Raw genomic sequence first — 57,029 nt, forward strand, 5'->3', positions numbered from 1 at the left:
TCAGATTACCCCCCCCCCACCCAACCCGCCCGTCTGAAAACCCCCCCCCCCGCGCCTCGCTAAGCTCCTGGCCACAGCCAGTTGATCACTGTGTTGCAACGACCCCTGGAATTCGCCTGCCAGCGGGGGCTATCAGGTGCAGGGCGCCTTCGACGGGGTTCCCTTCGGCAGCAGCTTGCGCTCGGCTTTGGTGTAGTCACGTCCTACGGCGTCGCACAGGGTGTGGAATTGGATGTCGGGGCGAAGGTCGAAGGTCTGGCGCAGGCGGCCGGTGTCGATGGTCAGGCGGTGACCGTGTACGAAGCCTGTGATCCAGTCTCCGCCCTCGATTGCCACAGTGTTGGATTCGCCGCTTGTCAGGTCGTAGATCTGGACCTGCTTCTTGGCCACCAGGTAAGTGACGACGCTGTCGCCGGGGCCGAAACCGACCAGGGTGTCGTTGGTGCGGCGGGGCACGCTGCCGGCCAGCTGCTTCCTTCGGTCGACGTCCCAGACGTGGACCTGCCCGTCGGTGTTCTGCACGGCGAGATGCGAGCCGTCCGTGTCGAAGGCAAGCGCACTAGTGTAGGAGTAGACGGTGCCGAACGGAACGCTGATGGCTGGCCCTGGCAGTGTGGCGATGCGTCGGGGTGCACGAACATCCCATAGCAGGATCTCGCCGCGCTGGTTTCCCGTCATCGTGACTGCGGCAACCTGTCCGGGGTGCCCTGGTCGGGCAATCAGCTGGACGTGTGCAAAGAGGTCGCCGGTCAGGATGCCAGCCCAGTTCGGTGCGGGATGGACAAGGAAGGGCTGGGTGCGGATGCCCGAGTCGGCGGCGTCGACGCGGGCGAGCCTACCCTCCACCGTCAACAGAACGATCTCGCTGCCCTGCAATGCTGCGACGCTGTCCACTTCGCCGCCCCGCCACTCAGTGACACGATCCAGTGCCTTCGCCTTCGGCATGACGTCGTCGAGCGGCACACTGTCGTGGAGGTTCTGCACAGAGTACGACCGGTAGAGGTTACCGCTCTGGCCCCATACCACGATCCGCTTCGAGTCGGCCGTCCACGTGGGTATCCAGTGCACCGTCTCGGCAGGCATGGGCAGTGACACCGATTGGTGGCGGGTGCGGGAGGCGTCGAGGACCTCGAGGCGCCGGTCGGTGGCCAGGGCGATGTAGCGCCCGTCCGGCGACAGGCTGTAATTCCCTGTGTCGGCCTCGAACCGTTCGCCGCCCGCCGGATCGGCGCGCACCGCCATCAGCGTCGTGCCGACGGGCACGAGGACGGTGAGGCCGCCACCCGTGCGCGGCACCGCCGCGACACCTGTGTACGCGGCGGGGGTGTCGCCCGAGGTCGGGATGCGGGTGCGGTAGGTGTGCCCAGTGCGCAGATCGGTCAGGGTCGGCTCGGCGTAGCCTCCGTCCGTGGGCCCGGCGTAGGAGGTGACCGCTGTGTTGTCGACGCCGTACCGCGAGGTGGCGTCCGGGCCACTCCCGCTTGTGGGCAGTGCGGTCTTGTGGCCAGGTGTGGTACTGAGCGCTAGCGCGTATGGGTGGGTGGTGTCCGTCCGGACAAGGAGTTCACCGCCGTCTTGCAGCTCTGCACCGCCCGCGTCCGAGGTGGTGTAGGTATACCGCAGTCGGCCGGTGGTGAAGTCTCTGACCTCGATACGTTGGCGAAGTTGCTTATGGGTGTAGCTGATCGTCGCGACGGTGTCCGCGTCCTCGGTGAACGCGGCCTCCTTCAGCCCGGTCTCAGGGACGATTCCGCCCGGTACGTGGATCCGGGTGCCGGAGGGTATGTTCCATGCCTCGGCGAAGGCGGGGATGCACCGCTGGGTGCCGTTGAAGCACTCCATGGAGTTGTCGTCCATTGTCAGCAGCAGTCGCATTCCGTCACTGCTGAAGTCCAGGGAGGCTCCGGCCTTCTCAGGTAGTTCGTGGTTGCCAAGGTGGAGGACGGTGGGGTGCTGGGGGTCGTCCAGTCGCCACAGTTGTAGCCCTTCGCCTCCGGACGCGGCGAAGAAGCGGCCGTCCGGGCTGATGGCCGTCTTCAGCACCATTCCTTCCGGGACGCCGTTCAGCTGTCGTGCCTTGGGCTTTCCTTGGAGGACTCCGCTGACCGCGGTGATCGTCAGACGGCTGCCGCCGCTGGGCCTCGACCGCACGACGAGGGTGCGGCCGTCCGGGGTGGCGTCCATGCCGGTGACGCGGCCCTGCCACACGGAGGGGTAGCTGCCCACCAGGTATTGCTCGCGCGTGTACTGGTGCAGCAGGGCCTGGCGGGTTGCGGTGGTCTGCCGGGTGTTCCACGCGGCCAGGGCGAGTTGCAGCGCGGTGGCGGGGTCGCTGCCCGGGCGGTCCTCAGCGGCCTGGGCGAGCAGGCCCGCGGCCTGGATGCGCAGTTGTTGTTCGGTGCGCTGGAGGCTCTGCCAGGTGGAGAAGGCAAGTACGACGGCGAGCACGGTGAGGGCTGCTAGAGCTCCGACGGCTGCCTGCTTGAGGCGGGCGCCGCGACGGGAACGGCGGCGGCTCAGATGGATGTAGCCGCGCTCGTCGGCGGAAATGTCCTCGGAGTTTTCGGCCAGCCTGTGGGTGGCCTCGGCCAGGTCGGTCCCGCTCAGCAGGCGGGCGGGCTCGCCGCCTTGTGCTTGCCAGCGGCGCAGGTCGGTCCGGAGTTGTTCCTGCCACAGGCGGAAGTCCCTGGAGTCGACGAGCCATTGCCTCAGGCGTGGCCAGAGGGCGGTCAGCGCTTCATGTGCGAGTTCAACGATCTCCTCCGGCTCTGCGGCCCCAGAGGCGTGAGAGAGCACGACGAGCTTGCTGGGGGCCAGCTCCCGGGCCAGGTCGAGGAGTTCGGGGGCAAGGTCCGCGGTTCGGACCGGGCTGCGGGGGAAGGTGTCACCGTCGCCGGGCCGGGCCAGCTGCACGAACAGCCGGCGGGCGCTGTCCTGCTGGGTAGATTTCAGCCCGGCGAGCGCGTCGTCCGCATACCCAACGAGAGCGCCTGCGACTCCACCGAGCTCGTTGTAGGCGGCGTGCGTGAGCGTGGACCGCGTACGCCGCTTCCACAGCTCCGTCAGAGCGAACTGAACCAGTGGCATCCGCCCCGGCTCGTCGCCCGCGTCCGCAACGATCCTCTCGGGCAGCCCGGGCTCGAACCACAGCCCCGGCACTGCGGCCACCGGGCCGGTCACCGCGTGCAGAAGGTCGTCGGCCGCCAGTGGCGCAAGGAATTGCACAGAGTCGCTGACCAGGTCAGAAGTATCGGCGGTGACAAGCAGGTCGAGAGAGTCGGGGCGCGCTGTAGCAACGATCCGTAAGCCAGCAGCACCACTGCCACTCACGCTTGCCGCGCCATCAGGGCCCGCGAGCTCGGCCATGAGAGCTAACAGCTCACGGGCGGCGGCAGGGTCGGCGACGACATACTCCTCGAGCTGGTCGACGAAGAGGACGTGCCCGGCGGTACCGGAACACGCGAGGATCCTGCTGCGCAGTTCGGCAACCACCCCGTCGCCTCCGTCGAGTAGCCTCGCCAAATCTTCGGCCTTGGCGAGCCGATCGACCTCGCTGAGCTCCGGCTCCAGCACCCCGGTCAACGCCCGCGCGAGCACGGTGGCCGCCCGCGCCCCGGTCACCGGCCGTATCGCGTAGGCACTCATGCCTTCGGCGTGCAGCCGGGGCAGCACCCCGGCCCGTACGAGGGACGACTTCCCGCATCCCGAGGGCCCGGCCACCAGCGTCACTGGCCGCGAGCGCACAGCGCGGTGCACGCGGCCGGCGTCGTTGTCGCGGCCGTGGAAGAACTCCGCGTCGTTTTCCGTGAACGCCGCGAGCCCTTGGAACGGGCAGCGCGGCGGAAGCGTCCCCTCGTCGACCAGTTCGGTCGACGGCAGCAGGTACGCGGTGCGCTCGCCCTGCTGCTCGGCCACCGTCATCCCGACGACGCCGTCCTGCGCGTCGTCCCAGACCGGCGCCCCGCTGAACCCTTCCGCAATGCGTGGTCCAGAAGCATCGGCCTCCATCTGCAACCAGCCCGATCCCTGCCCGGCACGGAGGGTGCCTGAGGCCCATACACCGTCATCGGCATCGGCTGGGTAGCCGAATGCCCGAAACGTATGTCCCCAGACGTCGGTCCCCTCGGCGAGCGGCGCTGGCCGTGCACCCGGGACTTCCGCGTTGAACCGCAGCAGGGCGACGTCGCTCCCCCCGTGCCGCCAGGACACCACGGTCGCCCGCGCCCGGGGGCGGCCCGCCAACAGCGGAAAATCGAGGTCCAACGGTGTGCAGGGCGCCTGCTCTGTGGCATCTGGGACGCAGAGCGCCTCCGCAACAACATGGGCGCACGTGCACACCACATCGTCAGCGACGAGGAAGCCTGCGCCGATCACCTCACCGGCGGCCGAATAGATCCGCACCTGCGACGCCTCAAGGACGTCGCTCCCCCGTATCACGGCCATGGACTCCCTCTTGGCTTCTCTAACAGCACTGGACAAGTCAGCATCCCCGGCACAGCTGCCGCGCACAACTCGCCCTGCACGATGCCAGTTGAAGTCGTGCGCGCTCGCCCGGGTGGAAAGTCGCACCATCGGATCCCTGCCGGGGGAATGTAAATCGTTCGGTGTAACTCCCGATCGTGGAAACCCGGGAATCCTCACACCTCAGCACGGGAAATCCACACGACACGGGCCGCGTTTCCACAGGTCAGCGAATTCCGTCGGTAGCCCGTCCTGGACAGGGCCTCCGGTGAACCGCGCACCGCGGCCGAAGCCACCGTCGCCTTGGAACAGCAGTTCCCCGTGCGGGCCCGTGACGTCAACACCGTGCGCAACACCCTGGAGCGCCTCGTCGCCAAGAGCCGCATCGAGCGGACGAAGCAGGGAAGGACCGTGTACTACACACTGCAGCAACAGACCGGGTCCGCCGGGCAGGAGGCGGACACCACCCCGTCGCCGGCAGGCCAGGTGGCTGGTACCTCGGCGGGCGAGGAGAGCGAGAAGGTGCTGGCGCAGGCCTGACACCGCGACAATGGTCTGCGGTCTGTGCCTCGCTGGCAGGGGGCGCGCCGCAGGAAGCCCGGCGACAGCGCGCTGCTGGCAAGGAGTGTGGCGCCGCTGCATGCCGGGGGCGTCCCGCAGCAGTGGGTGGCCCGGCACCGTGGGGTGCGCGCTGCCCCGGCTGCGGCTCAGGTCGGGCGGAGGGACGACCCGGTGCGTGGCGCTTGCTGGTGCGGTGTCTGCCTCTGCTCGGCAGCGCGGTCGTCGCTGTGCGGGCGGTCGGCCATGAGCGGGGGTGCCTGGGCACGCTCGCGGGACTGGGCCGCGAGGCGCTGGGCGCGTGCGGCCACGCCGCCGGGCGGGGTCGGGGTCAGCTCGACCACGGTGTAGAGGGCCTTCAGGGCGTGCAGCGTGTCCGCGCGGCTGGACTTCAGATCGGTGAAGTTACTCAGACCCGCCAAGTCGGAGACTATGACCACACTTCCGTGCAAGCGTCAGTTGAAGACCTCGTCCGCGGCGGCCAGTGGCCCATTCCTCCGAGAAGTCAGCGAGGTGGCCGCACACCAACTCATCGCCCTCAGTCAGCGGTTGTTGGGGCTCAGCAGCGTGGCGGCCGCAGCGATGAAGGCGACGGAAGCTTCCTTGGCCGCATGCCGCCGGGCGTCCAGCTCGGGCCGGTCGATGGCCTTGCGCAGCGCGTACGTGGCATCTGCGGCCTGCTGGGCGGGGCCGGCCAGCTCGGGGACCAAGACCTGAAGGCGGATGTGGGGCGCGGTGATTGCCGCCCGGGTGTCGTGGGACCTCGTCTGGGCCTCCAGCTGGTGCTCGGTGCCTGCCTCGGTCAGGGCCAGACGCTCCCGATGGAACATCGCCGAGCGGTGCGCGTCCAGGGCTGCCGCGAAGTCGGTGACGGCACCGAGCTGGTCCTGGCGGTGGCTGTCGGCGCGCTCCTCGGCGCGTGCGGTGCGTGCCGAACGGTGCTGAAGGAGTCCGGCGGTCAGGGCACCGGCGAGGGTACCGAGTACGGCAACGATAGAAGGCCATATGGACATCAGGTGTTAGGTCCTCTCGGGCAGTCGGTTTCAGTGGTGAGGTCGGCGGACAGCGAGGTACGCGGCGGCGCCATCGGGGGCGGGGTTACGCCTGACGCGCTCCGGACCTACCCTGCCAAGTTCGCGGCTGGGGTCAGAGATCTGGAGTCCGGGGCGTGATCACTATTCCGAGCCGACCAGCAAACGAGACGGCCGGAGGCAAGTACCGGGGGCGCTCCCAGAACTCAGCGACATGTTTCTTGTCGCTGACGGAGCGTTTCCAGCGGTGACCAACAAACGTTGCTGGCTCCCGGCGGTAAAACCAACACCCGGATGGCCCAGCGCAGACATGGCAGGGCGGCCCCTTCCCGAGCGCTGGGTCCAAGGCCGCCCGTTGGCCGATCGCTCGCCGCCCGCCCAGGTCGTACGTCCTCGCTTCGCTGCGGGCGCTCCACCTGGACCTGCAACTCGTCGACGACAAGAGCCCCGCGCGGCCACTCGTACGTACTCGTCACGACATAGACCCCTGTCCGTGAACGGATCACCGGGTCGATCCTGCCACCGGGCACTGACAGCACGGTCGCGGGCGATCTCGGCTCGGCGCTCGCCAGCCCTACGAACGACAGGCCATGGCTGGCGCCGCTGGTGCCGTCCGACACGGAGGTGTTGGCGGGTCTGGAGATGGGCGGCATTCCTGTCGTGACCGCGCTCGGCCGGCATACGGGTCTCCTCTGTGCGTTCGTGCGCAAGCAGGCCAAGCCGTATGACACCTGCCGTCTCGCCGAAGTTGCCGATGCCCTCGCGGCCGCGGGCATCAGGCAGTTGTCGCTGCTGACGGCAGCGGATCTGCGAGCCGCTGCCGAGTGACCGGCGGGAACTACCGGCCACTCGGCAGCCAGGCCACGTGCCGCCGGGGGGCGCGTGCGTCTCGGTGATGGCGACGCAGGTGAAGGACTCGTCAACGATGCCCTTCTCCTCGGTGAAGGCGTGCCTCGGCGGCCAACGCCGCGGACGCCTGAGCTGCGAGAGCGGCCGAGTGCTGGTTGGCCTCAATAGGAAGCGCACCGACGACATGCGGACCGTGAGGTGACGGAACGGCCTGGCTCCGCCTCATCGTGGCACCGATTGCTCGCCGGACAGCGGGCGATCCTTTACTGATCTCGCTGGTCGCCGCGGATCTGCCACCTTGAATTGGCCGGGTTCCAGACCAGATCCGGCCACGGTCGGGCCGCTGGGCGGTCAGCTCGTCGAGATCAAGAGAAGCCAGGGCCCGCAAGGCCTCGTCCGTGACGTCTGACCACAAGCACAAGGTGATGTGTGCGTCGGGGTCGTCCGTGATGAGCAGCGTCGCCCCGTTGCCGGCCTCGTGCTGAGGGGAGGACCGGCGGAGCATGCGCTGGACCAGCGCGCGTGCTTGCCCGTACGCGTCCTCGGCTGCTTTGGAGATCAGGGCCTGTACGAAGGGGATGACAGCGGTCGCGACCACGGCGGTCACCACGACCGTCCCCGTGCCCGCTCGTCTGAAGAACGAGCGATTTACGTTTGACTCCCAGTTGAGGATGCGCTTCGCGCGGTCGCGCCACTGGGTTGCCTCATCGAGGCGGCCCTGCGCAGTCAACAGGGCCACGAGATCGAGACAGGCCTGGTGCCGCGGACCGAGGCCGGCATCGATCTTGGCCGGGTCGAGTGGCTCGACCCACTGCTCGCCGCCGTCCTCGGCCGCTGCGCGGAGCCAGCGTTCCGCCTCTTCGGGCAACTCCCGATCACGGAGCGCGGCCAAGGTCCAGCATCGCGTCGACATGCCCCTTCTGGGCAGCGCGACGCAGCCATCTACCGCGCTCCTCGAGGTCGTCGCCCGTCGTGCCCATCGCGTACATGGCTTGGTGGTGTTCCGCCTCCGCGGCCCGCCGGTACCAGTGTCGGGCTTGGTCTGGCTGTCGTGCGGTGAGGAGCTCAGCGAGACGGTACATGGCTTCGCTCTCACCGGCCTCAACGGCATCATGAAGCCACCGTTGAGCCTGCTCGGGATCGCGGCGTTCGAAGAAGCGGGCCAGACGCATCATCGCCCGTGGATCACCAAATTCAGCGGCTTGCTCCAGACCAGGGTCTGGCTTGCCCCGCGAACTCTGCTGTAACGCCACTGAGCCCTTCCGCCCCAACCCCGCGGTTCCCCGCCGCGTGACTGACCCTCTTCATACCGCACGCCAAGGCGAGGCGGGGGAAGACCCTGCCGCTCTGGGCATTCGACGAGTTCGACAGGGGAACCCTCGCATGTCCCGAGCAACATGTGCGCAGGTGGACGCTATTCGTCAGCGAGCCTAGGACGGCGGCCGGCCCCCACAGGTCGGGCGGCGGGCCGCCGTGGTGGTGCCGGTCTGCGGGTGGCGCGGAGCATCACGGTGAGGAGGGGGGAGGCCGGCGAGGGCTGGCCGTGCCCGATGTCTGGGTACCCCCATGCCCGGTAGACCGCATGGACTTTGCCGTCACCGGCCGCCATGTTGACCATGCGTGTCACATGCGGCTCTTCGCGGGTGGCCAGGAGCGCGTCATGGATGCGCCGCGCGGCCCCAGTGCCGCGCCACGCCGTGCGTACACCGATCTCCCTGAGAGCGGTGGCCGGATGCGCGGCGTACCTATCCGCCGGCGGTGGAGTGGTGCGCTGCCAGTACCGGTCTCCGTCTCGACGGTGTTGGCGTAGCCGTGGCCGACCGGCTGGTCGTACGCGTTCGCGAGGATGGCGGTGAAACCGGGCTCGCCGCCGTGCCGGTCCAGGCGCTCCCCCAACCTGGTGGCGGCGTAGTTCGGCAGGTGGAGCATGGTTGCTCGCGCATCGGCGTAGACGTCGATCAGGTCTCCGCGTACGGCGTCGAGCATGTGTACGTGCGGAGGTCGATGGCGGGTGCCGTGGTCATGCGCTGGTCCTCGAGGCGGCGGTGCGCTCGGTCCAGGTCTGCGCGAGGGGCTGCCGGACGCGGTAGCGCGTAGCGCGGCCCCGAACTCATGGAGCATGCGGGATACCCGGGCATTCTGGGTAGCGGCAGTGGCAGCCACTTTCATGGCGGTGGCGGTGGCGGTGGCGATGGCGGCGTCGGGGTCGCCCCGGGCGTGTGCGAGCCAGGCCTGGGTGATGGCGCGGGAGCGGCCACTGTGGGGGCGCAGGGCGGACCGGCAGCGATGGGCGTGGCGTTCGGCGGTCGGGTAGTCGCCGAACGCCAGGTACGCCGACAGGGCCAGTGAGTCCAGCTCGACCTGCGGCGCGGACGGCTCGCCCAAGTCCAGCCCGGCGCCTACCGCCGGCAGCTCCACGCCGCGCTCACCCAGGTAGAGCGCACCGGCACCGGCCGGATCCGCGGCCACCACCTGACGGTCCTGCTGGACGCCGCCCGCAAGGACCTCGGCTCACCCGGCAGCGCGGCCGCACAGCAGCTGCACGACCCGATCCAGGAGATCCGCACTGTGTTCGTGACCGGAGAGGACATTGACCGATGGGCCTCCATGACGGTGGCACAGAGAGTCTGCAGGACCGGATACCGTTCAACGGGGGGTGACGCCAAGTCACGTCTTCAGGTGAAAGTCCCGGATTCGGCGTGCCGCTCGTTCGCGGGTCTCGTCGATCCAGGATTGCAGGGTCGCGTCGTCCAGTTGGCCACGCGTCAATCAGCGGGTGGCGCCGACGGGCCACAGCACCCGTACCGGAACGCCGGTCCACTCGGCGTAGGCGACGACGTCAGCGGTTCCGCAATCCGGCGCCCGGCGGCCGAGCCACGCTGACTCGCGCATGTCCATGGGTTGGTATGGCGGCCATGAGATCTCAAACCACTCGCCATCCACGTGGGTGGCGGCACAGCACCAGGAACAGCACCAGATCTCCTCCTCCCACGCAGTCGGCGGCACCGGCCATCACTGCATCGCCCGCCCACACACAGCGCATTCCACGGGCGGATCCTGGCACGCCTACGCGCGCGGCCAGGTACCCGCGGATGGCACGTGAACGGCGACAGGGAGTACTGCCGACCTCGATTCCCTTCGGGGTCGAGGCCGCTACGTGACCGCCCCCCATCACCCGGTTCAAGGAATCCTCACCCAGTAGTCCGGCAGCACCCGGATAGACACTGGACGCAAGATCGTGGGATCGGCCATGATCCCGGCGTGCACATACCGAGACGATACGCCGGGGTCCTCGCCGCAACCTTCCTGACGGCAGTGCTGGCCGGCTGCTCAACGCCACGCTCCCAGCCTTCGCCGGCGGCCACGGACTCGGCGGCTTCATCTCCCTCGGCCCCCGCAACCTCCTCCTCAGGCTTGGGCGCACCTGCGTCGGGGGCGGGAGCACAGCTCATGGCCGCCATCCTGCCGGTCCCGGCAGGCACGCATGCTTGGACCGACCGCAACGGCGCGCTGGACTTGGACGGCTTCGCCCACGGGCTCTTCGCCGCGGACGCCGTCTCGCGGGAAAAGGCCGTGCTCGTACGCCGACGCTTCGTCGCGGCCGCGCGGCAAGGCTGGATCAGTACCGACGGAAGCCAGACCGACATCTTCCTCGTTCGGTTCGCTGCACCCACCGGCGCCGAGAGCATGTACAGGTCCATGGCACACACCTGGCAGACCAGCAGCACGCCGCACAAGCAGATCTTCGCGGACCCTGCGGACCATGCCACCGGCTCCGTCATCAGCACCCTCGACAACCTCGGCAACGCCGGTGTCAAACTGATCAGCGTCCGCAACAACGTGTTCGTCTACATCCACTACTTCACCGCCGCAACCCCCGACCGCAGCGGGGCGCGAAATCTCCTCCATCGCCAACTCGACGCCCTCGACAAGTAGAAGGCGACCCGTCGCCCCCCCGACGGCCAAACGGGCGGCAGGCAGCTCCGGGCCCTGGCGTCAGGCCAGCCCGAGCGTCGCCCGAGGCAGGCGGCAGGCCGTTTCCTTCGGATCATCATGATCGTAGGTGTGGGCGTGTCGTTGACTGACATCCATTCGGCGCGGATCGAGCCTCTATTACGCGACCGGGCACCGCAGCGGGGCGGGCGATCCTGCGTCTTTACGGTCTGAGCGGTCACGTCGTACGGCCTCTCGATGGACCAGACACCCGCACCTGCCGCGCCGGTGACACTCGACCAGTGGCCGGTTCGGGTGCTGCACGGACAACGGTCCGTCATCAACTTGCTGGGCGCGCTCAACGGGCGGCAGCTCGTGCACGAGGCGAGCCAGTCCCTCGGTCGGCCGGCAGCGGCTTCTTTCAAACACGTCTCGCCCACCGGCGCGGCCGTGTCCGGACCCGTCGACGAGGTCACCGCGGGGCTCTACGGTGTTGCCGGCGACGGCGCCTGACCAGCGCCTACCCTGCGCGCCCGGGATGCCGATCCGAAATCCTCCTATGGCGGCTTCGCCGCTGTCTCCCACCCGGTCGACACGGAACTCACCGAGCTGCTGACCAGCGTGGTCTGCGACGGCATCATCGCCCCCGGCTAGGCACCGGGCACAGTCGAGTGACTCAGCAAGAAGAAGGGCGGTCGCTTCCTCGGCCTTGGGACTGGTGGGCTCGCATATTGATGTGTCGAGTATTCAGTGTCTGCGGAGGAGTTCAGTCACTCAGCGTGTGACTCGCCCTCCGATGCGGCTGCGATGTGGCGATGACAGAGGTCCGCTGAGGTGAGGTGCGGCTTGTCGAGAGCGGCTGAGTAGAGGTTCATCTCACGAGCTGCCATGTCGAGGTGCTGCCAGAAGGTCAGCGCAAGCTCACGGTCATGTCCCAGGTCGACAAGGTCGTCGAAGGCGAGTCCGAGTTCGTTGTGGTCAAGCCACTCCTGCACTCCGCTTGGGTCGATCTATGCTGTCTCGGTAAGGCAGGACACGGCTGCAGCGAGATGGTCACGAGTGGTGGTCCACGAGGAGGCAAGCGGGTGATCAGTCACCTGGAGATCCTCCGCCGGAGCTGAGTCGTCTGGCTTGTGCGGGATGACGAGGGGAGCCCGCCCCCCCGTTGCGGCTGACGGCACACGGAGTCTTCCCTACTGGTCGGCATCGGCCTGTGCCGCGCGGGCGGCACAGTCTGGAGGAATCGGCTACGAGTTGAAGCAACGGCTCGATCCGTGCCCACTGGCATCAGCCAACGACACCCCCGGACCAACGATCAGATGATTCGCAAGAAGCGGCCTAGTTGATCCGGGCGGGCCCCCTATCGGACCTTAGCGCCGGGCCAGCGCCAGGACACTCAGACCGAACATCAAGACACCCAGGGGGAGATGCACCGACGGGACGTGCGCGATACCGAGCACGACCTGGACCGAGGCGAGTACGAGGAAACCTGACGCGTGCCAGACAGGCCGGGGCGAGCCGCCGCCCGGCTTCCACGCCAGCACCGCCGCGAGCACGTACAGCATCGACGCCCCGTACATCACCCGGGCTCCGGCACTGTGCAGCGTCTCTCCGTAGGACGAGGTCAGCAGCAGTCCGGCGGAGACCGCCTGAAGGAAGATGGTCAGGGTCTGCAGGGCGATCGCGATCTGCAGGAACGAGGAGCTGCGGTGTGCGTTCGCCGTCGCCGTCACCTGAGTGGCCATGTCACAGTCCCCTTTTCCGCCCTCGGGCAGTAGATCGATAAGGTCTCACCAGCCCGACGACGCGGGCCGGTGAAAGGTAAGGCGAGGGGGCAGCTGAAAGTATGGGGACTGTCGGGAGCGGCACAGATGAGATAGCCGGCGAGCGACGCCACCTGATCAATGTCGCTTACCGGTTGCTCGGTTCGGTGACCGAGGCCGAGGACGCAGTACAGGATGCCTACACACGCTGGTACGGGCTGCCACAAAGCCGGCAGGAGGAGATCCTGTCCCCCGGCGCCTGGCTGACGACGGTGACCAGCCGCATCTGCCTGGACCTGCTCGGCTCGGCGCGGGCCCGCCGTGAACGCTATGTCGGCGCGTGGCTGCCCGAACCGCTGCCCGACCGCACCGAGTGGGACCACACGGGCGGCGCCGACCCCACCGGCCCTGCAGACCCCGCCGACCAGATCGTCCTGGACGAGTCGGTGGCCATGGCCTTCCTCGTCGTCCTGGAGTCGATGACGCCCGCCGAGCGGGTTGCGTTCGTCCTGCATGACGTCTTCCGGTACCCGTTCGCCGAGATCGCCGACGTTCTCGACCGGACCCCTGCAGCCTGCAAGCAGCTAGCGGCCTCCGCCCGGCGGCGGGTGAGCGTGGCGCGCGCTCCGGTGACGGCGACCGGCCAGGCCGACGTGGTGAGGCACGTCAAAGAGGCATGGGAGACCAAGGACATCGCATCCCTCGTCGGTCTCCTCAACCCGGCCGCAGTGATGACCGCCGACGGCGGCGGCGTGGTCGGCACCGTCCTGCGCCCGGTCGAGGGCGGCGCGCGCATCGCCCAGTACATGGTCGCCATTGCCGACAAGGCTCCGGGGCTCGAACTCCTGGAGCGGTCGGTCAACGGTGTGCCGGGCCTGGTGGCCCAGCGTGCCGGTGTCGTCATGACCGTAGCCTCGTTCGACGTCTCCGACGGGCGCGTCACCCGGATCTGGGCGGTCCGCAACCCGGAGAAGCTGCGGCCGTGGGTGCGGGAGGGCTAGCTGGCCTTCGCTCGGCAGAGCGTGCGGTCGCCGCCAGCAGATGAGCGCGCATCCGAGGGTGAGGAATGCTTCGTGGACGTCGTCGCGTACCTCCCAACGGATCCGCAGGCGGCGGAACCAGTGCAGATGGGCGAACGCGCGCTCCACGGCCCACCGTTGGGCGCCCAGGCCGGAGCCGTGCTCGATGCCATGGCGGGCGATCAGCAGCTTCACGCCGATATCCCAGAGGAGGCGGCGGTACTTGTCGTGGTCGTAGCCCCGGTCGCCGAGTGCCACGTCCGGGCGGCGACGAGGTCGGTCACGCTTGCCCCGCACCGGCGGTACCGCCTGAAGCAGTGGGATCAGCTGGGTGACGTCGTTGCGGTTGCCGCCGGTCAGGGTGGCAGCGAGAGGGATGCCGGTCGCGTCGGTGATCAGGTGATGCTTGCTGCCCGGCCTGCCCCGGTCGACAGGACTTCGTCCCGTCTTGGCTCTCCCCCCTTTAACGCCCGGATATGGGAGCCATCGACCACGGCCCGGGAGAAGTCCAGGGCGTTCGCGCTGCGGAGTTTGGCGAGGAGGACCTCGTGCAGCCGGGGCCACACGCCGACCTCGGTCCACTCGGCCAGACGGCGCCAGCAGGTCATACCCGAGCCAAAGTCGAGTTCCTTCGGCAGGTGTTCCCTGCTCGACGACGACCGGGTGCCGGCGAGCCGGGTGGGACCGAGCGGCCGAGGTCACCGGTCGGAGCGGGACGCGACCGCAGGCCGTCTAGGAGGCCGAGTCGCCGGTCCTCCCCGTCTACGAGGCCGAGTCGGCGGTCCTTCGCCGGGTCTCGCGCAGGTGGAGGTCGATGTACCCGGCGAGGGTCAGCGCGTCCTGCGGCTCGTCGGCCTGGAAGGAGACACGGCGCAGCAGTCGCACGCCGTCGAGCGCGACACCCTCGCGGGCCAGGACGAAGAGGAGGGCGAGGAGGGCGGAGCGGCCATTGCCGTCGTCGAAGGGGTGGAAGAAGCAGACATCGAGGAAGGCACGTGCGGCCCGGGCGGTCAGCGGGAGGGGCCGGGCGGCGTCCTTCGTGCTCTCGGCCAGGCAGGCGTCGAGGCGGGCGCGAGTGTCCGGGGCGATGCCGTACCGTTCCCGGCCGCCCTTGGCGAAGGCGGGCAGGCTGCGGAACGGCGGCGGCCCGGGCGTGGACAGGACGTGCCGTTGCCAGCCCTGGATCAGGTCGAAGTCCAGCCGGGCGCCGCGCGCGGCGTCGGCCCGCATCAGCTCCAAGGCGGTGAGCAGGCCCTGTCCGCGGGCGGGGTCCACGATTGCGTCGAAGGTGCGGATCTCCTCCGCCGCCCCGTCGCGGGACGGTGTCACCGGTCCGTCCCCGGTACTGTCCTGGGCCTCCTGCCACGGCACGGCTTCCCGCACCGCGAGCCAGCGCTCGAGGTGGTCGGGCAGCGGCGACTCGGCGGCCTGGGCGTCCGCGTCCGGCCGCACAGCGGCCGCGAGCCGCTCGGCGATGTCCTCGACCAGCACCGGATCGGGGCCGGTCCAGCTCTTGAACCGCCCGCCGATCGCCCGGTCCACCAGGTGCTCGGCGTCGTCGGCTGCGACGCCCCAGCGGCTGAGGAGCCAGCTGAGTACCTGATGGCAGTGCCCGTACCAGGCGCTGCCGCAGCCAGTGCGGTCGGTGACGTGCAGGATCAGGTTGCGGGCGGTGCGGTCCCACAGGATCCGCTGGTCGTCGATGCCGGCCAGCTCCAGCGGGTAGGCCTCGAACCGTGCGGCCAGGCTCTCCAGCCACTCGCGCCACTCGCGCAGCGCCGAGGTCACACGATCGAGGGTCTCGTCCGGGGTGGTGACCGAGTGCTGGGGGCAGCACCAGCTGCCGACCGGCCCCCCGTCGAAATCCCCCTCGTCGTGCGCCCACCGCCAGCCGACGACCCAGCGGCCGTAGTGCTCGGCCAGGGCGTAGGTCATGGCGTCGGACCAGGGTTTGGCCTCGTCCCAGCTCCACTCGTGCAAGGCTCGGTCACCCGGCGGTATGCCGGGGCGTCGGGGCACCCGCCTGGCCGGCCCGAGCGATCTCACCACCCGCGCTGCCGACCCGCCGTCGAAAGAATGACGGGCGGGATCCACCTCGTCCCAGGTCAAATTGCGGGGGGACAGCTCCATGAACACCGCGCAAGTCTCTTCGCTCACGGGCACCGGTTCAACTCGATTACCGATCGGTTCCCCGAACCCGCCTGAGGGGCGCCGGAAACGGCGCGAACGCCCCCCCTCGCACCCGCACCGCACCGCACCGCACCGCACCGCACCGCACCGCACCAGAAGGTGTCTGCCGCGTGCGCACCGCACGCCGCGTCACACCAGCCCGCCGCCGCTGCGCCACGGCCACCTCCGGCAGGCCACGCACGTCGAGGTGCTCAAGAGACTGGTCGGCGTCCGTGTCCAGCTCCCACCGCCCGTGGCGGACACAGACCCGGCCCCATCGGGGTGCGTACTGCACCACCTGCACCGCCATCCCGCACCGCCGTGCCACGCACAGACGACATCCGAACGCCACCGGCCCGACCACCGCCGCCGGTACCCCAAACTCCTGCTCCTGCAGTTTGGGATCCTCTCGCTCCCAGGACGGCAGCGCCCACGCCAATGTGTTCTGCCAGATGCCGCAGAGCTCGGCCAGGACCCGCCGATCCGATGAGTTCAGCAGAACACCAGTGCCGGCCCGCGTGCATCCGCGCTCGTGCCGGGGCGGGTAATTGCGCCACTGCCAGCAGGAGCGCGGTACTTTTACCTCCAGTCCGTGGCACTCAGAAGTGCGGCTGATCAACGGCGATGCTGTCTCGTCGGCCAAGGGGGCGACGCGGAACAGGGTCGTTCGGTACGGTCCGGCACCGTCAACCGTCTGCAGGACGCCGCTCCCTGTTGTTCCATGCGTTGTATCACCACACGTCCGAGGCTGGTCCAGACGCCGGGCGAAGTCTCTCGGACGTTGGACAACGCCGGACGCCGGACCCCGGCTGCACGGACCGGGCTCTGAAGTGGTCTGTGGTGTCCTCGGCTTTCTGCTGAGCCTCTCGCCGAACCGTCGGCTGTCATCACCCACGGGTGGCGTCCGCTCACACCGTGGCGGCCTCCTTCTCCTGCTTCTTGGCCTTCACCAGGGCAGTGAGTGGGGAGCGGCGACCACGGCCGGCGCTGCGCACCTTAGGAACAGTTCGGGTGTCTCAGGGCATGGGCTGTCTCAACGGACTCGCTGTCGCTGCATCGCGCTTACGGCGGGGGACTTGTGCGCAGCTGTCTCAAGACGTGAGGACAAGCGTTACCCACTCGAGACCTTTGAGATGGGGCGGGCCAGCAGCGGACGGTGGGGCAAGCCGGTCAGCTCGCGGCTCGTTGAACTGGGGCTAACCGGCCTGGCCTTAGCGCAGTCGTGGGTCCATCTCCAGTAGCTGTTGGTCGGTGCGGTAGATTCCGCCGGCGAAGTGCTCGATCGTCGAGCGCAGGTGCATGGGGTCGACGCCGTAGGTACCCAGCATTCCCGCGATGACGTAGCGCCGGTCCGGGAGACGTTGGTTGAGCCTCTTGTGGAACCCTGGCGGGCGCGGCGCGTCGGCCTTCAGCCGCACGATGAGCACATTCGGGACCAGTACAGTCCCCGGCGCCCTGCGCAGTACGCCCACGCACTCGATGTCCTTCCACGGCACGTGAGCCGTACGCGTGCCGTGCTCGGTCCGCACCCCGTCCCCGTCGACGACAAGGTCGTAGTGGACATCTCTTCGGCGGAAGTTCACAAGGAGGATCGGACCGACGAGGAAGGCTGCAACAGCGCTCCAGATCAAGATCACGCGCCATCCACCGAACAGCGCCATCACCGTGATGATGACGGCAAGCAGTAGGACGCTCTTGATGGTGTCGCGCCTGGTCGGCGGGTCGGACGGCTGCTGACGGAAACGGATCTCTCCCTGGCTGCCGGTCGGCGGTTCTGCATGCGGCGGGACGGGGCCGCGGACGAGGGCGAGGTCCCCGGCAGCGTTGACGGAGCGCCGCTGAGGTCGCGGCAGCCCCATTCCCTGCAGCACGGTGTCGATGTGCTGGTGGATGTCGTCCAGGGTGAGCGGCTGCGGCTGGTTCAGCGCATCCAGCAGGGCGGTGGTGAAGGCGGTGTGACGCTGCCCGGGCGGCGCGTGGGAGGGTGCGGTGGCCGTGGTGGAGGTGAGGATGTAGGTGCCGCTCACGTCGAGTTGGGCCGACAGCAGGCTGCCCGATTCGGTCATGGCGGCCACCGCGCGGCCGGAGAAGCAGCAGTCGAGTACCAGGACCCGCAGACGTGCCCGGGCCCGGCCGAGGTAGCGCTTGACGAGGTCGGCCGGGACGCCGGTGAAGCCGATGTGACCGGGATCCGTGGACGACAGCGCGAGGTGGAGCAGCCCGTCCTCGTCCAGCAGTCCGTGTCCGGTGTAGTAGACGAGCAGCAGGTCCTCCGCCTCGCGTGCCGCTTGGGCAAGTGCCATACCGACGCTGCGGTGATCGGCCGGATCGGCCAGCACCCGGCAGTGTTCCGGCCGCAGAATGCCGTGCGTCTCATGCGTGAGTGCGGAGTGAAGGTCCGCGAGGTTGGACTTCACGGCGGGAATCGCGGGCAAATCGATGTCGTCGAAATCGCTGCACCCCATGAGAACCGCTCGGGAAGCGGCACCGTCGGGGAAGCGCGGCGCGCTCTGCTTCACTCCTCCCCGCCCTCCAGCAGCTGCCCGACCGCACCGATCACCGCCTGCGGATCGCTGGTCCGGCGGACCTCCACGGTGACCTCCCGCCCGTCGCTGCGGCTCACGTGCACGGTGACGTCCGCACGCCGTTGCACCAGCCACGTCGACACGGACCGGGCCAGCACCGCTCCTGCTCCGCCGGAGCCCAGCGCCACCGCCAGCACGTCCAGCGCGGCCCCCATCTGCCCTGGCTGCGGCGTCCGGGCCAGCACCTCCACCCGGCCGCGCAGCGCCTCTTCCGCAGTTAGCCAATCCCGCAGCGACACCAGATGCGTCTCCGTCTCCACACCCGGCCCGGCCGATACCTGCACCTTCAACGTGCAGCCTGCAGACGGCGTTTCCCTGCCCTCGCATTTCTCCATGAGGCCATCGTGCCAACAACAGCGGCTGAACGCCCCAGACCTCACACGTCCGTTGGGGCCGGGGATGCGGTGGATCCGGCGCATCATCGTGCCCGGCGGCACGCCGCCGGGCATCCACGGCCGGCAGCCGACTCCGAAGCGGAGTCGGGGTCGCGGCGCTGCAACTCCTCGCGGAGCCGGGCGAGCGCACGGTACAGAGTGCTCTTGACCGTTCCAGACGCCATGCCGAGGGCGGCGGCCGCCTCGTCGGTGGACATCTGCTCCCAGTACCGCAGCACCACAACTCGGCGCTGGTTGGGCGCTAGCGTCTTCATGATGTCCATCAGCAGGGCGCGGTCGGCGTGCTGCTCGGTGGAGTCGTCGACGGACGCGTCCGGCAGGTGCTCAGTGGGGAACTCCTGCAGTTTCCTGGCCCGCCACCACTCCGTGCGAGCGTTGATCATGACGCGGCGCAGATAGGCGTCCGCGAGCTGCTTGTCCGCTATGCGGTCCCAATGGCGGTACGTTCGTATGAGCGCAACCTGCAGCAGATCCTGAGCGTCGAGCGGGTCGTGGACCAGGCGTCGGGCCGTGCGCAGCAAAGCGTCATGCCGCGCACTTACGTATTCCTCGAATTCCGGCACCCCGCCGAGGTGCCTGGGCGCGTTCACGTATTGGGTTCCTTCCTTCCGTGCGTGGACGTGGGCGGCCGGAAATGCCGCGTGGGCCGGTGGGAGATGACACCGGGCCGAGTGGCATACCGCCCGCCCCGGCGTCATCTGTCGCTTGCCGCTTGTCGGAGACTCAGACGTGCAACCCTGGCTCTTGATCACGAACGCATGTGGTCAGGCGCGGGAATGCGGCTGGCGGACGGCGCCGCCTGCCGCGCGGCCGCTCGGGAAAGGGCCCGGGGTTCGGTCCGGTGTAGGTTCCGGCCGTGCCGTCAGGTTGGGGCCCGCGTGCGAGGGGATTGTTCAAATGCCCTTGCTGCAGTGCCAGGTTGAGTCGTTCCAGTCGATGTTCTGCAGGCAGACCCGCGCCTTGTAGCCGCGGTCGTCCCAGTAGTAGCCGGTGTGGTCCTGCGTGTTGTACCGCACGAAGTGGTACCAGGTGATCCTTTCCCAGGCTCCGCCGTGCTTGCGCTGGAGCATCATGGCGCATTGAGCGTTCCAGGAGCGGACCAGGCCCTGCGCGTTCCAGTGGCCGTTGATCTTCTTGGTGTTCATCCAGGCCTTGCAGTTGCCGCGGGTGACGACGGAGCCTGGCTCGAAGCCGTCGGGGTGGACGGCGGTGTGCTGTTGGAGGGTCGTGCCGGCCGTGGGGTGGGCGGTGGTTGCCGCCTGGGCGGGAGCCACCAGTGCGAGACCTCCGGCCAGCCCGGCTGCCGCCGCGTACAGAGTGGCCCGCTTGCGTGTGTTCATGTTTCGTCCCTCTCGTTGTTGATGAGGTGTCTGGACACCGAGCGCGGAGGACCATCTGGCTCGGCGTTCTTTCCCGTGCGGGGCTCCGTCCCCACCCCCGTTGGGCGACGGCGGCTTTACCGCACCGGTGCCGCTGCGGGGCGGCACATCACCGAGTTCAGCGGTTCCGGAATTGAATGGGCAGCCGGTTTTGCCATTCTGATCAATGGCTGCACCGCAGGTCACGGGTATGGCAATGCGGCGCTGACCAAAGAAGGCGCCTCTGGTTTGCCCCGAGTCACGGGCGTGCGTAGCGTGGCGGGCCATCGCGCCGCGTCCACGGGGGAGGCGGGCGAATGGTGGGGGTGCTGTCGATGCCGGGGCGTCCGGAAAGCCGACTCGACCCGCGTCAGGGGCCGGTGCAACGTTTCGCTGCCGAGTTACGGAAGCTGCGCGCGGAGGCCGGCAGTCCGCCCTACCGGGTGATGGCGCAGCGCACAGGGCAGGGCGCGAGCACGCTGTCACAGGCGGCCGGGGGTGATCGGCTGCCGACCCTGCCTGTAGTCCTCGCATACGTGCGTGCCTGCGGCGGCGATGAGGAGGAGTGGGAGGCGCGGTGGCGTGAAGCGGCCTCGGAGGCGGCGGCCAATCCCCGCGCCGAGGACGAGACCGCCGAGCCCCCGTACCGGGGCCTGGCCCGCTTCGAGCCCGGCGACGCCGGCCTGTTCTTCGGCCGGGACCAGCTCACCGACCGCCTGCTCGAGCTGACCCGCGCACGCCGGTTCAGCGCGGTGTTCGGCCCCTCAGGCAGCGGAAAATCTTCCCTGCTGCGCGCCGGCCTCATCCCTCGCCTCCGCAACCCGGACCAGGCCACCCCACAGCCGGCCGCGCTGCGCGTCCTCACCCCCGGCGAACACCCCCTGCACACCCACGAACAGCGGCTGACCCCGAAGGACGGCGACGGGGACACATGGCTGGTCGTGGACCAGTTCGAAGAGCTCTACACTCTCTGCCACGACCCGGCCGAACGCGATCAGTTCATCGACCGGCTCCTGGCCGCCACGAAACCCGCGAACCGGCTGCGCGTCATCATCGCCGTACGCGTCGACTTCCTCGGCCGCTGCGCCGAACACCCCGCGCTGACCGCCGCGTTGCAGGACGGGACCGTGCTGGCCCGGCCGATGAGCCGCGATGAGCTGCGCAAGGCCATCGTCAAACCCGCACAGGCCGCCGGGCTGATCGTCGAACGCTCCTTGACGGCGAGGCTGATCGAGGAGGTCTCCGACGAGCCCGGCGCACTGCCGCTGTTGTCCCACGTCCTCTTGGAGACCTGGTACCGCCGCAACGGCCGTGCCCTCACCGAAGCGGCCTACGAAGCGGCCGGCGGCCTGCAGGGCGCTATCGCCCGCACCGCCGAAGACGCCTTCGGCAAGCTCACCCCCGTGCAGGCCGACCTCGCCAGGCACATGCTGCTGCGGTTGATCACCCCTGGCGACGGTACGCCCGACACCCGACGGCCCACCGACCGCGGCGAACTCGTCAGCAGCGCCCCGGACACCGCACGAGCCGATGCCGACGTGGTCCTGGAACGATGGGCGCACGCCCGGCTGATCACCCTGGACGACGACATGGTGGACCTCGCCCACGAGACCCTGATCAGCGCGTGGCCCAGGCTGAGCGGATGGATCGACGCCGAACGCGACCGCATACGAACCCACCGCCAGCTGACCGAGGCCGCACGAGCCTGGCGGGACCTCGACCGCGACCCAGGCGCCCTCTACCGAGGCACTCGGCTGGCCATCGCCCAGGAGGCGTTCGCGGCACCAGAGCGGCATGCTCACCTCACCCCACTGGAACAGTCATTCTTGTCGGCCGGCCTCGCGGCCCGCGACCAGGAGAAGCAGTCGGCAGCGCGTTCCGCCAGGCGGCTGCGTACCTTCGTGGTGGCCCTGTCGTGCCTGGTCGTCCTGGCGCTGATGGCCGGCCTGGTCGCCTGGCAGCAGAACCGGGCGGGTCAGCGCCAACGCGTCCAGGACGAAGCCCGCCGGGTCGCAGCCGTCGCGGAAAGCCTGCGTTCGTCCGAGCCGGCCATCGCAATGCGGCTCAGCCTCGCGGCGTGGAAGATTGCCGAACTGCCGGAGACCCGATCGGCACTGATGGGTTCTGTGGCGCAGAAGGAACAGGACGCGTTCCGGATCCCGGACCAGGCGGACGGTACCGAGGTGTACCTCGACCGCGACGGCCGGACTGCGGTCTCCGTCTCCGGAGAGCGGGTCACTCGGTGGGACGTGCGCAGCCATCGGCAACTGTCCTCGTTCAGGGTTCCGGGCATAGCCGACGCCTCATGGCCGGACGTCTCCCCGGACGGCCGCATTCTGGCGTTCGCGTCCACCAGTTCCGGCATCCAGGTCTGGGACCTGGATGCCGGCAAGAAGACCGGACAACTGCCCGGGCACGACGAGGACACGGTTTGGTTCGGCCCCAGCGGACACACACTGGCGGCCTCCGGTCCTGACGACGGAACAGGATCCGTGGCGCGGCTGTGGGACCTGCGGCACCGGCGCGTGGTGTTCAAGAACAGGCTGGGCTCCAGTGGTGCGGTGAGTGATGTCGCGACAGGCTCGGCCTTCACCGACGTCAAGTTCACCACCATGAGCCTGGACACCGTCAGCCCTGACGACCGTCTTACCGCGATGTGCCCCGAGCACCAGCTGGAGGTGTGGGACGTAGCGCGGCGCCGCCGCCTGCCGGGCGCCTGGGCGACTGCGTTCCACAAGGACGAATGCCGCACCGGCACCATCACCTTCACGCCCGACAGCCGCAGGGTGGCCGTCGCCTCCGGAAGCGGCCTGCGTACTTGGGACGTGGCGTCGGGGCGTGAACTGCGCCAGATCAAGCACCGCGGCCTGACACAGGCCGAGTTCAGCCAGGACGGGCGGTTCGTCGCCACGGCGGACGACAACGAGATCCAGCTGTGGCGGACGGACGATCCGGCCACCCCGGTGTTCCGGATCCCATGGGCCGACGGCCAGGACCTCGGAGCCATCCGGATCGATCTCAAGGCGGGCGTGCTCCGCTATGCGACAGGCAGTTCGAGCACAACTGTCTGGACGGTCTCGCTGGGACACGCCCTTGATCAGGCCTGGCAGCAGGACACCACCGTGAGCGCGGGCTTCAGCCCCGACGGCGGCCTGCTCGCACAGACCCGGCAGGCCGGAGGCAGGCACCGGATGCGGCTGGTGGACGTACCGACCGGAAAGGTGCTGGCCGACCGACTGCCCACTGCGCCCTGCGAGCCACAGTGCTCCGACGTCATGACGTTCGCCTCGGACAGCCGGACCTTCGCCTACTCCAGTGAGGACACCGCATCCGCCGAACCGCCCTGGGTCAAGGTGCTGGACACCCGCCATCCGAACCGGCCGACCACACTGCGGTTCCCGCCCACAGCAGATGACATCGAGACCATCGACGCGATCGCACTCGCGCCTGGTGGCCGAAGCCTCCTGGTGTCGCTGTCCGAGGAGCGCACCGAGGTGTGGGACGTACGCCGGAGGGCGAGATCCAGCCGGCTGCCCGGCGTCTGGGGAGAAAGCCTGACGGTCGCGGACGACGATCGCCTCCTGGCAACCACCCAGGGCGACTTGGTCGATCTACCCTCCCGGGCGGTCACCCACCGTGCACTCATGCAGGGAATCCCCGCCCGCTTGGCCTTCAGCCATGACGGCGGCTATCTGGCCGGAGGCGACGAGTCGGGCTGGGTGACCCTCTGGGGCCGCCACGGCCGGCAGTGGCTGGCCGAGTTCCCTCCCGAGTCGGCCGATGCCGCGGCCGACGATGACGGCTCGTCGATCGGCGTGTCGGCGCTGGCCTTCTCGCACGACGGCGAAACGCTTGCCGTCGGAACAGCGGACGGCTCGGTCCGGCTGTGGGACGTCGCCTCCCGGCGCCCGGTCGGATCCGCCTTCTCCGACCCCGGGGGCGGCGTCATGGCGCTGGCCTTCGGCAAGGGCGACCGTACCCTGCACGTCTCCGCCCAGCACATGCCTCTGTTGACCTACGGAGTCGATGCATCGCGGATGGCCACCGATGTGTGCCGACGTGTCGGATCCGGTCTGTCACGCGCCGAGTGGCAGAGGTACATCCGCGACGTGCCGTACGCAACCTCCTGCTGAACGGGAGGGCCAGTAGGAGTGGAGTGGGCCCGCGAGAATCAGCAGGCCTCGATCGGACACTGACGCCGTCGGCAAGGTGCCCGAGCCGGGCGTCAGAGCGGCGTTCAGATGCTGTCATGACACCAGTCCCATCCAACTTGACCATTTACGACGACCAACCGACCTTGCGGCTGGTGTCTGAGCTAGGACTTCCGGGCCAAGGAGAGGAGAGCAGCGAGCCTTCGGCGGCTGTCGTGCTTCTTCAGGGCCTGGTTCTCGTGACAGAGGTTCGCGGTCACCGTTGCGAGGGCGTCGAGTTTGCCGTTGAGCTGCGTGATCTCGGCTCTGGCCTCACGCAGCTGCTTGCGGAGCGCGGCGATCGTCTCGTCCCGGGCGACCTCGCGGGGGTGCGGAGGGCGGGTCGGGCGACCTTGGCGTTCCACTCGGCGAGGATGTCGTCGGCGCGGTGGACGGTCGCGTGGCTGACCTGGGCTTCTCGGGCGAGGTTCTCCTTGGTGAGGGCGCCGTCGGTGTGCAGGGGCTCGTCGGCCAGCAGCCGGGCCATGGCCGCGCGGAGCTTGGTGGCGGTCTTGGCGGACACTGGCATCAGGGGGTGACTCCTTCGTGGCGAAGCGTGCGGGTGATGCGCTGGACGTCGGCGAGCCGGATCAGGACGGCTTCTCGGCCGGGTGGTGACAGGGTGGGGTCTTGGGCTCTGGCTGTGAGGTCGCCTTCCTCGGCGATCCAGATTGGAGCGTGTCGTCGGGTGACCACGGAGTTGCGGCAGCGGTCGGGTTGGCAGGCTCCGATCAGAGGGACCGTGCCGCGCTGATCGGCGGGCAGTTCGTTCTGGCATTCGACCTGCGGGGCGTCGAACATGCAGTGGTCGATGCTTCCCAGGTGGAGGTTGGTGAAGTGGGTGGCGAGCAGGGCGGCCTCGGCCTGTTCATCCGATCTGTGCCCGTAGGGCGGGGTCCTCGTTCATGGTTGCGATGACCTTGTCCAGGCCGGCGTGCAGCCGGTCGGCGCCGGGCCCGGTCGCGACCTTCTCGCCTGTCCGGCGGGCCCTGAGCAGGGCGACCAGCCGGAGTGCGGCGGCGTGCTCGAGTTGTTGGTCGAACTCCTTGGCCCACTGGGTGTCCTTCTGTGCGTAGCCCTGTGTGGTGCAGTTGGCCAGTGCCCGGCGGGCAGCGTGTTTCAGCTGGAAGCCGAGGGCGACTTCGGAGCCAGGCTCGCGCCCGGTGATCACGGACATCGTTCGCCGGAACATGTGCGAGCGGACGTGCGCGTCGGGGATGGTCTCCAGCCCTTAGTCGTCGGCGGTGGCGTTGACGTGGTTGATGAAGTAGTCGATGTCTTCGGCGGCGATGATCCCGCGATCGCCGCGGTTCTTCTTGCCGCGGGGTGGCTTGAGGCTGGCGAACAGTTGGGTGGGGTGCCATGACAGTTGTTCCGCGACGGCGATGGCCTCGGCGACCGGCTCGATGATCCACCAGAACGACTCAGGATCCCCGTCGTGATCGCCAGCTCGCCAGCCGCACTGTTCCGCAGCGAGGAGCGGCCCCGGAAGGCGGGATCGACCAGGCCGTCGGGAAGACAGCCGCGCAGACCCACCTGCTTGAGGAACCGCCACCGCCGGAAGGTCAGGTGACGCGCGTCCAGCTCGGTCGTGGCGCCCCAGGCCAGCACGTCCCGCCCGCTGCCGCGGCGAAAGTACGGCCGCTGACCGAGCAGCCTCGCATCGACGGCCCAGTCGTAGAAATTGTTGATCAGCGACCGGCGCTTTCGCCATGTGGCCGGCTTGTCCGGCGCCTCACGGTGCCCGGTGCAGTCCTCCCGGTAAGCCACCAGATCGTCTTCCGTGGCCGACACCAAGTCGGTCGGAACGAGGAGCTGGCCCAGGACGTCGACCAGGTCCAAAGCGTCGTACGTGTAGTCCTCCAGCGGCTTGGCCTTGAGCGACTTCGACAGCTCCAGGAAGAACGAGCACAACGGCTCGGCCGGACGCATGCCGGGATCAAGGAAGAAGGGCGTGCCCTCCTTCACCGCCCCGGGCCGCTGTACGTACGCCGCCGCGTCGAGATCGACTCCCGGCGGTGCCTCGTAGAACCGACGCACCTTGCCGTGAGACACAAAGAAGTGATCCACCCCAACTCCCTCTGAGACAACAAGAGGTCAGGGAACCTAACGGTCTCCTCGCCCTCCCGGTGTCGCCTCAGATGGCACATGAGACAGCCAGAGACCCTTGTCCTAACGCAGTTTCTCCCAGTCGACCTCAGGGTGCGCGGCGACCAGGGCGTCGGCGGACGTCCGTGGTGAACATTGGGACGTCGCCCTAGTGCTGTGACCGGGAACCCTTGCCGGGTTGCTCGTTGTGCTGGGTGCCAGTGAAGGCGTTCGACAGGGGGCGGGTATGGCATCACCGGTTAGGGTTCGTCGGCTGACCGAGCAAGAGGGGCAGAAGCTGCAGCGGATCGTTCGGCGAGGAAGCATCAGTTCGGTGCGGTTCCGGCGGGCGATGATGCTGCTGGCCTCGTCGGGCGGCAGCCCGGTTCCGGCGATCGCGCAACTCGTCCAGGCCGACGAGGACACCGTCCGGGACCGTGATCCATCGGTTCAACGAGATTGGGCTGGCCTGTCTGGACCCTCAGTGGGCGGGAGGCCGTCCCCGCCTGCTGAGCATTGAGGACGAGGACTTCGTCGTCAAGACGGCCACCACCCGGCCCACCGCACTGGGCAAGCCCTTCACCCCCGCTGGTCGGTCCGCAAGCTCGCTGAACATCTGCGGCGCAACATCGCTCGGCCCGTACACATCGGGAGAGAGGCCCTGCGCTGCCTCCTGGCCCGCCGCGGGATCTCCTTCCAGCGCACGAAGACTTGGAAGGAGTCCCCGGACCCGGACTTCGAAGCCAAGCTCGACCGGATCGAGTTCGCGCTCACCGAGCGGCCCGGACATTCGCCCTGGACGAGTTCGGCCCGCTCGGCATCCGCCCGACCGCAGGATCATGCTGGGCACCTCAAAACCGTCCGGACCGGCTGCCGGCCACCTACCGCCGCACCCACGGCATCACCTACTTCCACGGCTGCTACTCGGTCGGTGACGACGAGCTCCGGGGTGTAGTCCGCCGACGCAAAGGCATCGACCACACCTGGGCGGCTCTGCGGGCGGGCCGCGCGGCCCGCCCGGACGGCGCCCCGATCTACGTGATTCTCAACAATTTGTCCACGCACCGGAACTGGCGGATCCGTCGCTGGACAAAGGAGAACAAGGTCGAGCTCTGCTTCACCCCGACCTACGCGTCCTGGGCCAACCCGATCGAGGCGCACTTCGGGGCCCTACGGCAGTTCACCCTCGCCAACTCCCACCACCCCAACCACACCGTCCAGACCCGGGCTCTGCAGGCCTACCTGCGCTGGCGCAACGACAACGCCCGCCACCCCGACGTCCTCGCTGCCCAACGACGCGAACGCGCCCGCATCCGCATCCGCATCGATAAACACATCCGTTGGGGAGGCAGACCCCCTTCGGCTTGCGGCCTGACCTGGCCCCGGGGTCACAGCACCAGATCCTTGGAAGCTGGAAGGGGTTGCCCTCTTCCCTCGCGATACGCTGCTGCGATGTCTCGATCAGTCGAAACCGGATCAGTGTTGTCTCCCGTCACCGCGGACGACGTCGACCTTGCCGTGCGGCTCGCCGTGGGCGTCCTTCGGGACGCACCCCCGGAGGGGTGGGGCGGTAAGGCCGGTTCGCTGGAGTGGGACTGCTGGGAGACCGCCGAGCACCTCGCCAACGACCTGTTCTACTACGCCGTGCAGCTGGGGCCGCAGAGCCCACCGCTGGACACCCATGTGCCCATCGCGTTGAGCCAGAAGAGGCCGGACGGACCCACGGTCTTCGTCTACGCGGACCGTGATGCGGGTCCGGCCGGCCTGGTGCAGGTGCTGGAGGCGTGCGGCGCGCTGCTGGTCGCCATGGTGCGTACCACGCCGCCCCGGGTTCGCGCCCACCACGCCGCCGGGGTGTCGGACCCCGAAGGCTTCGCGGCGCTGGCGCTGCAAGAGACGCTGGTACACATGCACGATCTGGCGGAAGGCTTCGGGCTTGCCTGGACCCCGCCTTCCGCTCTCTGCTCGCGGGTGCTCGCCCGTCTGTTTCCACAGGCTCCGGGCGGCGCGGATCCCTGGCTCACCCTGTTGTGGGCCACCGGCCGCGCCGAACTGCCCGGGCACCCTCGTCTCACCACGTGGCGCTCGGACAGCACACCGCGGTCATAGGAGCGGATCGGCCTCAGCCTCCCGTAAACGATCTCCGCCTCAGGCTCGTCGGGGGTAGTCAGGATGATCGGCGTACGGCGAGGCGAGGTCGAGCAGGTCGTCGCAAGGCCAGCTTTCGCCGTCGAACTGGCAGTCATCGCGGTTGTCCCAGGGCAGTTCGGGGTCGCCCGCGGCTGGACTGAGCACATGGCGGGCCAGAACGCGCCGCTTGGCCTCGACCTCCCGCAGAACGCGAGCCGGGTCGTGCAGCGCCACATGGAGGGCGATCGCGGGATGGAACCCGGAGAGTTCCCCTTGGCAGAAGTCGACCGTGTCCCCGTGAGCGGCCCACTCCCCGCATCCGTCACCATCACAGCGTCGAGCCAGGTCGGCCTCCTCATCCAGCCGTGCGTTGAGGAATGTCATCAGGTCTTGACTCATGGGGGTCAGCCTGGACGAAGCGCTGGCCGCGGTCGTCTGACTTTCATGATGCGGACAGGCTGCGGTCGGCAGGCCGCCAGTGCAATGATCTTGGTCGTGGCTGGTGTGATCACGGCGTCGGACCCAATCGGACTGCGGCCCGGCCTCAGTTGGCCGGTGAACCCCCACTGACTGTCGGTGGTGCTTCAGTGGTTGTCTGCCCCGACAAGGAGGACAAGCGCGGTGAGGACGGCGGCGAGAGTCATCGCCGCCGCGGCCGGGACTGCGAGAACTCGCCGGTCCGCGGGCCGCTGCTGATGGGCGAGTGCGAGCGCCACCCAGGCCGCTCGTGCGAGTACGCCGCCGATGAGGGCGAGCAGCAGTGGCATGAGGCCGTCCGGGACGGGCAAGGCGCTCGTCACGAAGGCTCCCGCGACCGGACTCAAGCAGGCCAGCCCGATCCATGGAGCCACGCGCCGCTTCGGGTGGACTCCCAGCAGGGCGGCCAGCGCCAGCCCCTCGCCGGCTGAGTGAACCAGGAGCGCCGCCATCACGGCGACTGACGGCGTCAGTGCCAGGGTCGCCCCCTCCAGAAAGCGGTGCAGAGCGAGCCCCGATGCTGAGCCGATGCCGCCCGAACGACCCCGCTCGCACGGGCAGCCGATGCGGGCCACGGCACCCGTCACCCCGTACGAGGCGAGCGCAGCGAGCGGCACTGCCCACTGCGGCACACCGACCTCTTTCGCTTCATCCCACGCGTCGGGCAGAAGGTCGAGGACCGCGATGATCAGCAGAATCCCTGACGCCGCGGCAAGCAGGAGATCCGACCGGCCGGATCCGCGCCGCGCCAACCAGGCGCCGGCCGTGGTGGCCACAGCCACCAGGACCACGGCCACCAGCGTTTCGGTGGAGGGCAGCTGCCACCCGGTCCCTTCGTCGGTCTGCGCGCCTGCCGCGCAGAGCACGGAGAGCAGCATGTCATCGGCGGTAGCAGTACGAATCCGAGGAGGCGTCGCCGCCTTGCAGGCGCGTCTGGTGCACGCGCAACCCGGAAAACTCCGTGCCGTGCGGGAAGAAGCCGCTGTCGACCAGGAGCCCGCCGTGCGCGGTGTCGGCGTCGAGTTTGATCATCCACGGGTCGATACCCGCGGGATAGAACTGGTCGTCCCAGGCGGCATACAAGGAGTTCGTCAGGTACACCCGCCGCCCGTCCCGGCTGAGCTCGACCATCTGTGCTCCGCCGGTCAGTGGCATGTCCGGCTCGGCGGGGTGCGGCTGTCGGGTGACGATGCCGCCGAGACGCACGGCCGCGGTCTGCCTGGGACGGAACGGGTCGCTCACGTCGTACTGCAACAGGTCACCGGTTCCCCAGGCGGATACGTACAGCCACTGGTCGTCCACCGACAGGTCGATGTCGGTGATCAATGGCGGCACGGCGCCGAACGGCTGCAGCGCCGGGGGCAGGTCCTCCGATTGCGCGGGCTCGGCCGGGACGGTGATCACCTTGCGGATCACGAAGTCCTCGCCCTCCCGGTTCCACAACCAGACCGATGCCGACAGGTCCTCCACATTGACCACGGTGTTTGTGAACCCCCACGTCGCCTCGGGGTCGTGCGCCGGGCGCAGCTCCAGGACCATCTGGTTCTCGTCCCCGAGGTCGAGGCTCTGCAGATGCCGGCCGGAGTCCAGCTCCCAGAAGTGCAGTGTATGGCCGTACTGGCGACCCAGCAGCAGTTCGGGGACAAGGCCATCCTCGATCATCGAGGGGGACCCCCACTCGCTGGTCACGGCGATGTTCTGGCGCAGATGCCACCAAACGTCGTAGGCGAGCCACTGCGGTCCGCGGTCGCTCTCCCAGGCGCGCAGCACCTCGAAGTTTTCGTGGTCCAGCAGCGCGACGCCGCCAGGACCGTCCGCACCGTCCGCGCCGCCCAGGCAGGACAGGAACACTCCGTCGGGGCCGCAGTGGAGTGTGTGCGGGCGGGAGTACCCGGCCTTGGCAGCCAGCTCCTCGGGCTGGACCACCTTCACCAGCCGGGGGCGATCGGGATCGGGGCTGGTGTCGAAGACGTGCAGCCGGGACGAGCGCAGTCCCGGGACGATGAGGTAGCGCCGTTCAGCGTGCTGGTGACCGGCGTGGGCAAGAGCGCTCGAGCAGGCGTTCCAGCCGAAGTGGTGCAGTTCGTTGCCCGGGTCGGGCAGCTCGGCGTGGGAGGTCACGCGGCCGTATACGGAGGATTCGGGGTCGGTACCCACAGTGAACAATGCGTCGGCGCGCTGTGCGGTCGGGTCGAAACCGACTACATAGGCGAGCTTCTCAGGGGGTGCGGCGACGGCATCGGCCGGAGAGCGGTACAAGGTGGGGTCACTGTGATCGTCGCTGTGGTGAGCGTGCTCGGTCGTCGTCATGGCTGTTCCTCACTCCCCGAACGGGAGCCTGGACCCGGGTGGACTCCCGACAGAGCAGCCCGGCTCACTCGTTCGAGATCGACGTGCAGACGGGGGATGGATATGTCATAGATCAAGCGTTTCACACCCCTGGAGCCCTGCCAAGGCGGCAGCGGACCGCTCCAGTGCCCCTCCGTGGACCAAAGGTCTCAGTCAGGAAGCCAGCTCTCGATGGGCTGCCTAAGCGCTCTCTTGTAAATGATCGACAACGTGTTCGTCGACCAGCCTGTTCTTCGTCAGCCGACCAAGATGAGGTTGTGCAGGCGGGCGATGCCGAGCATGGCGTAGTGGACGCCGGCGCCCTTGAGGCGGCAGTCTCGGAGGATCTTCCAGGTCTTCATATGGGCGAAGGCGTGCTCGACGCGGGCGCGGACCTTGCGGTGGGAGGCGTTGTGCTCCTCCTTCCACGCCGGGAGTTCGGTCTGGCCGTTCTCGCGGCGGTGAGGGATGACCAGACCGGTGCCCCGGGTAGCCGCCGTCCGCGATGACCGTGGTCTTGCCGACGGCCTCCTTCGCGCCGGACAGCTCCTCCCATGCCTTGCAGGCGTTGCGGTTGCCCGGCAGTGGCCGACCGACAGCGACTACGAGCCGTGTGCCGGCGTCGATGACGACCTGGTGGTTGGTGGAGTACCGGTAAACAGCGGCGCCAGTTGGCGCAGTGTGAGGTTGGTGCGCCAGTACGCGGCGACCAGCAGCACCCGGTCCTCCAGCGGCAGGCTCCAGGGTCGGCCCTTGCACCGGATCCGCACCCTCACGCCGCAACGCGCCGATCAGCCTGCCGAACTGACCACGGTGAGATCATTTCAGTTGCCGTCGCCCTTTCCTGAGGCCGATCCTGTGTGCTCGGTCAACGAGGAGGACACGTGGGGCTCGTTCTGTTCGCTGGAGACGACGACACCAGCAGTCCGGATGTGTCCTGGTCCTACACCGGCTTCGGAGCGTTCCGGCGGTGGCTGGCGCAGGCCGAGGGGTTCGAACTAGACGAGATGCACGGCTTCGGTGGACAGCGCCCCTGGAACGACGTCTCCACCACCCTGGCACCACTGCTCAATCATCCCGACGATGACGGCCCCGACCTCACGCCGATCCAGTGCGCAGCGATCCTGTCCCGCCTGCAGGAGATCGCCGACCAGCCGCAAGAGGGAAGCATCGACCCGCTCCTCCAACGGCATATCGACGACGCCCGCCAGTTCGTGGTCGTCCTGCAGCTTTGCATCGCGAAGGACGTCGACCTCCTCTTCGGCTGACGTCGGTCGGCGTTACCGGCTCACTGCGACCGGCAGTTACGGGACAGCGCGTAGTCAGTACTGCAACAACAGTTGGTGTGACGTGCGGGGTGTCGGCTCGTTGATGGTGCGTGGGTGGGGACATCCCGGTTGATGAAGTCCACGGCTGGGCTGCGGGGTTGGATGCGTTGCATGCCCGGTTCCGGCGGTGTTTCCGACGGTCGGAGCCTCGTGGACGAGCGTTGGAGTACATGCGGGGGCTGCTGGCTCCTTTGGAGCGTAAGAACGGGCGGACGCTGGCGGAGCAGGCCGGTGAGCGGGGTCCGGAGGGGATGCAGCGGCTGCTGAACCAGGCGGACTGGGACGAGGACGCGGTCCGTGACCACGTCCGTGCCTACGTGGGTACACCGGCACCACCGGCGAGATCGACAACTGCCAGCTGGGCGTGGTACTCGCCTACGCCTCCAGCGAGGGGCGGGCGTTGATAGACCGCGAGCTGTACCTGCCCGTCTCGTGGACCGAGGGCAGGGACCACCGCCCAGGAACGGCGGCGCAGATCGCATCCAAATCGGCGCGGGTCCGGCCCCGGACGTGAAGCCAACTGTGGACGCCCAGGCCATCTTCGCGCAGCAACTTGCCCGGGGCAGAGAACCATCTTGAAGCGGTCGGGAGATCCGTTCAGCCGATGGTGAAGCGCTGGTTCTGGGCGCCTCGGTCGCAGCGGGCAGTGCGGTAGTAGCCGTTGTCCTGCTGGTAGAGGCAGCGGCCCGTGCCGACGCTCTGGAGCATGATGGCGCTGCGGGCGGCGGGCTGGACGGTGCGCCACTTCTGGTATGAGCCGCCGTTACAGCGCAGGGGGTAGACGTCGCCCCGGTCATTGCTGTCGAGGCAGCGGCCCCAGAAGTTGTTCTTAAGAGTGGTGCTGGTGTTGAGGCGGCCGTTCCACTGCCACAGGAGGCTGCCGCGTCCGGTGGTGCAGCGGTCGCCCTTGAGGCCGGTTTCGGAGGTCTCGCGCAGGCAGTCACCGTAGCGGTAGTTCGCGAAGCGGCTGGTGGCGGTGGCAGCCGAGGCGGGTGTGGGGGTGAGGAGGGGGAGGGCGAGGCCGGCTGCGGCGACGAGGGCGGCGAAGGCTTTCCGGGTCGGGCGGCGCACTGGCGGTCTCCTTAAGTGGTTTTCAGAGGTACCTCAACAGGATCCCCGAACACCACCACCTACGCCTGAAGGATGGGGAAAACCCGCTGACGACTCCTGAAGGTCCGAGAGGAGGCGCTACGTCGAAGCTGCCACTCATGCCACAGAACGTATCGGAAGCCCGAGCTGCATCGCCAAGAGACAATCAGGCCGCCAGAGAGCGCCGGCCTCCAGGGCCAGTCCGCAGCTTGGCAGCTCGCCAGAGCGGCCAAGCATGGATCCGACGAACGCGATGCCTCGACGACACGACCAAGATCGTGTTACGAGCTCTAAGGCTTGTCCCGTAAAGATCTACGAGTTGGTGGAGCTGCGGCGGCTGCCCGTTCGCCGGGTGGTCGCCCTATCCGGCGAGGGTGAGGTTGTACAGGCGGGCGATGCCGAGCATGGCGTGGTGGACGCCGTCGCCTTTGAGGCGGCAGTCGCGGAGGATCTTCCAGCTCTTCATGCGGGCGAAAGTGTGCTCGACGCGGGCGCGGACCTGCTCGTGGGACCGGTTGTGTTCAGCTTTCCAGGCTGAGAGTTCTTCCCCCTTGCCGCGGCGGTGCGGGATGACCAGTCCAGTGACCTGGTATCCGCCGTCTGCGATGGTCATCGTCTTGCCGACGGCGGTTTTGGCACCGGACTCCTCCCAACCGCGGGAGTCGTGCCGCTTGCCAGGCAGGAGCCGACCGACGACCACGACCCGGCGGGTATCGGCATCGATCACGACCTGATAGGCCGTGGAATACCGGTAGTTCTTCAACTGCTCGGCGACCGAGTGGTCGCGGGTGGGCACCAAGATGCCGTCGACGATGAGGACGGTGTCCTTGTGGAATCGCTTCCGCTGCCGGAGCCCAAGCATCGGACCGAGATGGTCGATAATCCGGTCTGCGGCCGACTTGGAGATTCCGAACAACGGGGCAAGCTGTCGCATCGTCAAGTTTGTGCGCCAGTACGCCGTAACCAGCAGGACGCGATCCTCCAGAGACAGACTCCAGGGGCGACCACGCTGCTGATCTACGGCCTGTTCGCGTCGTACTGCGGCTGCCAACTTGCCGAAGCAGCGCGGGCTCAGCCCAGTACAGGGCCCTATCCAGGATGGCACCGACGCCGTGATCACACCAGTCATAACGTGATCGTTTCACCTCGGGAAGTAGCTGAGCGGCCAGCCGCGCTGCACGGATCGGCAACCAACATCCCCGTACCACTTGGCCCAGAGCCGGCTCAGAATGCAGCCATGGCCGAAGAAGAGCGCAATGAAGCAGACGCCGCCTCATTCCTGTCATGCGCAGCAGAGGTGGCTCGGCTGCTGGACCTCGGGAATGCGGCCAGCGTGGCGGAAGACCGACGCGCGCGGCACCTGGCCCATGCGGTTCGCAAGCCACTGCTCGAACGCGCCAGCCTGTCCGCAGAGTTCTTTGCCCCATTGATGGCCGCAGCCGTAACCGACCCCGACCCCAGCTTCTGCCGCTGGTTCGTCGAGCCGGCGCTCTACGCGTTCGGACGCCGCCGGGTCATGACGGCACTACTCGACTATCTGCGGACGGGCACGGACGCGGAGCGAGCGGGCGCCAAGCGGGCCTGGTACTGCGCCCACTTGCCGCTGCGCGCGGACCGCTCCCCGGCCTACGCACCCGGTGGGAGTCGCGAGCCCGCCCTGGACGAATCCGATGACGTGGTGGACGAGTGGCTGGAGGCATGCGGCGAACAGCTGCGTGATCGCGCCGCTTCACTGGACCGCAACAAAGCCTGAGGCTCCCGTTGCCACGGGACTGTCGTTTACCCCTTGGAAGTTGCGGGACAGCCCTTAGCCTCCATCTTGCGTGAGGGTCCGTCGACGGAGTCGGCGGACCTTTTCGCTTTCCGGGGCGGGTGGTGGGCAGGCCGGTGGCCCGGCTGTCGCGTCGGGTGGGCTTGCCGGATTCCGCTGTCCGGGGTCGGGGGGTGCAGTCGTCGGGCCGGGAAGTCCGTCCAGCAGCTTGCCCCTGCCCCTGACCTCGGCAACCCCGGCCCCCTCGCGGACCGTGCCGTCAGCCTCGACGGCCGGCGTCCAGGCCGAGGCCGGGATCTTCAGAAAGTACTGGTGAATGCTGTCGGTGATCACCATGCCGACCGACAGGACAGCCATCGTCCTCGCTTGGCGAGCCAGGACACGAAGTCGTGGGTGCCGCCGGCGGAGTCCGTGCGAATCAGGGTCTGCCGCCCTCGCCGGTTCTTCTTCGGTAGCTGGGCCAAAGCCAGTTGGGCAGTGGTGATGTGGTCGGCGGCCGTGTTCGAGCCCGCGTTCCCCGGTCTGAGGAGGGCGGCGACCGGCTCTCCGGTTCCGCCCGGGCCATGGTCGACGAACGCTGTCAGGGGGTGATGGCCATAGGTCTTCTTCCAGGTCGCGGCCGCGTCCTCCTTGTCGGAGTACGCAATCACCAAGACACCGTCGAGGTCGACCGTGACCTGTCCACCGGCGTCCGGGGCGTGTCTGCCCGCCAACGACCGGACCCGGTTACGCACCTCGGACCGTGCGGACCGGATGGTTTGCAGGGCCTTCTCGCCGGAGGCGGTGAGGACGTCGATCAGGCGGGAGCCCGTCGGGTCGGAGACGACCCGGCCGAAGACGGCCGGCTCGCCCCGCAGCATCGCGACGTCCGCGAGGCAGTCCCCGCCGAGCGCGACCGCCAGGGCGACGTCCCGGAGGATCTTGCGGGATCGTGTATGGCCCGAGGCATCCGCCAGGGGGCCAGAGCTGCGGATATCGCTGCATCCAGACCGGTCTTGCGGACCGTCTCGACCAGCAGTACCCCACCGGCCTGCGAAACCACTCCGCGACCGCCGCCCTCGACGCGGACACGTGGGTAGGACCCGATACGCTTCTTCACCTGGACAGTGCCTCCGGCGGTGGCGGGAACAAGGACCTCAGCAATCCTCATTCTCGCTGGTCAGAGGAACTTTCTGCTTTCGCGATCATCAGACCGGACAGCCCACCTCGTGAAAGCGCGAGGGTAGGGGCGCTATCAGAAGTCGCTGATCATATGATGGTCACCTTGTCTGGTCGTTGGGCTCTTCGTGAGAAAACGTAGGTCGCGGCCGTGGATCGTGTCGGATGAAGTGTGGTCGCTGATCGAGCCGTTGCTACCCGAACCGGGGCCTAATACTCCAGCTGTAGATCGCGGTCTTCGTAGTGCGCGGTCGGCCGGGCCGTCTCTCGCCCCGGGTTGGTCCGACTGGTCGGATCTGACGGTGGGTCGCGCCGCGACGTTCCGGGCGGCGGCAGAGCCGAGGTTATGAATGCGGCACCTGACCATCCATGAACATCAACCTCAGGAGCCACACGATGCGCCTCATCAGGGCAGCCTGTCTCGGCACGGCCACTGCGCTGGTCACCCTTCTCGCCTGCGCCCCTGTCGCTGCCGCCGCGACGGACACCGATTTCGCCCACGCCAGGGGCGGAGACCGAGTCATCACACTCATCGGCCATCTCGCGCAGCAGACGCGCTTCCCCGTCAACCCCGGCGGCAGCCCCGCCCAGGGCGATCGGACCGTCTTCCGCTCGGACCTCTTCGACCAGGCCGGCAACAAGGTCGGCGACACCGGCGGCACCTGCACCACGACCCGGGTCGACAACGGCGGAGCGGAGGAGTGCGTCGTGAACTACAACCTCCCGGGCGGCCAACTCACCGTGCAGGGGATGGTCTTCGGCATTCTCAACCCGGGCCCTCCCCCATCGTTCGACAACGCGATCACCGGCGGCACCGGGGCATTCGACCGGGCTCGTGGCTCGGTCCACGCCGACACGATCGGTACGGGCACGAGGCGCTTCACGATCGACCTCGACAGCTGACTGACCCTGCCCCGCCCGGTGAGAAGGCTGGGCCGTCCACGACACGGCCCAGCGGCTCGATTGGTCCCATTGGCGACGCCGCAACCAGGCTCCGTCCCAGGCCATCCACCATCAGCGACGAACCGCCCAGGCCCCCTGTTGGTAGTGGCAGGCCCGAGCCGGGGCTTGACGGCGTCGTCGCCACTCGGACCAGCGGAGCCTGTGCGCGACTGTGTGGACGGTCTGGGCGACGAGCGTGCTGAACAGGTGCTGGAATCTCGTTGCAGGTATGCGGGATCAGGCCGTCCGAAGCTTGTTCTTGGGCACGTTCGTTGGCGGTGGCTGCAGCGAGGAAGGCGTGGGCGAGTCGCGAGCGTGACCCAGCGATGCAGGACGTCCACCGTCTGACCTGGTGCTCGTCCAGTCCCGCCAGACCCTTGCTGGGCGGGAAGGTCTCCTGACCGTCCACCTGCGTCCCGCCACTTCCACGAGGGTGGCAAGTGGCACCCAGGCCGCCGAGTAGCTGCGGTAGAAGGCGAGTTCACCGGTGCCCCGGTCAGGGCGGACGAGCAGGTGCGGTGGCCCGGCCGGTCGTCGGCGATGTCGGCCAGGGCCCAGTCGTAGAAGCGGTGCCCCTTGGTTCCGGCGTCGGCGGAGGGCTTCTGCCAAGCCCGGTTCAGCAGCTTCTTGACCAGGGTGTCGGCGCGGAACTTTCCCGCGCGGTGGTGATCTGGTGGTCGCAGGCCACGGCGAGGACGTAGTCGACGCCGCGCCCCTCGAGCGCGGTCCGCAGATGCGGGTGCCTCCGTAGACCTCGTCACCCGCCACCCAGGACGCGGGGACGCCGGCGTCCAGCGCACGGCCGATCATGCGGGTGGCGAGCGCGGGTTCCGGCAAGCCGACGGTGTCGGGTATCCCGGCCGCACGGCAGCGGTCCGCGTCCTCGGTCCAGGAGCGTGGGAGGTACAGTTCTCGGTCGATCGCCGCGTGTCCGCGTGGAGTCGAGTAGGCGAGGTAGACGGCGACCTGGGAGTTCTCGATGCGTCCGGCGGTGCCGGTGTACTGGCGCTGCACGCCCACCGTGGCGGTGCCCTTCTTCAGATCGCCGGTCTCATCGACGACCAGCACTGCGTCGTTGTGGTTCAGCTGCTCGACGACGAAGTCGCGGATGTCGGCGCGGACCGCTTCGGCATCCCACCTGGTCCTCGACAACAGGTGCCGCAGGCCGTCCGGGGATGCGTGGCCTGCGTGCTCGGCGAGCGTCCAGCAATTCTTGCGTGCCAGGTCCGACAGCAACCCGAGCACCAGCGCCCTCACCCGGCGCCGCGGTTCTATCCGGGCGAACCGCCCCGCGATGCGGCCCATCAGGACCTCGAGGTGACCTGGCGGCAGGCAGCAAAGGGCGGGTGATCTCACGGTTCGCCGTCCTCACCGTGCGCCCGGCGGGCAAGCAGGCCCTGGCCGCCGCCAGGTGGATCGAGCACGCCTACCGCGAGCTCGAACACGGCCTGGGCCTGGGCACTTCGAGGGGCGGACCTGGCGTGGCTGCGCTTGCCAGCTTCCTTGCCCTGGCCTGTGGATCCTTGATCATCTCTGCGGGCCGCATGGCTAGTGGCTCACGCCTCACGGGTCCCGCCGGTCTCTTCGGAAATCTCCTGCCAGAGCCTTGTTCCCCCACCTCCAGATATCGATACTCGTCGTAACGATTCTCGGTGTGAACGCCGAGGGTCGCGCGAGCACTCCTGCCCTCTTTCAACGGTTCCTCGACAAGCAGCTGATGCACTGCGGTTGCTGCGTACCGGCTTCACAAGCCGTTTCCGCCCGGACGAGCGACCGCGGCTTCCGTCCGGCTGTCGAACCTGAGCCGGGCTCCAAGTCACAGACAACAACCGAACAGACTCCTCAAGTGAACGGACACCCGTATGTCCTTCTCGCACTACCCCGTCAACCCGTCCGTGGCGTTCCCTTCGGAGGAGCACCTGGCGGCTGACGGTCCGGAACTCGGCGAGCTCCGTCGCCTGGCCGCACGGTCGCGGCGGCGCTTCGTGATCGCCAACGGAGCCGTATTCGTTCTCGCCCTACTTATCGACTGCTCGTCAGACGGACTTCCGGCGCGGCAGATCGCGGGCACGCTCACTCTCGGCATGGGCCTCGGCCTTCTGCAGGCAGTGCTGCTGCTGGTGACCGCCTGGCGGCACGACCGGCTCTCCACCCAGCGCTGCGACATACGCGCGAAGGTCCTGCGGGCCCGCGCAGAGGCAGCACGAGGGCAAAGCGGCCTCCACGCGCGGGGCCACAGTCGGCCGGTCGACCCCACGGCATGGACGGGGATGACGTGGTGATGAGCGAGGTCATGCATTTCGAGGGGCCCGGCGCCAGCTTCCTCGGCTCCGGTGCGCAAACGGCCGTTCTGGTCTCGTTCCTGGCGTTCGCCGGACTTTCGCTGCTGCTCTGCGTGCTGGCCGCACCCGAGCGGGACGAGGTCGCCGACTTCTACGCCGCCAATCGGTCACTGACGCCGTTTCAGGCCGCCATCGCCCTGGTGGGTGGCTACATGTCGGCGGCAACTCTGCTGAGCACCACCGGACTCGTCGCCGTTGTCGGCTATGACGGCCTGGTCCTCGTGCTGAGCACCAGCCTGGCCCTCGGTGTGCTCTTGATACTCGCCGGGCCGCTGCGCAACGCCGGTCGCTTCACCATCGGCGACATCCTCGCACTGCGGATGCCCGGGGCGGCGCCGCGGATCGCGGCCGCGCTGGCCACCCTCGCCGTCTCGCTGCCCTTCCTGGTCGTGCAGTTGTCGGGTGTGGGGAGCGCAACCGCCCTGCTCATCGGCTTGGAAAACCCTGGCGCGCAGAAGGCCTGCATCGTCTTCGTCGGCACGCTGATGATCTGCTACCCCGTGCTGGGCGGCATGCGGGGCACCAGCGTCGTGCAGATCCTCAAGGTCGTCATCGTCTTCGGCGCGGTGGCCGCGGTCGCCGTCCTCGTACTGAACCGCTTCCACTGGAACGTGAACGCACTGCTCGCGGCCGCCACGCGCGGCAGCGGGCGCCCGGACGTCTATCTGCACTCGGGGCTTCAGCTGGGCCAAGACCCCGCCGGGCGGCTCGACTTCTTCGGCACCCAGCTGACCGTCGTGCTGGGCCTTGCCGTGATGCCGCACATGATCACACAGATCAACTCCGTTGCCGACGGCGCGGCCGCTCGCCGTGCCTCCCGGTACGCCCTCACTGCGATCAGTGTCTTCTGCCTGCTCGTAGTGATCGCCGGGCTGGGCGCGGCCGCTCTGGTCGGCGACCGCACCATCACCGCGGTCGACCCGAAAGGCCAGATGTCACTGCTGCTGCTGGCCGGCGGGCTGGAAGGGGGCACCGCGAACGCTGCGGGGAGCGCTCTGTTCACAGCCGTGGCGTGCGCGGTGTTCGTCGCGGTCCTCGGGGTGGTCGCCGGTGCCGCGCTCTCGGCGGCCGCTGCGCTGGCCCACGACGTGCACGCGCACGCAGTACGCCGCGGCCGCCTCACGGAAATGCGCGAGATCCGGTCGGCTCGCTGGTCCGGGGTGGGCATCGGCGGCCTCAGCATCCTCCTCGCCACCCTCTCGCAGGGCTACAACGTGAACTTCCTTTCCTCCCTCGCACTCGCCGTCGCGGCTTCCTCGGTGCTGCCCGCCGTCGTCTACACCCTCTTCTGGCAGCGGTACAACCGCACCGGACTGTTGTGGACCGTCTACGGCGGCCTCGCGACCTCCATCGGACTGAATGTGTTCTCGCCGGCGGTCTCCGGCACGCCCTTCGCGCTCTTCCCGCACAACGACTTCCACTGGTATCCGATGCAAACTCCTGGTGTGGTGTCGATACCGACGGCTTTCCTTCTCGGCTGGGTGGGCAGCGTCGTTGCACGCGGGCGCAGGGCCGACGACGGGCAGGCCGAACCCGGCTACGCGGAAGCGGAGTTCGGGATCCTCACTGGCGTCGGGGGCGACTGAACGGCGGTCCAGACGAAGGAGCGACCTCCGGACTTCGAGCGATCGAGCAGGGGCGTTCCGTCTGGACAACGGGCGGAACGGTCCGCACGCAGCCCGCAACCATGGGCCCCCGGTTCTCAGGTTCCCGGGTGACCGACCGCCCGGACGACCAGATCCACCAGGTCCTCTACGAAGCGCGAGTCGGGCAGTTCACGTTCCGCCAGCAGGCGGTACACCAGTGGCGCCGCCACCAGTGTGGCGGCCGACCGGATGTCGACGTCGGGCCGCACCTCGCCGCGGGCAACCTCGCGCACGGGACTCGGTGCATCTTCACTGGGCGGGGTGCGGTTGTAGAGCCGGGTGGTGAAGAGATGGTCGGGGCGTGTGTCCGACAGGTGGATGCGAGTGAGCCACCTCACCGACTTCGTGCCGAACATGCGTGGTGCCACCGCACGCAGCGGAAAGACGTGGCGGGCGAGCAGGGGCTCACCGTTCACAGTACGACCTCGTCGTGGGCCTGCCGCAAGAAAAGGTGCTTGAGGTACGCTGGCCGCCCTCGACGGCGTAGGGACCGGTGCTCGCGCCCTGGAACCAGACGTGGCGCGCCGAGGGCCGCGGGCGAGTCAGATCCAGGACTGTGGACAGCGGGAGCTGTACCACTCCACCACAGCGGACGGCCCACCAGGCCGTCGACGTCAGGGTCCAGGACCCGATGTCGATGTCCGGTGCGGGGCCCAGATGACTGTGCGTGAAGACACTGTCGACGGGTGTGAGGAAGCTGTCGGGAGTGGCGGGGTCCGGGTTTGGAGGCGCTGCTGTCCATGTCGGGAACTCTGCCCTGGGCCGGACGCTCCCTGGCTCTGTGCCCACCGCGTACCCGTAAGGGCGGACACCGGTGAAGACCTTCTCCCAGGTGCCGTCGGCGGTCCATTTACGCAGGCGTGCCGGGAGCCAACGGCGCCCTCCTGCGAACCGCAGAGGAATAGGTAGCCGGACAGCGGCGGTTCGCCCGGCTTGGCGGGCCGTCCCTGTGGGCAGTGATGAACCTTTCCCACGGGTGAGTGAGATTCGGGCGGTGCGCACTGGGCCGGTCTGGCGTTGCCGCCCGTCAGGCCTGCCACACCGAGGATGGCGACAGCGCTGGCCACGGGTAGGGCGAACGCCGCTGCGGATGCGCAGTCGGCGACCCGGGTACTGGCCTGATCGTCCCGCACCGCCGCCGGACCGGCAAAGCGCTCCCAGCTCGGGAAGCAGGCCCATAGCAAAGGTCCACGCCGAGCACGGGCGACTGAACGCCCAACAGCCCCAGACCACACCCACAGCCCCAGACCACGCCCACCACCCCACCACCCTGGAGCCCACAGGCCCCGCTCAGCGCGGCGGTCCCGCCGACGCGCAACCCACACCACAACGCCGCCCCGATCCCCGAAGCCGCCACCCCACCACGCCCACCCGCCCCCATCAGGCAGGCGCCTACCGGGTGCCGTCGGCCGACGGCAGGTAGTCGAGGAACACGCCCCGGACGAAGAGGTGCACCAGCACGACGCGTACTCGTCGTTGTTGGTCGTGATGGCCGGCCGGGCGATGGCGAGGATGCCCTGGGCGAAGCCCTGCGCCGCGTACCGGCGGGCAGCCCCAAACCCGGGCCGGTCAGCCGGGGGCGGCGGCTGCCCCACGTCGGCGAACGCCGCGTCCTGCTCCGGGCAAGCCTGCTGCACCGCGGCGTGAGCGGGCCCGCCGTACAGCGGCACCGCGCGAAGGGGTCGCGCTCCCCGACCTCGTGGCGGCGATCGTAGATGGTGTCCGCGGTGTCGGAGCCATCCGCCCACCGGCCGGCCTTGTTGCGCTCGGAGAGCGACACACCCCGCTCGGCCATGTCGGTGTTCGCCCCGGCCCGCCACGAGTGCGACGTGACCTTATTGCCATCGGTGTAGGGCAGGCCCGCCCGCTCGGCGAGCACCTGGAGCCGCTTGTTGAGCGAGCCCGGGTGCATCCTCTTCCCGTGCTTGCGGCCCTCGGTCTACTTCACCAGCTGTCCCTTGACGGTGAGCGCCTTAAAGAGCGGATCGTCGGGGTCGTCCGCGCCGAGCTCACGCAGCACGCTGAGCCAGGCGCGCGCCCGGCGCGCACCAGCTGAAGTTCTGCCCGGTCCTCGATCGTCGTCGCGTAGGAGGGCGAACGGCGGTTACTCGCAAAGGCGTGGTGGTCGCCGAGCTGCTGGACCCCGACGAGGCGCACTGGCTCCAGGAGAAGGCCCGCAGTGTCCGCCAAGGCTTCATGGATCCAAAGCAGAAGGCGGCGTTCGAGGAGTTCCTTGCCCGGCAGGCATCCCTCGGACGCTCGGTCACGCCAACAGGACACGTTTGCGGAGGAGTTCGAAGCCTGCGCGGCACATGTCTTGCGCAGGCAGGACTCCTCCGCACAGACGAATCGACGCACCCGTAACGACACCTCGACGAACTTGCCGACCGCTGGCAGATCTCGAGGGAACCGCAGGTAGGAGCCGTGTAGCGGTCCGCCCAGCGACCGCGTCGGACACCTCGACGGATTCCACGAACACTCCCTGTACTGAACGGTGTAGGACTGTCGCCCCCACCGGATTGCGGCCTGGCGATTTTTGGGCGCCCTCAACCCGCGGCACCGAGAGATCAGCAGTCACGCTGTGCGCGCGACCACAAGAAGTGGGCCAGAGCCCGAGTTGCGACGTCGTTTCGACACGAGGTTGGGAGTCGCACGCTTGCCGGAAAACTCGATGTACGCGAGAACGGGAGGCACCTCCTTCAGCCCGCGACCTACCGGCAAAGCGGGTCGGCTGGTTCAGGTGAGGACGGCGGCGAGGGTGCCGGCCACGGCCGTGGCGAGGGTGATGACCGCGCCGAAGGTGGTTGCGGCGCGGGTGAGGGCAGCGGGGTAGGTGGCGCCGTCCATGCGGGCGAGCTTGCCCGCACCGGCGGCGGCCATCAGGGCGACGACGATCACGAGTGCGGTGGTCAGGAGTACGACGGCGACGGTCACGGCTAGCTCCCGGTACACGATGGGGCGTTGACGTGGTCGAAGGTCGTGGAAGTCGTGTGCGCCGGGGTTCGCCGGGACGAAGATGAACACCGGCGAACACACCACCTTCGGGGGCGGGGACGTGCACGACGAGCAGAACGGCCACGATCCGGCGCTCACTGAACTGCGCAGGCGGCTGGAGGACGGGCTGGCGCGTAGCCAGCTGAACAAGACGGATCTCGCCCGCCGGGTGGGGCTGGGGCGGACGACAGTATCGGCAGCGTTCCAGAGCGACGGGCCTGTACCCTCCGCCGAGACCGTGGCGGTGCTGGCCCGCGCCTTGCGGCTTCCTGCTGAGGAGTTGCTGGAGTTGCGGCGGGCCGCAGCCGGGGGTGGCGGCGGAGGACGGCCAGGGCCGGGCCGTGCGATCGGGGAGTGGGAGCCGCATGATCTGGAGGTCCATCCGGCCGGGCACAGCAACTCTGCTCCCGGCTGCGATGCGCCCGGGGCACGGGTGCTGCCCGGGTACGTTCGGCGCGAGCATGACCGGGTGCTGGCCGAAGCGGTACGGGATGCTGCAGCCGGTCGCAGCCGGATCGTGGTCCTGGTGGGCAGTTCATCGACGGGCAAGACACGGGCCTGCTGGGAGGCCGTGCAGCCCCTCGCAGCCAAGGGATGGCGGCTGTGGCATCCCTTCGACCCGACCCGCGCCGAGGCAGCCCTGGAGGACCTGCACCGTGTCCAGCCGCGCACCGTGGTCTGGCTGAACGAGGCCCAGCACTATCTCGGTGCCCCGCACGTCGGTGAGCGGATCGCGGCCTCTGTGCACAGCCTTCTCACCAACCTGGAACGCGGTCCCGTGTTGGTGCTGGGCACACTCTGGCCTGAGTACGCCCGCCAGTACACCGTCATGCCCTCTCCGGGTGAGGAAGATCCGCACAGCCGGACGCGAGAACTCCTCTCCGGCCGCACCCTGGCCGTCCCGGACATCTTCGACGCCCCGGCCCTGGTTGCCGCGACGGCTCTCGCAGACGATGGTGACCGGCTGCTGGCCGACGCCCTCACTCGCGCCCGAAACAACGGGCGGATGACGCAGGACCTGGCCGGAGCTCCCGAACTCCTGCGCCGCTACCAGCACGGAACTCCAGCCGCCAAAGCAGTGCTGGAGGCGGCGATGGACGCGCGGCGTCTCGGTGTTGGTCTCCACCTCCCCCAGACATTCCTCACCGACGCCTGCGCGGACTACCTCACCGACACCGACTACGACCAACTGCCTGAGGACTGGGCTGAACAGGCATTCGCCGAACTCGCCGAACCAGTCCACGGCAAGCAGGCCCCTCTGCGCAGCACCACCCTTCGCTCCCAACGACGCCCGCCCGCCTCCTCCGCATCTGCTGACGACTCACCTGCGCCGCCGACCGGGCCGGTGTTCCGGCTCGCCGACTACCTCGAACAACACGGCCGCACCACCCGCAGGCACCTGTGTCCGCCTGCCTCCTTCTGGCACGCCGCCCACACCCATCTCACCCAGACCGACGACCTGAATAGCCTCACTCAAGCAGCCGAGGCCCGGCACCGCCGCCAGTGGGCTCACCACCTCCGCCGCCGAGCCGCAGACCTCGGCAGCACTTACGCCCTGTATTGGCTGGCCGCGTTACGGGCGGAGTCCAGTGACCGGGAGAGCGCTGAGGCTCTGGCCCGCCAAGCCGCCTACCACGACGACTCCCACGCCCTGCTTTCCCCGGAAATGTTGCCGGAGGGAACCGAGGACCTGGAGAGCGCCGAAACCTTCTACCGGCAGGCCGCCGGCCTCGGCAGCACCCTCGCCTTGCACTTCCTGGCCGTGTTGCGGGAGAAGGCCGGGGACCGAGAGAGCGCCGAGGCTCTGGCCTGGCAGGCCGCCGACCACGGCAGCGGCAACGCCCTGTATTCCCTGGCCGTGTTGCGGGAGGAGTCTGGGGACCGGGAGAGCGCCGAGGCTCTGGCCCGCCGATGCGCCGACCACGGCAACACCAACGCCCTCAAGCGCCTGGCCGTGTTGCGGGAGAAGGCCGGGGACCGGGAGAGCGCCGAGGCTCTGGCCCGCCAAGCCGCCGACCACGGCAACCACCACACCGAACCTGCGAGCCCTTACTGGCTGGCTCAGAAACTGTGGCCCTACGGCCTAGATCCAGACGGCACACCCACACCCCCATGGCAATAGTCCACACGCTGGCGACCACGACAGGAGGCGTACTCGCGTACAGAGCCGGCGCCTTGCTGATCCCCTTTTACCTTCCACAGGTCAGCCAGGCGGTACAGGTCATGTGGATACCCGGGGTAGGGGCTTGCTGGGCGAGGGCTTCGGTGCCCTCCCGCTCCCCGGCTTCCTCCCGCGTCTCCATCAGCCCGATCAGGGCTCTGGTATGGCCGGCGGTCACTGCACGCTGCGGTAGGGCTTCAGTGCCACCAACGTCCCCGTCTTCCCTCCGCAGCCGTGCCATGTCCTCCATCGCGCGGGCGTCGCCGGTGCAGACCGCCAGCTGGTAGAGGTCCTCGGCTCGGTCGCGGTCACTGTCTTCGTAGCAGTCTCGGAGGATCTTCCACCCCTTCATGCGGGCGAAGACGTGCTCGACGCGGGCGCGGACCTTGCGGTGGGAGGCGTTGCGTTCCTCCTGCCAGGCCAGGAGTCCGGCCCGGCCGCGCTCACGGCGATGCGGGATGACCAGGCCGGTGCCCCGGTAACCGCCGTCCGCGATGACTGCGGTCCTGCCCACGGCGTCCTTCGCGCCGGACAACTCCCACGCCCTACAGTCGTTGCGGTTGCCGGCCAGAGGGCGGCCGACGGCGACCACGAGCCGGGTGTCGGCATCGATGACGACTTGATGGTTGGTCGAGTACCGGTCGTTCTTCGACTGCTCGGCGATGGTGCGAGGGTGGTCCCTAGTGCTCTGACCGGGAAGGTTCGCCGGGTTGGCGGTTGGAGCGGTTGGATGTCGGTGACGTCCGTCCGACCGTTGGGGGTGTGGTGGCCGAGCCTGTCCGTGTGCGCAGGTTGACCGACCAGGAAGGGCAGAAGCTGCAGCAGATCGTGCGCCGGGGCAGTACCAGCTCGGTGCGCTATCGCCGGGCGATGATGCTGCTCGCGTCCGCCGGCGGAAACCGCGTCCCGGTGATCGCCCAGCTGGTCCAGGCCGACGAGGACACGGTGCGGGAGGTGATCCACCGGTTCAACGAGATCGGCCTGGCCTGCCTGAACCCTCGCTGGGCGGGAGGCCGTCCCCGCCTGCTCAAGCCTGACGACGAGGACTTCGTCGTCCAGACGGCCACCACCCGCCCCACCAAGCTCGGCCAGCCCTTCACCCGCTGGTCGATCCGCAAACTCGCCGCCTACCTGCGCCGCGTGCATGGACGCGTCATCCGCATCGGCCGTGAGGCCTTACGGTGCCTGCTCCGGCGCCGTGGCATCACCTTCCAGCGCACCAAGACATGGAAGGAGTCACCTGACCCAGACCGCGACGCCAAGCTCGACCGTATCGAGCAGGTGCTGGAACGCTTCCCGGACCGGGTCTTCGCCTTCGACGAGTTCGGCCCGCTCGGGATCCGACCCACCGGCGGTTCCTGCTGGGCCGAACAGGGCAAGCCCAACCGCCTGCCGGCCACCTACCACCGCACCCACGGCGTCACCTACTTCCACGGGTGCTACTCCGTCGGCGACGACCGGCTGTGGGGAGTCAACCGCCGCCGCAAAGGCACCGCCAACAGCCTCGCCGCTTTGAATTCCATCCGTGCTGCCCGACCCGGCGGCGCCCCGATCTACCTCGTTCTGGACAACCTCTCCGCCCACACCGGCGCGGACATCCGCCGCTGGGCGAAGAAGAACAAGGTCGAACTGTGCTTCACCCCGACCTACGCCTCCTGGGCCAACCCGATCGAGGCGCACTTCGGCCCGCTGCGGCAGTTCACCCTGGCCAACTCAAACCACCGAAGCCATCCCGCGCAGACCCAGGCCCTGCACCGCTACCTGCGCTGGCGCAACGCCAACGCCCGTCACCCCGATGTGCTCGCCGCCCAGCGCAGGGAACGCGCCCGCATCCGCAGCGAGAAGGGCATCCGCTGGGGCGGGCGGCCCATCGACTGCGCCGCCTGATTGCTCAATTCGCCGACGCTGACGGACCATGCATCGGCTCTGATTGCAGCAGCGGGACTCGCCTCGTGAGCGCGGCAGCCGGAAGCAGATTGTCCGGTTCGATGCCGGGGTCCGCCGTGACAACGACGCCGGCTGCTTGAGCGTCGAAGCCGGTCGGCCAGATCGTAAGGTCGCTCGCCAGCGCGTCTTCCAGCCTCGCCTCTCGCAGGTCAGTCTCGGTGAGGTCGCAGCCCCGGAGGTCGGCCAACCGCAGGTCCGCGCCGACGAACACGGCACCCTGGGCACGAGCCTTGCGAAGGTTCGCCTCCCGCAGGTCCGCACCGGAGAAGTCCGCCGACCTCAAGTCGGCTTTGACCAGGCGTGCACCGCGCAGATCGGCTTGCAGACAGCGGACCTGGTGGAGAATGGAAGTGCCGAGTTCGGCATGCCGCAGGTTGGCGGCGATCAGTGACGCCTTGCTCAGGTTGACCTGGTAGACGCTCGCCGCTTCCAGGCATGCGCCGTCGAAGTTGACTCCGTGCAGCCACAATCCGTCACAGTCGGCCCGGCGCAGGTCGGTCAAACTGACGTTGAGCCACTCCGGACGGCGTTCCTGGTACAGGACCCCGAGGCAGGTCAGCGCTGTCTGAGCGTCCGCGGCGCGGGTCTCCAACGGGGGCACCGCGTTAATGGACACGTCCGCCGCCGGCACTGCGGGTTCCTGCGGCGGCCAGGGAAGGTGTGTCCGCAGATACGCCGCCATGATGGAGACGACCGCCTCGCGGTCGCGGTCGGAGTGATCCGCAATCCGCCACAGCGCGTAGATGCCTCCGATCCGCACGTCCAGCTTGTCACTGCCGAGCTGATCCACGGCCCGGCTGAAGCGATCGGTGATGTTCCCCTCTCGCGTTGCGTTCAGCCCGTCTTGGCTGACGCGCAGCTGCCGCCATGTGGCATAGGCGCCGAACAGGACGACCGCACCGCCGACCGTCTGCAGAAGCGTGGTGCGCACGTTGTTCACCGCGTTCAACCGGTCCGCCGCAGCAAGGTGGCCACCTGCGAGGTCGTGGTCGACTATCAGCCCCGGAAGAACCAGGAGCACGACGCCCAGTAACACGATCACGGCCAGCGCGGCCAGCGCCACAGCAACGGCACGAGTTAGGCGCCACCGGTCACGAAAAGATCCCCCCATAGCCAGAGGATCCTAGAACAAGGCCGAACCCGGCGAACCTTCCCGGTCAGAGCACTAGTGTGCCAGCCCAGGGAGCAGTGGGCATGATGATGACGGCGATCAGCCAGGGTCACGGGCGCGGAGTGCGACTTGCGGTCCTAAGCCATGAGGGGAGCAGCAGTCTCTGTGCAGCTTGCGGCTACCCCCAGCCGTCAAGTGAAACCTGGGGACCACCGCTGAGATATCGGTGGAGGGCGCTGGCGGTGGTGCCCACGAAGTGCTCGGGGATGGCGTCGGTGTCAGTCCAGCAGACCTGAGCGTGCTTTCGCGGTTCGCGGTTTTCGGGCTCGCCGGTCCATTCATGGGCGGCAAAAACGACGGTGAGGAAGCCGTTGGGAGCCTCCACGCCCCACGAGCCGTGGATGATGTGGGCGACTGTCAGGGATTCCGGCTTCACGGTCAGACCCGTCTCCTCGTACAGCTCGCGTACCGCGGTCTCGGTGATGGGCTCACCAGGCTCGCTCTTGCCGACGGGCAGGTCCCACATGCCCTGGGCGAACTTGGCGGTCTGGCTGCGCTGGAGGAGAACAACACGACCCGTGGCCTTGTCGTGGACGATGACGGCGGCGACCAGCAGGGTCATCGACTCCAGGGCGGGCGGCAGGGCTTTTGGCTGGTCGTCGTTGTTCGGCTGAGCCACGGCTGGTGTCCCTTTCGTCGGCCGGGTTGGTGGGCAGCTTAGGCCAGTGCTTCGCGTGCGCGGCGGGCGAGTGCGGCGGCTCCAGGCACTTTGCGGCGCTGGTACACAGCGAGGGTGGAGCGGAGTGAGGTGAGCGCTTTGCGGGTGCGGTCGGAGGTCATGCCGTCCATGGGCGTCAGGACCGTGGACCAGACGGCGACAGCCTCGTCGGCGCGCGCCTGGGCGGCGAGACTGTCGCCGAGATCGGCGTAGGTGAGAGCGTGGACGCGCTTGTACTTGTCGGGGTCCCAGCGCACCAAGGCGTCGCGGTGCTGTTGCTCGGTGCCGATGTGGTCGGCGAGGTCGGTCAGCGTGCGTGCGGTGTGGCTGGCGACGGTGCCGGCGGCGGAGCCGCTGACGCGGGAGCAGCTGGGCTGGGACCGTCGTCACGTAGGAGGGCATCCTCGGCGGCGAGCAGGGCACGGGCGGCTGCCGGCTTCTCGCCGACGGAGGCGTAGGCGCGGGCGTGGGTGATGTGCAGGAGGGCCTCGGTTTAGCCGTCGACGTGGCCGAGGCCGCGGGTGAGGGCGCCTTCGACGAGGTCGACGCAGTGGTGGGGTTGCTTGAGGCTGAGGGCCTGGTGGGCGAGGGCTCGCATCATCCAGGCGGCGTGGCCGTGGTGATCCCGCGGGCATCAGCGGCGAGCACCTGCAGGCGGTCACCGAGCAGGTGCTCTTCCTTCTCCACCCCCGGTCCGGGTGACCCGCCAGCCGTCAGTCAGCGGGTAGACAGCTGGTACTCATCGGTCCCGAAGGCGTCTGCCGCGCACCGGGCCGGCGTACGGCATCGGCGCGCGGCCGCACAGGCGCCCAGCTCTCGACGGCGCCGTGGTGGCGGTCCAGCTGTCGGCGGGCGCGCTCGCGGTTCGGGTAGGAGCGGTGGGCCATGATCCCCAGCTTGGCAGAGGGCTACGGCTCGGCGGGCCAGATCGTCAACACGGTGCCGGTCGCCTCGTCGGTGAGGTGATGCGTGCACGCGGCAGGTTCCCGCGCTCGCCGACCCAGGCGGAGAACTGGCGACGCGCGGTCGTCTCGCTCCCCCACTGGCCATGCAACATCGTCGTACCGGCGGCGGTCAGGGCGAGGTGGTAGCGGCCGGGGTTCCCAGCACCCACCCGGCGAGCATGCAGTCGCGGCAGGAGTCTGCCAGCGCAAGCCCAAGCCGGGAACGGTCCGGCGGCAGGTAGCGACGGCTGGCGCCCCGCAGGCTGAGCACGGGTAGCGGCCTGGCGGGCGTATGCGATCGCGGTCCCCGGAGTACCGCAGCGGTCCATCGGGGGCTGGGTCCAAAGTGGCTGGGTCGATGCCGAGGACCGTAAGGATCTGCAGGTCATCCCGCATGTCCGCCTCCTCGCCGGCCGCTGTCCTGTGCCAGTGAACCTTGACTGCTTGCCAGCGAAGATCGGGCGGTGGGGACCAAGCGCCCTCCGGCGAGCCGAGGATGCAGTCAGCGTGACGGCCGCTCTACCTGACCGGACCTTCATCTTCTCCTGGCTGTTCGTCAGGCATGTCCAGGATGGCCTCTCGGGTGTAGTGAGGGCTCCGTGGGGGTGGGGCCGCCGCAGGGGCCATGAGTTCGGCGAGGAGCCTGCTCAGGTCATCCGTGGACAGCGCCAGTCCCAGAGTCTGCACGATGCGCAGAGCACAGTCCCGGATGGATTGAGCGTCCTTCTCGGGCACCGCCGTACTCCTGATCTCGTCACACACTCGGCTGAATTGCTCAGCGCTGATCGTTGGCCGACTTATCGGTTGCGCCATGGTGCGCTCCTCCTGGAAGAGCGGGCCGTTCCACCCGCTCTTCTAGAAAGCGCTGAGCACACCGCAACGGCAACTGGAGGGAGCCAGCGCACAGGCGCCTGACCATAGCCGCTCAGACTTCGTTGGCACGCGCTCAACGTGCGCTGTAACAGGACAGCCGCCCCCTTGTGGTGGTGGGCAGCCCATCCCCTGGAATCGAACCTGTGTTCGATCCCGCTTCGTCCCGCCTCAGCCTCCTCCGCTTCCTTGAACACGTACAGGAGCGCGACCTCGCGCGCACCCGCCGCTGGATCGCCGACGAGGAGCGTAAGGAAAAGGAGCATCGTCAGGGCGAGGCGGCGCGGCCGGCGCCACCCGACTGGCTCCTCGAATGCGGGCTCAACCGAGACGCGATGCCCAACGCCGTGCACGTCGACGGCTGTCTCATGGCGGGGAAACGATCGAAGGGCATGGGCAGCGACACCGTCAGGCAGGCGCTGGCGGCCGGGGTGAAGGCCTGTACGCGCTGCCGGCCGGACACCGGGCTGGGTATCCTCGACTAGGCACCTCTCGGCCGGCGCCCCGTCGTCTTCTTCGCCGTAGTCTTCTTGGTCGGCTGCTCTTTCGCGGCCGCCTTCTTCGGCTTCGGCATCTCGTGCACGCCGGCATCACCGGTCGGTTCGCCACGGGCGACCTTCGCTTGCTCGATGCTCGCGTTCAGCGCAGTGCTACTACCGCTTCGCCTCAATCACCTGCTCCAACGCCTCGGTGTAGTGGTCGACAAAGCCGGGGCCTTCCAGGGCGTCGACGGTCATAGTGTCCATGAGCGCCAGCGCGCCCTCGATCTCTTCCGTACCCGCCCGGTCGAGCGCACCCGCGCCTACCTGGAGCGACGCACCGCCGAGGGGCAAGGAGAGCGCGAGATAATGCGCTGCCTGAAACGCTACCCAGCCCGCGAGGTCTACGCGCTGATTCGCGCCGACATGATCACATGCCACCAGCGGCCTGACGGTCCATCAACCCTCATGACCGAGGCTTGACAAACATAGGGGCATCAAACACCACCATCACGGCCTGCACTTCCTCGCCCTGACCAACGAGAGAGGCCACCTGATCTGGATATCCGCAGCCCGGCCCGGCCGCACCCACGACATCACTGCCGCCCGCCACGACCATACCCTGGCGCACCTGCGCGCCGTCGGCCTCGGAGCCCTCGCAGACTTCGGCTTCCGTGGCCTGGACAACCACGTACGCGCCGCCGTGATCGTCACCGGCTTCACCGCCACCCGCACCCACAAGCTCACCCCTGGCCAGAAGATCGCCAACCGAATCCTCGCCACCGGACACACGCCGGTCGAACACGGCTTCGCCCACCTCAAGAACTGGCGGACTCTCACCAAACTCCGCACCGACCCCGCCCGCGCCACCCACCTCCTGCGCGCCCTGCTCGTCCTGACGAACCTCGAAGTCAACCGAAGAGCTTGTGATTCAGCGCCTGCTTCGAGGATCGGCCAGCTGGGCAGGGAGACGCACCGGCGCATCGTCACTCACAGAGGCCACCCCGAGGTCAAGACGCATCACGGTCCTCAGGGCCCGCAGCAGGTCCCAGACCTCCGCCTGAGCCCGGAACGCAGCGGCCATCGTCTCCCCAGGCTCAGGCTCTTCTCGCTCAAGACGTTTGGCCTGGCCGTATACCCTGTTCAGGGCTTTGTTGACCTCACTCGCAGATACGAGCACGTCGTCAGGGACGATCATCTGCGCTTGGGAGTACGTGTCGCGATGGGCTCTTTTTGCCTCATCGAGTTCTGCCCGGTCGGGCTCCTCAACCCTACGTTGCTGCATGACGTGCAGAAACTGGCTGAGCGCCGTTGTGAACTGACGTGCATCCCGATTGAGCTCCACATAGCAGGTGCGTCGGAGAAGTAGGTTCTCGCGGACCTCTTCATGATCCCGAACCAGCTCTATCTCCCGACGTTTTGCCCGTTCAGAGGCACGTTGAGTAAGGAACGATCCCCCCAGTGTTCCGGCCACACCTGCCACCGCGATGATCACAGAGCCGAGATCCACAGCACCCCTCGAAGCCGCTTACAGTCCACTGATCAAGTTCCAGTCGTGTTCGACACCGGACATTAAGCGACAAGCTGACGGACTATCTACTCCGCAGACTGCCGTCTACGACCAGCGTGAGCACCCAGGAAGACCGTCACACCAGCCCTTTGACCTGCGACTTCAAGTTGGCGGAGGCTCAAGGTACTCCCCCACCGGGTCGTGCGCAGCGCATGTCGTTCACTTCCCCATCCAGTGCGCACGATGTCGTGCGCTCCCCGCCCGCTTCATCGCCAACCTTGACCACCTCACCCCCGAACAGCGCTGCCGCTTCTGCCGGATCGTGGATGTATTCACCCGCGGATCTCCGCAGGCCTCAAGGTGTCCACGGTGCCCCCGCCGTGACGCGGGGTACGTGCGCTACCCGGTGAGGTTGGCCAGGTAGGAGGTGCCGGTGTTGCACCCTGTGCCGCCCGCAGACTCTCCTGCTCGGGCGCCATGACCAGGACCGTGTCGAGCTCCGTGAATGGACCGACCGGAATCCAGGGGAGCGCACCTCATCCCCGGGCTGCGTCCACACCGCGCATGCCGGGTCCCGGATGGTGAACCGTCCGGGACCCTCACGCGGCCGCTGCTCATCGTGCCGCGAGTCTCCGGGTTGCACCCCGGGAGGCTCATCGTGTGGCGGTCTCACCCATCTGCTCGGGAACCCACGGCACGGCGCGAGCGGTGCCGCAACGCTTGCGGGGCCGCGTTTCGAGTCGGGTGGGTCGGTCAACGCCGGTGCCGAAGCCCTCACCGATGTGGTGGTCAGCCGCAGCCACAGCACCAGCAACGCTCGCCGAAACTTCGAGAAGTCGACGCAGTGGCCTGAGCGGTCTTCCCCCTCGGTGACGCGCTGGCCACCTTCAACCCGGCCTACGGGCAGGGCATGTCCGTAGCGGCCCTCGCGCACAGGTCCTGGCCCAAGAGCTGCAGCGGACCGGCCTCGCCAGCCCCGGCTTCTCTCGACGGGTCCTTCGCGGCGCGGCCCGCCACGTCGACAGGGCGTGGGCCACCGCCGTTGGCATGGACGTCCTGTACCCAGATGTACGGGGTGCAGAGCCGAAGCCTGCCGACCGACTCGCAGCCTGGTATGCACGCCGGCTGGCCAAAGCCGCAACCGGCTCCATCGACGCTGCAGCAGCACTCTGGGATGTCACCAGTCTGAACGCACCCCCAACTGCCCTCATGCGGCCGAAGGCCCTGCTGGCCGCAGTCACCGGCCCTCTCCTCCCCCGCCGGTCCGAGCGTCGCCGAGCTCGAGCGTGCGCTGCTCGCTCCAGCCGGCGTAGCGGTACTCGCCGTCGACGACGTGCACGAGGGTGAAGCGGTGCTCCCCGGACTGAAGGACGAGCCCGTCAGCGCGCTCGGGAAGCCGGACGGTGGTGATGGGGTCCTGCAGCGAAGTGTCGTGGCCGAAGTCCATGAACCCGGATGGCAGGGCCAGAACGGGCGGCAGCGCGGCGGGCGGCCGCCGCGCGTGGGCAGGCTGCCGGTTGAACAGCACGTCGGCGTCGGTGAGCTCCTCCTGCCACGGTTCGGGGAAGAGCGCGGTAAGCTCGCGGGTGAACAGCGCGTCGATGACCGCGTGGACGCGCCGTACGGGCCCGCTGTTGCGTACCAGGTGCTCGCGGGAGAAGTCGCCGTACCAGAACTCGCCGGGCTGCCACCGGTGTTCGGCGCCGTCCAGGACGAGGACCGCGCCGTGATGGGTGACGATCGCGATGTGCAGGCGCACCATGCCCCGCCGCACGTCGCACTTGGGGTCGCAGTGCGGCTGGGAGGCGGCGCTCGGGCCGAGGGCGAGCAGCCGTACGGCGTTCAGCGGGGCCGGGATGGTGTCGAGGATCCCCCGCAGGTAGGGCAATTGTTGAAGCCAGGGGGTAGCGGCGAAGTCGTCGGGGCCGGGGCCGCCGAGGTCGGTGCAGTCTGGGTTGCCGTCGGGGCTGCGCAGCGGCGGGACGCGCCAGAGGCGGTATTCCAACGCTGCGCTATTCCTGCCTGCGTAGGCACCAGCCAGGGCGCGCCCGCGTACGCAAGGCGTCAGAACAGGAGCGCAAAGAGCCTTTTCATCCACGAAAGAGTGATACTGCTGGATTGTGGCGGGGCTTGGATGCTCACACCGAGACGATAACCGTGTTCGGTGCGACCGGCCGCGACACCAAGGAGTCGTCGAAGCATGTCCAAGCCTGTTGTCAGCATCTGGGGCCCCCTTCCGGGGGCTCAGCCCGCAGCCGCGGAATCGGACCCCTGGGACACCGAGTGGGAGCTCCGCAACGGCACCGCCTGGGTCTTCTACAGCTCATCCGACCAGACGGCCGTCAAGCGGCCAGTGATCCTCGCCGACGGCTTCGCCATGGGAGGGAGCAACGGCCACGTGCTGTACGACGGCCTGGAGAACGGGGACTACCCGTTCATCTCCACGCTGTGTGAGAACGGCTTCGACGTTGTCCTCCTGGGCTTCAACGACCGGTGCGCGTCCATCCTCGACAACGCCGACGTCGCGATCGAGTGCATCCGCAGGACGGTCGCCGACCGCGAAGGCGACGCCATGCTGACGGTGGGCGGCTTCAGCATGGGAGGAATGGTCACCCGCTACGCCCTGGCCAAGATGGAAAGGCAGAGGGAGGACCACCAGACCTCCACCTACCTCTCCTACGACAC

The 57,029-nt window shown here is 68.5% G+C and carries 47 protein-coding genes and 11 pseudogenes (1 of these 58 running past the window's edge); 21 read left to right on the plus strand and 37 right to left on the minus strand.

Features of this window, described 5'->3' with window-relative positions:
* Positions 1-132: 132 nt before the first annotated feature.
* A complete protein-coding gene (locus tag ACWC5O_RS30675; RefSeq protein ID WP_450587972.1) occupies positions 133-4,443 on the minus strand; it encodes an nSTAND1 domain-containing NTPase in 4,311 nt (1,436 codons plus the stop codon).
* Positions 4,444-4,764: 321 nt separating this feature from the next.
* Here ACWC5O_RS30675 and ACWC5O_RS30680 point away from each other — a divergent pair, with 321 nt between their 5' ends.
* The gene (locus ACWC5O_RS30680; protein WP_450587973.1) at positions 4,765-5,001 is read left to right on the plus strand and encodes a BlaI/MecI/CopY family transcriptional regulator; all 237 of its coding nucleotides are present in this window, start codon (positions 4,765-4,767) and stop codon (positions 4,999-5,001) included.
* 167 nt (positions 5,002-5,168) lie between these two features.
* Here ACWC5O_RS30680 and ACWC5O_RS30685 read toward each other — a convergent pair whose 3' ends face one another.
* A complete protein-coding gene (locus ACWC5O_RS30685) occupies positions 5,169-5,441 on the minus strand; it encodes a hypothetical protein (RefSeq protein ID WP_450587975.1) in 273 nt (90 codons plus the stop codon).
* 120 nt (positions 5,442-5,561) lie between these two features.
* Entirely contained in the window at positions 5,562-6,032 is a 471-nt protein-coding gene (locus ACWC5O_RS30690) for a hypothetical protein (protein WP_450587976.1), read from the minus strand.
* Between the two features lie 624 nt (positions 6,033-6,656).
* Here ACWC5O_RS30690 and ACWC5O_RS30695 point away from each other — a divergent pair.
* Complete coding sequence (locus ACWC5O_RS30695; RefSeq protein ID WP_450587978.1) at positions 6,657-6,878, plus strand: hypothetical protein; 222 nt, start codon at positions 6,657-6,659, stop codon at positions 6,876-6,878.
* A 91-nt stretch (positions 6,879-6,969) separates the two neighbouring features.
* Here ACWC5O_RS30695 and ACWC5O_RS30700 read toward each other — a convergent pair whose 3' ends face one another.
* From ACWC5O_RS30700 to ACWC5O_RS30720, 5 genes and pseudogenes are all read right to left on the minus strand, one after another.
* Entirely contained in the window at positions 6,970-7,791 is an 822-nt protein-coding gene (locus ACWC5O_RS30700) for a hypothetical protein (RefSeq protein ID WP_450587980.1), read from the minus strand.
* On the minus strand, positions 7,775-8,074 hold the full coding sequence (locus ACWC5O_RS30705; RefSeq protein WP_450587982.1) for a tetratricopeptide repeat protein: 300 nt from the start codon (positions 8,072-8,074) through the stop codon (positions 7,775-7,777). Before ACWC5O_RS30705 ends, ACWC5O_RS30700 begins: the two co-directional genes overlap by 17 nt.
* A gap of 239 nt (positions 8,075-8,313) precedes the next feature.
* Positions 8,314-8,923 (minus strand): annotated as a pseudogene (locus ACWC5O_RS30710) (GNAT family N-acetyltransferase).
* Positions 8,920-9,263, minus strand: a pseudogene (locus ACWC5O_RS30715) (XRE family transcriptional regulator); the annotation flags it as partial. The pseudogenes ACWC5O_RS30715 and ACWC5O_RS30710, both read right to left, overlap by 4 nt.
* A gap of 405 nt (positions 9,264-9,668) precedes the next feature.
* Positions 9,669-9,791 carry a hypothetical protein gene (locus tag ACWC5O_RS30720; protein ID WP_450588267.1) on the minus strand — a complete coding sequence of 41 codons (123 nt, stop codon included), beginning with the start codon at positions 9,789-9,791 and terminating at the stop codon, positions 9,669-9,671.
* Positions 9,792-10,349: 558 nt separating this feature from the next.
* Between ACWC5O_RS30720 and ACWC5O_RS30725 the strand changes: the two genes are divergently transcribed.
* The 3 genes from ACWC5O_RS30725 (at position 10,350) to ACWC5O_RS30735 (ending at position 11,486) form a co-directional block, all read left to right on the plus strand.
* Entirely contained in the window at positions 10,350-10,835 is a 486-nt protein-coding gene (locus tag ACWC5O_RS30725; RefSeq protein ID WP_450587984.1) for a hypothetical protein, read from the plus strand.
* A 255-nt stretch (positions 10,836-11,090) separates the two neighbouring features.
* Entirely contained in the window at positions 11,091-11,345 is a 255-nt protein-coding gene (locus ACWC5O_RS30730) for a hypothetical protein (protein WP_450587986.1), read from the plus strand.
* 12 nt (positions 11,346-11,357) lie between these two features.
* Positions 11,358-11,486: a hypothetical protein gene (locus tag ACWC5O_RS30735; RefSeq protein ID WP_450588248.1), complete on the plus strand. Its 129-nt coding sequence runs from the start codon at positions 11,358-11,360 to the stop codon at positions 11,484-11,486.
* A gap of 116 nt (positions 11,487-11,602) precedes the next feature.
* On the opposite strand, the gene ACWC5O_RS30740 is transcribed toward ACWC5O_RS30735, so the two are convergent.
* Entirely contained in the window at positions 11,603-11,827 is a 225-nt protein-coding gene (locus tag ACWC5O_RS30740; RefSeq protein ID WP_450587987.1) for a MafI family immunity protein, read from the minus strand.
* A gap of 375 nt (positions 11,828-12,202) precedes the next feature.
* Positions 12,203-12,577, minus strand: a complete 375-nt coding sequence (locus tag ACWC5O_RS30745; RefSeq protein ID WP_450587989.1) for a hypothetical protein — start codon at positions 12,575-12,577, stop codon at positions 12,203-12,205.
* A 101-nt stretch (positions 12,578-12,678) separates the two neighbouring features.
* Between ACWC5O_RS30745 and sigJ the strand changes: the two genes are divergently transcribed.
* Complete coding sequence (gene sigJ / locus ACWC5O_RS30750; RefSeq protein WP_450587991.1) at positions 12,679-13,596, plus strand: RNA polymerase sigma factor SigJ; 918 nt, start codon at positions 12,679-12,681, stop codon at positions 13,594-13,596.
* A gap of 33 nt (positions 13,597-13,629) precedes the next feature.
* Here sigJ and ACWC5O_RS30755 read toward each other — a convergent pair.
* The 6 genes and pseudogenes from ACWC5O_RS30755 to ACWC5O_RS30780 form a co-directional block, all read right to left on the minus strand.
* Positions 13,630-14,252, minus strand: a pseudogene (locus ACWC5O_RS30755) (IS5 family transposase); the annotation flags it as partial.
* Between the two features lie 124 nt (positions 14,253-14,376).
* Positions 14,377-15,594 (minus strand): Fic family protein, encoded by a 1,218-nt coding sequence (locus ACWC5O_RS30760; RefSeq protein WP_450587993.1) that lies wholly within the window; start codon positions 15,592-15,594, stop codon positions 14,377-14,379.
* Between the two features lie 1,400 nt (positions 15,595-16,994).
* Positions 16,995-18,302 (minus strand): caspase family protein, encoded by a 1,308-nt coding sequence (locus ACWC5O_RS30765; protein ID WP_450587995.1) that lies wholly within the window; start codon positions 18,300-18,302, stop codon positions 16,995-16,997.
* Positions 18,299-18,817: an effector-associated constant component EACC1 gene (locus ACWC5O_RS30770; protein WP_450781113.1), complete on the minus strand. Its 519-nt coding sequence runs from the start codon at positions 18,815-18,817 to the stop codon at positions 18,299-18,301. Before ACWC5O_RS30770 ends, ACWC5O_RS30765 begins: the two co-directional genes overlap by 4 nt.
* Positions 18,787-19,353 (minus strand): SigE family RNA polymerase sigma factor, encoded by a 567-nt coding sequence (locus ACWC5O_RS30775; protein ID WP_450587997.1) that lies wholly within the window; start codon positions 19,351-19,353, stop codon positions 18,787-18,789. The genes ACWC5O_RS30770 and ACWC5O_RS30775 overlap by 31 nt, the downstream gene beginning before the upstream one ends.
* Before the next feature lie 303 nt (positions 19,354-19,656).
* On the minus strand, positions 19,657-20,103 hold the full coding sequence (locus tag ACWC5O_RS30780; protein ID WP_450587999.1) for a hypothetical protein: 447 nt from the start codon (positions 20,101-20,103) through the stop codon (positions 19,657-19,659).
* 398 nt (positions 20,104-20,501) lie between these two features.
* Here ACWC5O_RS30780 and ACWC5O_RS30785 point away from each other — a divergent pair, with 398 nt between their 5' ends.
* The gene (locus ACWC5O_RS30785) at positions 20,502-24,254 is read left to right on the plus strand and encodes an nSTAND1 domain-containing NTPase (RefSeq protein WP_450588001.1); all 3,753 of its coding nucleotides are present in this window, start codon (positions 20,502-20,504) and stop codon (positions 24,252-24,254) included.
* A 182-nt stretch (positions 24,255-24,436) separates the two neighbouring features.
* Here ACWC5O_RS30785 and ACWC5O_RS30790 read toward each other — a convergent pair whose 3' ends face one another.
* From ACWC5O_RS30790 to ACWC5O_RS30805, 4 genes are all read right to left on the minus strand, one after another.
* A complete protein-coding gene (locus ACWC5O_RS30790; protein WP_450588002.1) occupies positions 24,437-24,676 on the minus strand; it encodes a hypothetical protein in 240 nt (79 codons plus the stop codon).
* 163 nt (positions 24,677-24,839) lie between these two features.
* The gene (locus tag ACWC5O_RS30795; RefSeq protein ID WP_450588003.1) at positions 24,840-25,112 is read right to left on the minus strand and encodes a hypothetical protein; all 273 of its coding nucleotides are present in this window, start codon (positions 25,110-25,112) and stop codon (positions 24,840-24,842) included.
* 67 nt (positions 25,113-25,179) lie between these two features.
* The gene (locus ACWC5O_RS30800; protein WP_450588005.1) at positions 25,180-25,488 is read right to left on the minus strand and encodes a hypothetical protein; all 309 of its coding nucleotides are present in this window, start codon (positions 25,486-25,488) and stop codon (positions 25,180-25,182) included.
* The gene (locus tag ACWC5O_RS30805) at positions 25,479-26,381 is read right to left on the minus strand and encodes a hypothetical protein (protein WP_450588006.1); all 903 of its coding nucleotides are present in this window, start codon (positions 26,379-26,381) and stop codon (positions 25,479-25,481) included. Before ACWC5O_RS30805 ends, ACWC5O_RS30800 begins: the two co-directional genes overlap by 10 nt.
* A gap of 265 nt (positions 26,382-26,646) precedes the next feature.
* Between ACWC5O_RS30805 and ACWC5O_RS30810 the strand changes: the two are divergent.
* A pseudogene (locus tag ACWC5O_RS30810) lies at positions 26,647-27,761 on the plus strand (IS630 family transposase); the annotation flags it as partial.
* Positions 27,762-27,851: 90 nt separating this feature from the next.
* Positions 27,852-28,508, plus strand: a complete 657-nt coding sequence (locus ACWC5O_RS30815) for a hypothetical protein (RefSeq protein WP_450588251.1) — start codon at positions 27,852-27,854, stop codon at positions 28,506-28,508.
* A 39-nt stretch (positions 28,509-28,547) separates the two neighbouring features.
* Here ACWC5O_RS30815 and ACWC5O_RS30820 read toward each other — a convergent pair whose 3' ends face one another.
* From ACWC5O_RS30820 to ACWC5O_RS30835, 4 genes and pseudogenes are all read right to left on the minus strand, one after another.
* Positions 28,548-28,928 carry a DUF6221 family protein gene (locus ACWC5O_RS30820; protein WP_450588007.1) on the minus strand — a complete coding sequence of 127 codons (381 nt, stop codon included), beginning with the start codon at positions 28,926-28,928 and terminating at the stop codon, positions 28,548-28,550.
* Positions 28,929-29,113: 185 nt separating this feature from the next.
* Positions 29,114-29,884 (minus strand): hypothetical protein, encoded by a 771-nt coding sequence (locus ACWC5O_RS30825; protein ID WP_450588009.1) that lies wholly within the window; start codon positions 29,882-29,884, stop codon positions 29,114-29,116.
* A 1-nt stretch (position 29,885) separates the two neighbouring features.
* Complete coding sequence (locus tag ACWC5O_RS30830; RefSeq protein ID WP_450588010.1) at positions 29,886-31,316, minus strand: selenium-binding protein SBP56-related protein; 1,431 nt, start codon at positions 31,314-31,316, stop codon at positions 29,886-29,888.
* A gap of 275 nt (positions 31,317-31,591) precedes the next feature.
* Positions 31,592-32,138, minus strand: a pseudogene (locus tag ACWC5O_RS30835) (transposase); the annotation flags it as partial.
* Positions 32,139-32,218: 80 nt separating this feature from the next.
* Between ACWC5O_RS30835 and ACWC5O_RS30840 the strand changes: the two are divergent.
* Together ACWC5O_RS30840 and ACWC5O_RS30845 are read left to right on the plus strand one after the other, a co-directional pair.
* Positions 32,219-32,602 (plus strand): hypothetical protein, encoded by a 384-nt coding sequence (locus ACWC5O_RS30840; protein WP_450588012.1) that lies wholly within the window; start codon positions 32,219-32,221, stop codon positions 32,600-32,602.
* A gap of 110 nt (positions 32,603-32,712) precedes the next feature.
* Positions 32,713-33,113, plus strand: a pseudogene (locus ACWC5O_RS30845) (transposase); the annotation flags it as partial.
* A gap of 146 nt (positions 33,114-33,259) precedes the next feature.
* Here the strand turns inward: ACWC5O_RS30845 and ACWC5O_RS30850 are convergent.
* Both ACWC5O_RS30850 and ACWC5O_RS30855 read right to left on the minus strand, forming a co-directional pair.
* The gene (locus ACWC5O_RS30850) at positions 33,260-33,733 is read right to left on the minus strand and encodes an RICIN domain-containing protein (protein ID WP_361125075.1); all 474 of its coding nucleotides are present in this window, start codon (positions 33,731-33,733) and stop codon (positions 33,260-33,262) included.
* A 379-nt stretch (positions 33,734-34,112) separates the two neighbouring features.
* Positions 34,113-34,880: a transposase gene (locus ACWC5O_RS30855; protein WP_450588014.1), complete on the minus strand. Its 768-nt coding sequence runs from the start codon at positions 34,878-34,880 to the stop codon at positions 34,113-34,115.
* Positions 34,881-34,988: 108 nt separating this feature from the next.
* Here ACWC5O_RS30855 and ACWC5O_RS30860 point away from each other — a divergent pair, with 108 nt between their 5' ends.
* Positions 34,989-35,504: a hypothetical protein gene (locus tag ACWC5O_RS30860; RefSeq protein WP_450588016.1), complete on the plus strand. Its 516-nt coding sequence runs from the start codon at positions 34,989-34,991 to the stop codon at positions 35,502-35,504.
* Positions 35,505-35,711: 207 nt separating this feature from the next.
* On the opposite strand, the pseudogene ACWC5O_RS30865 reads toward ACWC5O_RS30860, so the two are convergent.
* Positions 35,712-36,621: pseudogene (locus ACWC5O_RS30865) on the minus strand (transposase); the annotation flags it as partial.
* 455 nt (positions 36,622-37,076) lie between these two features.
* On the opposite strand from ACWC5O_RS30865, the gene ACWC5O_RS30870 reads away from it, so the two are divergent.
* Positions 37,077-37,583, plus strand: a complete 507-nt coding sequence (locus ACWC5O_RS30870; protein ID WP_450588018.1) for an allene oxide cyclase barrel-like domain-containing protein — start codon at positions 37,077-37,079, stop codon at positions 37,581-37,583.
* A 276-nt stretch (positions 37,584-37,859) separates the two neighbouring features.
* Here the strand turns inward: ACWC5O_RS30870 and ACWC5O_RS30875 are convergent, their stop codons facing one another.
* A complete protein-coding gene (locus ACWC5O_RS30875) occupies positions 37,860-38,927 on the minus strand; it encodes an IS701 family transposase (protein ID WP_450588253.1) in 1,068 nt (355 codons plus the stop codon).
* 557 nt (positions 38,928-39,484) lie between these two features.
* On the opposite strand from ACWC5O_RS30875, the gene ACWC5O_RS30880 reads away from it, so the two are divergent.
* Positions 39,485-39,904, plus strand: coding sequence for a hypothetical protein (locus tag ACWC5O_RS30880; protein ID WP_450588020.1), 420 nt, complete (start codon positions 39,485-39,487; stop codon positions 39,902-39,904).
* The gene (locus tag ACWC5O_RS30885; protein ID WP_450588021.1) at positions 39,883-41,550 is read left to right on the plus strand and encodes a sodium/solute symporter; all 1,668 of its coding nucleotides are present in this window, start codon (positions 39,883-39,885) and stop codon (positions 41,548-41,550) included. The genes ACWC5O_RS30880 and ACWC5O_RS30885 overlap by 22 nt, the downstream gene beginning before the upstream one ends.
* A gap of 116 nt (positions 41,551-41,666) precedes the next feature.
* On the opposite strand, the gene ACWC5O_RS30890 is transcribed toward ACWC5O_RS30885, so the two are convergent.
* Positions 41,667-42,026, minus strand: coding sequence for a TetR/AcrR family transcriptional regulator C-terminal ligand-binding domain-containing protein (locus ACWC5O_RS30890; protein ID WP_450588022.1), 360 nt, complete (start codon positions 42,024-42,026; stop codon positions 41,667-41,669).
* A 1,648-nt stretch (positions 42,027-43,674) separates the two neighbouring features.
* Here ACWC5O_RS30890 and ACWC5O_RS30895 point away from each other — a divergent pair.
* Positions 43,675-43,866 (plus strand): annotated as a pseudogene (locus ACWC5O_RS30895) (hypothetical protein); the annotation flags it as partial.
* 480 nt (positions 43,867-44,346) lie between these two features.
* On the opposite strand, the gene ACWC5O_RS30900 reads toward ACWC5O_RS30895, so the two are convergent.
* Positions 44,347-44,544, minus strand: a complete 198-nt coding sequence (locus tag ACWC5O_RS30900; RefSeq protein WP_450588024.1) for a hypothetical protein — start codon at positions 44,542-44,544, stop codon at positions 44,347-44,349.
* A gap of 82 nt (positions 44,545-44,626) precedes the next feature.
* Here ACWC5O_RS30900 and ACWC5O_RS30905 point away from each other — a divergent pair, with 82 nt between their 5' ends.
* On the plus strand, positions 44,627-46,726 hold the full coding sequence (locus ACWC5O_RS30905) for a hypothetical protein (RefSeq protein WP_450588025.1): 2,100 nt from the start codon (positions 44,627-44,629) through the stop codon (positions 46,724-46,726).
* A gap of 67 nt (positions 46,727-46,793) precedes the next feature.
* On the opposite strand, the pseudogene ACWC5O_RS30910 reads toward ACWC5O_RS30905, so the two are convergent.
* A pseudogene (locus ACWC5O_RS30910) lies at positions 46,794-47,450 on the minus strand (transposase); the annotation flags it as partial.
* An 80-nt stretch (positions 47,451-47,530) separates the two neighbouring features.
* Here ACWC5O_RS30910 and ACWC5O_RS30915 point away from each other — a divergent pair.
* The gene (locus tag ACWC5O_RS30915; RefSeq protein WP_450588254.1) at positions 47,531-48,652 is read left to right on the plus strand and encodes an IS630 family transposase; all 1,122 of its coding nucleotides are present in this window, start codon (positions 47,531-47,533) and stop codon (positions 48,650-48,652) included.
* 4 nt (positions 48,653-48,656) lie between these two features.
* On the opposite strand, the gene ACWC5O_RS30920 is transcribed toward ACWC5O_RS30915, so the two are convergent.
* The 3 genes and pseudogenes from ACWC5O_RS30920 to ACWC5O_RS30930 all read right to left on the minus strand — a co-directional run.
* On the minus strand, positions 48,657-49,775 hold the full coding sequence (locus ACWC5O_RS30920; protein WP_382587520.1) for a pentapeptide repeat-containing protein: 1,119 nt from the start codon (positions 49,773-49,775) through the stop codon (positions 48,657-48,659).
* A 226-nt stretch (positions 49,776-50,001) separates the two neighbouring features.
* A complete protein-coding gene (locus ACWC5O_RS30925; protein WP_450588027.1) occupies positions 50,002-50,502 on the minus strand; it encodes an NUDIX domain-containing protein in 501 nt (166 codons plus the stop codon).
* Positions 50,503-50,540: 38 nt separating this feature from the next.
* Positions 50,541-51,175: pseudogene (locus ACWC5O_RS30930) on the minus strand (tetratricopeptide repeat protein); the annotation flags it as partial.
* Between the two features lie 1,326 nt (positions 51,176-52,501).
* On the opposite strand from ACWC5O_RS30930, the gene ACWC5O_RS30935 reads away from it, so the two are divergent.
* On the plus strand, positions 52,502-52,840 hold the full coding sequence (locus ACWC5O_RS30935) for a DUF6233 domain-containing protein (RefSeq protein ID WP_450588028.1): 339 nt from the start codon (positions 52,502-52,504) through the stop codon (positions 52,838-52,840).
* Between the two features lie 168 nt (positions 52,841-53,008).
* On the opposite strand, the gene ACWC5O_RS30940 is transcribed toward ACWC5O_RS30935, so the two are convergent.
* On the minus strand, positions 53,009-53,275 hold the full coding sequence (locus ACWC5O_RS30940; RefSeq protein ID WP_450588029.1) for a hypothetical protein: 267 nt from the start codon (positions 53,273-53,275) through the stop codon (positions 53,009-53,011).
* 115 nt (positions 53,276-53,390) lie between these two features.
* Here ACWC5O_RS30940 and ACWC5O_RS30945 point away from each other — a divergent pair.
* A pseudogene (locus tag ACWC5O_RS30945) lies at positions 53,391-53,681 on the plus strand (transposase family protein); the annotation flags it as partial.
* Between the two features lie 84 nt (positions 53,682-53,765).
* Here ACWC5O_RS30945 and ACWC5O_RS30950 read toward each other — a convergent pair.
* Both ACWC5O_RS30950 and ACWC5O_RS30955 read right to left on the minus strand, forming a co-directional pair.
* Positions 53,766-54,329 (minus strand): hypothetical protein, encoded by a 564-nt coding sequence (locus tag ACWC5O_RS30950; protein ID WP_450781115.1) that lies wholly within the window; start codon positions 54,327-54,329, stop codon positions 53,766-53,768.
* A gap of 1,252 nt (positions 54,330-55,581) precedes the next feature.
* Positions 55,582-56,349 carry an aspartyl/asparaginyl beta-hydroxylase domain-containing protein gene (locus tag ACWC5O_RS30955; protein WP_450588031.1) on the minus strand — a complete coding sequence of 256 codons (768 nt, stop codon included), beginning with the start codon at positions 56,347-56,349 and terminating at the stop codon, positions 55,582-55,584.
* 195 nt (positions 56,350-56,544) lie between these two features.
* On the opposite strand from ACWC5O_RS30955, the gene ACWC5O_RS30960 reads away from it, so the two are divergent.
* Positions 56,545-57,029: the 5' portion of an esterase/lipase family protein gene (locus ACWC5O_RS30960; protein WP_450588032.1), read on the plus strand. 763 nt of this gene lie beyond the right edge of the window; the window shows 485 of its 1,248 coding nt (coding positions 1-485); it begins with the start codon at positions 56,545-56,547; the stop codon falls past the right edge of the window.

It is taken from the genome of Streptomyces sp. NPDC001450 (genome assembly GCF_053597295.1).

What these genes read in the sequence shown, in the direction of transcription:
- ACWC5O_RS30725 (WP_450587984.1), top strand. Translation starts at nt 10,350, where the DNA reads ATGGCCGCCATCCTGCCGGTCCCGGCAGGCACGCATGCTTGGACCGAC.
- ACWC5O_RS30820 (WP_450588007.1), bottom strand. Translation starts at nt 28,928, where the DNA reads ATGAGTCAAGACCTGATGACATTCCTCAACGCACGGCTGGATGAGGAG.
- ACWC5O_RS30730 (WP_450587986.1), top strand. Translation starts at nt 11,091, where the DNA reads ATGGACCAGACACCCGCACCTGCCGCGCCGGTGACACTCGACCAGTGG.
- ACWC5O_RS30855 (WP_450588014.1), bottom strand. Translation starts at nt 34,880, where the DNA reads ATGACTGGTGTGATCACGGCGTCGGTGCCATCCTGGATAGGGCCCTGT.
- ACWC5O_RS30870 (WP_450588018.1), top strand. Translation starts at nt 37,077, where the DNA reads ATGCGCCTCATCAGGGCAGCCTGTCTCGGCACGGCCACTGCGCTGGTC.
- ACWC5O_RS30875 (WP_450588253.1), bottom strand. Translation starts at nt 38,927, where the DNA reads ATGGGCCGCATCGCGGGGCGGTTCGCCCGGATAGAACCGCGGCGCCGG.
- ACWC5O_RS30745 (WP_450587989.1), bottom strand. Translation starts at nt 12,577, where the DNA reads ATGGCCACTCAGGTGACGGCGACGGCGAACGCACACCGCAGCTCCTCG.
- sigJ (WP_450587991.1), top strand. Translation starts at nt 12,679, where the DNA reads ATGGGGACTGTCGGGAGCGGCACAGATGAGATAGCCGGCGAGCGACGC.
- ACWC5O_RS30825 (WP_450588009.1), bottom strand. Translation starts at nt 29,884, where the DNA reads ATGCTGCTCTCCGTGCTCTGCGCGGCAGGCGCGCAGACCGACGAAGGG.
- ACWC5O_RS30815 (WP_450588251.1), top strand. Translation starts at nt 27,852, where the DNA reads ATGTCTCGATCAGTCGAAACCGGATCAGTGTTGTCTCCCGTCACCGCG.
- ACWC5O_RS30905 (WP_450588025.1), top strand. Translation starts at nt 44,627, where the DNA reads ATGAACACCGGCGAACACACCACCTTCGGGGGCGGGGACGTGCACGAC.
- ACWC5O_RS30690 (WP_450587976.1), bottom strand. Translation starts at nt 6,032, where the DNA reads ATGTCCATATGGCCTTCTATCGTTGCCGTACTCGGTACCCTCGCCGGT.
- ACWC5O_RS30705 (WP_450587982.1), bottom strand. Translation starts at nt 8,074, where the DNA reads ATGATGCGTCTGGCCCGCTTCTTCGAACGCCGCGATCCCGAGCAGGCT.
- ACWC5O_RS30780 (WP_450587999.1), bottom strand. Translation starts at nt 20,103, where the DNA reads ATGAACACACGCAAGCGGGCCACTCTGTACGCGGCGGCAGCCGGGCTG.
- ACWC5O_RS30880 (WP_450588020.1), top strand. Translation starts at nt 39,485, where the DNA reads ATGTCCTTCTCGCACTACCCCGTCAACCCGTCCGTGGCGTTCCCTTCG.
- ACWC5O_RS30800 (WP_450588005.1), bottom strand. Translation starts at nt 25,488, where the DNA reads ATGTCCGTGATCACCGGGCGCGAGCCTGGCTCCGAAGTCGCCCTCGGC.
- ACWC5O_RS30720 (WP_450588267.1), bottom strand. Translation starts at nt 9,791, where the DNA reads ATGCGCGAGTCAGCGTGGCTCGGCCGCCGGGCGCCGGATTGCGGAACC.
- ACWC5O_RS30885 (WP_450588021.1), top strand. Translation starts at nt 39,883, where the DNA reads ATGGACGGGGATGACGTGGTGATGAGCGAGGTCATGCATTTCGAGGGG.
- ACWC5O_RS30830 (WP_450588010.1), bottom strand. Translation starts at nt 31,316, where the DNA reads ATGACGACGACCGAGCACGCTCACCACAGCGACGATCACAGTGACCCC.
- ACWC5O_RS30860 (WP_450588016.1), top strand. Translation starts at nt 34,989, where the DNA reads ATGGCCGAAGAAGAGCGCAATGAAGCAGACGCCGCCTCATTCCTGTCA.
- ACWC5O_RS30795 (WP_450588003.1), bottom strand. Translation starts at nt 25,112, where the DNA reads ATGTTCGACGCCCCGCAGGTCGAATGCCAGAACGAACTGCCCGCCGAT.
- ACWC5O_RS30770 (WP_450781113.1), bottom strand. Translation starts at nt 18,817, where the DNA reads ATGCCCGGCGGCGTGCCGCCGGGCACGATGATGCGCCGGATCCACCGC.
- ACWC5O_RS30675 (WP_450587972.1), bottom strand. Translation starts at nt 4,443, where the DNA reads ATGGCCGTGATACGGGGGAGCGACGTCCTTGAGGCGTCGCAGGTGCGG.